Origin of the sequence: Sphingomonas colocasiae (assembly GCF_019880585.1) — a bacterium.
GTDB lineage: Bacteria > Pseudomonadota > Alphaproteobacteria > Sphingomonadales > Sphingomonadaceae > Sphingobium_A > Sphingobium_A colocasiae.
The window spans coordinates 56,709-114,379 of the sequence record NZ_JAINVV010000015.1 but is presented as its reverse complement, the minus strand read 5'-3'; the positions used below and the strand labels follow the sequence as shown (position 1 = coordinate 114,379).

Sequence of the window (57,671 nt, the reverse complement as noted above, 5' to 3'; positions counted from 1 at the left end):
TCGCGGGCGCTGAGGTCGTTCATCATCGTATAGCCGAAGATATGGTCATGGGCCTGGTCGACCGGGATGTCCTTGCCGCCCCGGCCGATCACGGCGAGGATCTCCAGCTCATAATCGATCCACTCGGAATAGCTGGGCCAGGTGACGGTTTCGTCCTGCCCGATCACCGTCGTGCAATCCGAATAATAATAAGCGGGGGTCTGGCGCCAGCCGACGCCGGGCAGGCTGTCCAGGTTGAACTGGCGGCGCTTCTCCGAATAGGCGGCCTCCGGATCGCTCTCGCCCGCCGCCATGGTGCGCGCGGCGCCGTCGGTCGCCTGGACGAGATGCTTTTCGAAGACGGAAAAACCGCGGATCTTGGTGGGGCGGGGCAGCGGCGCCAGGATCCGGACATCGGCGATGCGGATCCGTGCGTCGCCGCTTGCCGCGTCGAGCGCGCCGCGCGCCGCGCCGAGTGCGTCCGGCCCCGCCTCGATCAGCGCCCGCATGCTCGCAAAGGCCGGATGGGCGTGCGCGGCGTGCAGATCGACGAGCATCTCCTCGTCCAGCCCGGCGCCGATCCGCTCCTGTCCGTCACGCACGAATGTATACAGCTTCATTGCCGGCCTTCCCTGTGGCCCGGCGGGCGTCCGCAACGGTCGGGCGGGGCGATCGTCGGCCGGCTGGCCATCGTCTCCGGCCGGCCCGTCCCGAAGCGTCGCCCTCCGGTTCTGTCCTTCCGGCACGCGTGCTAGCAGCCTGCCGCGATCGGGATGCATGATCGATTTGGCGGCCCGCCATCTCCAATCCTGATAGCTGCAGCCATCATGATAGCTGATGATGCGCCGCCAAAGCTTTCATGTGCCGTTCGGATCGGGCAAGCCCTATCCAGCGGATGACAAACGAGAGGAGAGCGACCGCGATGTTGAGCGGCCTGATGCAGACGACCCCCTTGCTGATCAGCGGGATATTGCGCTTCGCGTCGCGCGCGCATGCCGATCGCGAGATCGTCTCGCGCCTGGTCGATGAACCGGTCTGGCGCTACGATTATGCGGGATGGGGGCGGCGCAGCGCGCAGGCGGCGCATATGCTGGCGGCGCTGGGCGTCCGCGCGGGCGATCGCGTCAGTTCGCTTGGCTGGAACACGCATCGCCATTTCGAGCTTTTCTACGCGGTGCCGGGAATGGGCGCGGTGCTCCACACCGCCAATCCCCGGCTGCCCGACGACCAGATCGCCTATACGATCAATCATGCGGAAAGCGGCGTGCTGTTCTTCGAGCGCAATTTCCTGCCGCTGGTCGAGCGGCTGAAGCCGCTGTTGCCGACGGTCCGCCATTTCGTGATGCTGTCCGATGCGGAACGGCTCGATTCCGGCACCCTGGGCGCGGCGAGCTATGAGGTACTGATCGCCGATCGGGCGACCGATTACGACTGGCCGCAGCTCGACGAGAACAGCGCCTCCTTCCTCTGCTATACCTCGGGCACCACGGGCGATCCCAAGGGCGTGCTCTACAGCCATCGCTCGGTGGTGCTCCACGCCATGGCGGGCGGGCTCACCGGCGCGTTCGGCTTCTCCGCGTTCGATTGCGTGATGCCGTGCAGCTCGCTCTATCATGCCACCGCCTGGGGCCTGCCCTTCGTCGCGCCGATCAACGGCTGCAAGCTGGTGCTGCCCTGCGACAAGATGGACGGCGCCAGTCTGGACGAACTGATCCAGGCGGAAGGCGTGACCTTTTCGGGCGGCGTGCCGACGATCTGGACCATGTATCTCGCGCATCTGGAGCGGACGGGCGGGAATACCGGAGCGCTCGAGACGCTGGTCATCGGTGGATCGGCGGTGCCGCGCGCGATGGCGGAGAGTTTCCAGCAGCGCTACGGCGTCAAGGTCCGCCAGCTCTGGGGCATGACCGAGACCAGCCCGATCGGCGTGGTCTCCACGCCCACGCCCAAGCTCGCCGCCGAAGGCGAGGATGCGATGGACGAGGTGATCTGGACGCGCCAGGGGCGGATCCAGTTCGGCATCGAACTGCGCATCGTCGACGAGGAGGGCAACGACCTGCCGCATGACGGCGAGGCCTCGGGCGCATTGCTCGTGCGCGGGCCATGGACGGTGCAGCGCTATTTCCGCGCGGACAAGGATGCCGCCGACGCCGATGGCTGGTTCGACACCGGCGATATCGCGACGATCGATTCCTATGGCTTCATGAGGATCACCGATCGCAAGAAGGATGTGATCAAGTCCGGCGGCGAATGGATCAGTTCGATCGATCTGGAGAATATCGCGGTCGCCTGCCCCGGCGTGCGCATCGCCGCCGTCGTCGGCGTCTATCATCCGAAATGGGAGGAACGTCCGCTGCTCGCGATCGAGCCGCATGAGGGCGAGACGGTGACCGAGGCGGCGGTGCTCGCCTTTCTGGAGCCGCGCATCGTCAAATGGTGGATGCCCGACGCGGTGGTGATCACCCAGGTGCCGCTGACCGCGACCGGCAAGATCGACAAGAAAGTGCTGCGCGACCGGTATCGGGATCATCTGGCGGACGGTTGAGGAAACCCATCTTGCCGATCCCGACGGGGTTTCCGGGTCTTGTTTTCCTTGAACATCCCTCAGTGAAGAGCCTTGCGTCCGTACGACGCACAGAGCCCGAGATGCCATCTATGCGTTTCTCCGATGGACGGCAGCGAATCTCATCATGGGGCGGTTCGCGGCTGACGCGGCTAGGGTTTGCGCAAGCTCTCGAGAGACGAGCGTGGGAGGACCGAATGCGCACATCTATGAATCATCGCCCGTCGACCCGCCGCTTCGCGCTGGCGCTGCTGCTGGCCGGCGCCATGCCTGCCGCCGCCTTCGCCCAGGATACCGCCCAGCCGCAGGCGGACGCCGCCCAGGCGCCGGAAGCGGTGGAGGGCGATATCATCGTCACCGCGCAGCGCCGCGCCGAGCGGCTTCAGGACGTGCCGATCGCGATCAGCGCGCTCAGCGCCAGCACGATGGAAGACCGCAACATCCAGACGGTCTACGATCTTCAGGGCAGCGTGCCCGGCCTTTCGATCTCCGGTTTCGCCGGCGTCAATTCCACCAATCTCGTCTCGCTGCGCGGCATCGCCGGCCAGCCCGTGCCGATCGGCGCCAGCCAGGCGACCGCCGTCTATCTGGACGGCGTCTATCTCTCCAAGCCCGATGCCGGCTTTTTCGGGCTCAAGGATATCGAGCGGGTTGAAGTGCTGCGCGGCCCGCAGGGCACGCTTTATGGCCGCAACGCCACTGCCGGCGCGATCAACATCGTCACGCATCAGCCCGGCGATACCGTCCAGGGCAGCATCGATGCGAGCTATGGCAATTTCAACAGCATCGCGGTGGGCGGCTATCTGAGCGGTCCGATCGGCGGCGGCTTTTCCGCAAGCATCTCGGGTTCGGCGAGCGGACATGACGGCTATTACCGCAACACGGTGACGGGCAACCGCATCGGCGACGCCTCGTCCTATACCGGCCGCGCCAAGCTGCGCTACGACAATGGCGGCGGCTTCGATGCGACCTTGTCCGCCGACTATACCATGAAGAAGTCGGAGGATCTGTTCACGCCGGCGACGCTGGTCGGCGGCCGGACCGTCTTCGCCACCAAGACGGTGTCGACCAATTTGGAGGATCAGATCCGCACCCGGCTGCGCACCGGCGGTGTCGCGCTGACGATCAATGCCGAGGCGTCGGACGATTTCACGATCACCTCTATCTCCAGCTATCGCAAGTTCAACTATTTCACGGTCTACGACATCGACGCGACGACGGCGACGTCGATCCAGCCGGTCTTCATCAACAAGAACGACACGTTCAACCAGGAAGTGCGCGGCGTCTACGATGCCGGCCCGCTGCGCTTCACCGTCGGCGCCAATTACTACAACGAAAAGGCGGAAGTGCTGCTGCGCGTCAATCCTGTCGCCTATACCAAGACGGCGCTGCGCGCCGATCCGCGCCCGCACTCCAAGAGCGATCTTGCCGCGCTCGCCGCCTTCGGCCAGTTCGAATATGATCTTGCGGATTCGCTGACCGCGGTCGCCGGCGCGCGGCTCAACTACGAGAAGCGCGATTTCTCGATCGATTATTCGACGGCGGGCACGCCGGGCCAATATCCGCCGATCATCGGCAAGGTTTCGGACACCGCGATCCTTCCGTCCTTCGGCCTCAACTACAAGCCCGATCGCGACGTACTGCTCTATGCCAAGGCGAGCCTTGGCTACCAGTCGCCGGGCTTCGCCTATCAGCCGGGCGCGGGCGGCGCGCTCAACACCTTCGGCGCGGAGAAGCTCTGGGCCTATGAGGCAGGGGTCAAGACGCAGTTCCTCGACCGCCGGGTGACGCTCAATGCCGCGGCATTCTATTACGACTATAAGGACCTGCAACTGCGCCGGCTGATAACCTCGCTGATCTCGCGCATCGAGAATGCGGGCGCCGCCAGCGTCAAGGGGATCGAGGCCGATCTCGCCATCATCCCCGTCGAGGGGCTGACGCTGACCGGCCAGGTCACCTATTCCAAGGGCGTCTACACCGATTTCTGCGAAGGCATCACCACGGGCACGCCGCAGAACAACGACGCCCAATGCGTGGGCACGCCCGCACCGACAGCGGACCGCGCGGGCAACCAGCTCAACCAGGCGCCGCGCTGGTCGGGCGGCTTCGGCGTCAATTATGCGACGCCGGTCAGCGACGGGGTGAAGCTGAAGCTCAACGCCAATTACGCGTTCGAATCCAACAGCTATTTCACCGCCGCGAACGAACGGCAGGTGAGCACGGGTGGCTGGCATCGGCTCGATGCGCGCGCGGGCGTCGAACTCGACAACGGGCTGGAGGTCTATGCGTTCGGCCGCAACCTGACCGACAATCGCTATATCGTCATGGCCTTCCGCTTCGGTGGCGCGGTTTCGGCGGTGGTGAGCGATCCGGCGACCTACGGCATCGGCGCCAGCTTCAAGTTCTAAAGCGCTCCTGGGGGAGTAGCACCGGGATGCGATGGGTTTCATCTTGTCCCGGTGCCAGCCCGCGCGCCGCTTGAGTGCTCCACTGTGCGGATGCGTCAGCGCGCCTGCATCTTCCACAAGGTCGGCAGCGCGTCCTTCCACGGGCGCGCCGCCTCCAGTTGCGCGGCCATGCGGAAAAGCAGGGCCTCGTCGCCGAACCGCGCCATGAACTGGCTGCCGATCGGCAGGCCGGCGGCGTTGCGGAAAAGCGGCACGGTCATCGCCGGAATGCCGGTGACGTTCGCCAGCGCCGAATAGGGCGCGAACGCGGCCGACACTGTCCGGACGTCGGAGCCCGTCAGCGTGCCGAGCGGGGCGGGCGGTTGCGCCAGCGCGGGGGTCAGGATCAGCGGATAGCGCGTCTGGAAGGCGGCGAGGTCGCGGCTCGTCTTCTGGAAATACTGGATCGCGCGCAGATAATCGGCGGCGCCGATCGTCCGTGCGGCTTCGACAAGGCCGGCGACATGCGGTTCGAGTTCGCCCTCTCCGGGGCGTCGGCCGAGCTCCTGGGCGCGGGCGTCGACGAGTGCGCGGACGAGCGTCGCGGCCACGACGGCGGACGCGCCGCCGAGCAGCCGGCGATCCACCGGCAGCTCGGCGGGCTCGACATGATGGCCCAGCGCTTCGCACAGTGCCGCCGTGTCCAGCACCGCTTCCCGGCAATCGGAATGGACGGAAGCCTCGCCGGGCAGGTCGACCACCAGTGCGATGCGGATGCTGCCGGGATCGGCGCCGACCTCGCTCAGCCAGGCGCGGGCTGGCGGCGCGATGCCATAGGGGGCGCCCAGATCGGGTCCGGCCGAGAGATCGAGCAGCGCCGCGCTGTCGCGCACCGAACGGCTGACGGCATGGGCGGTGCCGAGCCCCGCGCTCGATTCGCCGCGTTCCGGCCCCATCGGCATGCGGCCGCGCGTGGGTTTCAGCCCGAACAGGCCGCAGCATGACGCCGGAATGCGGATCGATCCGCCGCTGTCGCTGGCGTGCGCCATCGGCACGATGCCTGCCGCGACCGCCGCCGCCGCACCGCCGCTCGACCCGCCGGCGGTGCGCGACACGTCCCAGGGATTGCGCGTCGGCGGCGCGTTGGCGGGCTCGGTCGTTGCGCTGTACCCGAGTTCTGGCGTCGCGCTCTTGGCGAAGATGGCGAAACCGGCGCGGCGATAGCGTTCGAACAATTCGGAACTCTGCGTCGGCACATGGCCGGCCCAGAAGCGCGATCCGTTCGCGGTCGGCTCGCCGGCATAGGCCATGTAGAGATCCTTCAGGACGAAGGGAACGCCGTGAAACGGCCCCGCAGGCAGGCCGTTCGCGATATCCGCCCGCGCGCGGTTCTCGAAAAGATGGTTGAGCGCATGGATTTCCGGATTGACCGCGGCGGTCCGGGCAAGTGCCGCGTCGAGCAGTTCGGATGTCGATACTTGCCGGTCGGCGACCAGCTTCGCCAGTCCCATTGCGTCGTGCGCGACATATTCATCATGGGTCATGATCGGCTCCCGATTGTGTTTTCATTTGGAATCAGCGCGCAATGAACGATACAGGACAGGTTCTGCTCGTTTCTGGACGCTGAGAGGATTGGCATGACGACGTCGCTCGCGCACGGCACGATCGGCGCACGGTTGAAAGCGCTGCGCAAGCGCGAAGGCTGGACGCTGACCGAAGTCGCGGCGCGCACGGGAATCTCGCAGGGCACCTTGTCCAAGCTGGAGAACGGGCTGACCAAGCTCAATTTCTCGAGCGTGGTGAAGCTGGCGAGCGGGCTCAACCTGCCGGTCACCGCCTTCACCAGCCCCGAACCGCATGTCGAGGCGAGCGGATCGCGCCGCGCGGTGACGCGCGCCGGCACCGGCCCGCGCTTCCAGGCGCAGGACATCGAATATGAAGTGCTCGCCGACGGGCTGGCGGGCATGAACAAGGTGTTCCTGCGCGCGCGCATCAAGCAGCATCCCGATCGCGAGCTTGTCGAGTTCCGCCGCCATCCCGGCCAGGAATTCATCTATGTGCTGAGCGGCGAGTTCGAACTGCAGACCGAAGCCTATGCACCGATCCGGCTGCGCGAAGGGGACAGCGTCGTCTTCGATTCGAGCATGGGGCATCGCTACATCTCGATCAGCGAGCCCGACACGATCCTGCTGATCGAGATGGAGGTCGCCAGCTACCCGACGGTGATCGAGGATCTGATCATCTGACACGGGCGGCGGAGCGGGGCCCCGCGCGGCGCGGCTGTGTGCCGCCGGATGACCGTCCTTGCGCATCCCGCTTCGACTCCTTTCGAAAAAATTCGTAATCGAAACTTGACGCATCGGCAAGATGGGCGCAGAAAATTGGGGAAATCTTGTCCCAATTCAGCCGCTCTTCCGGATCGATTATTCCAAATCGATATTCGGTGGCGGCGCCGAAAGGATCGTCATGGATATCGAAGCGCTGCACGCCGAAACCATCATCATCGATGCGGTCTGCCCGATCACCTACGAGACGCGCTATGTCGACTGGTATCGCGAGGGCGGGGTCACCGTGGTCACGCCCACCGTCGCATGGGTGCAGGACGCAAGCTATGCGTTCAAGGCGATCGCGTCCTGGCACGCATTTGTCGCCGGCCGCGCGGATATGCGGCTGATCCGCACCACCGCCGATATCGTCGCGGCGAAAGCGGCGGGGCAGACCGGCATCCTCCTGCACTTCCAGGGCACCGATCCGATCGAGGACAATCTGGACTATGTGCGCATCTATGGCGAACTGGGCGTCAAGGTGATCCAGCTCTGCTACAATCGCCGCAACCGCGTGGGCGACGGCGGCAGCGAGCGCACCGATTCCGGGCTCAGCTATTTCGGGCTGGAGATGGTCGCGGCGCTCAACGATGCCGGGATCGTCGTCGACTGCGCACATACGGGCACGAGGACCACGCTGGAGGCGATCGAGGCGTCGCGCTCGCCCGTGGTGATCTCGCACGGGAATGCGGCGGCGATCCACCCGTCGAACCGCAATGTCCCGGACGAGGTGATCAAGGCGATCGGAGCGAATGGCGGCGTCGTCGGTGTCGTCGGCTTCCCCGCCTTCGTGCATGATTCAGCCCGGCCGACGCTCGACCATTTCATCGATCATATCGTCCATATCGCGGGGCTGATCGGCATCGATCATGTCGGGCTCGGCATCGATTACGCATCGATGCAATGGCCGATCGTGAGCGACGAGGCGGCGGTGGCCATCTACGATCAGGCGATCGCGGCGGGGATCTGGCGCGCGGACACCTATCCCAAGCCGCCTTATTATTATCCCGCCGGGATCGAAACGCCGCAGACGATGATCAATCTCACCCGGCGGCTGGCGGAGCGCGGGTTCGACGAGGCATCGATCCGCAAACTGCTTGGCGCGAACTGGATGGCGCTCTATCGCGCAGTCTGGGGAGAATGATCGACAGATGCGCCAATTTTCAGCCGAAGACGTCCGTGCAGCACTCGACTGGCCGATCCTGATCGCGGCCATCCGCGACGGCATCGCCGGCGACATCACCGTGCCGTTGCGCCAGCGGCACAGCATTCCCGTGCCCGGCCAGGCCGATGCGGCGCTGCTGATGATGCCGGCCTGGCGGGCAGGGCACCTGATCGGCGTGAAGCTGGTCACGTTCTTTCCCGATGCCGAACGCCGCATCAATGCCGCCTATATCCTGTTCGACGGGCGTTCGGGTGAGGCGATCGCGCTGGTCGACGGTGAGGAACTGACCGCGAAACGGACCGCCGCGTCGTCGGTGCTGGCGGCGCTCCATCTCGCGCGCCGCGATGCCGCCCGGCTGATGATCATCGGGACGGGCCGGCTTTCGGAGGAGTTCGCATCCGCCTATGCCGCGAACTTCCCGATCACCGATATCGCGATCCTGGGCCGTTCGCCCGCGCGCACCGCCGCACTGGTCGACGAGCTGAACGGGCAGGGGCTGCCCGCGCGCATTGCGCGCGAGGCCGATGTCGAGGATGCGGATATCGTCGTCTGTGTCACCTCCGCCACCAGCCCGGTCCTGTCCGGACGGCTGCTGGCGCCCGGCGCGCATGTCGATCTGGTCGGCGGTTTCCAGCCCGACATGCGCGAGGCCGATGACGAGGTGTTCCGGCGCGCTTCGGTTGTCTTCTCCGATTTCGCGGCGGCGCGGGGTGAGGCGGGCGATCTGATCGGGCCGTTCGCGAGCGGCGCACTGACCGAAAACCGCTTTGGCGGCGAACTCGCCGACCTGATCCAGGGCCGGCATCCGGGCCGCACCGACGGTGATCAGATCACCGTCTTCAAATCGGTCGGCCATGCCAGCGAGGATCTTGCGGCGGCCTCCGCGCTGCTTGCGGCCGATACGGTCAGCGGCTGATCGATCGGCGCAGGTGCAGCAGGGGATAGGGGCGGCCGGCATCGTCGAGCGCTGAGCGGTCGAAGCGCACGAAGCCGATGCGCTCGTAAAAGGCGACGGCGCCGTCATTCTGTTCGTTGACGTCGACGGTCAGCACGCCGTCCTCTTCATGGTGCCGGGCATGATCGGTCAGCGCCCGCCCGATCCCGTGCCCGTGCCGTGCGGGATCGACGAACAGCGCATCGATATGCGCGCCCGTCATGCCCATGAAGGCGGCGGGCTGACCGGCTTCGTCATCGGCCACCCAGAAGGAGGCGCTGGCGAGATAGGTGCGCACATCGCCCGCGATCGCCGCGAAATCCTCGGCCGACAGGAAATGGTGCGTCGCCTTCACGGCATCGTGCCAGACCTGGAACAGGCGATCGGCATCGGCGGGTTGGGACGGTCTGATACGCATGGGCGCCCATAGGCCGATGGCGGCTGCGAAGGCAATCATGTGGCGTCGATCCACGGGCGCCCCGGAGCCTTGTACCAGGGTGCAGGGCGCTGACGCATCCGCGCCCTGGAACGCTCAAGCGCCGCGCGGGCTTGACCGGGATGCGATGAGTCGAACTCGGCGCATCCCGATATTATCCACAGGTTCTTCGGTTCAGCTTCCGGGTTGGCCGGCGGCAGATTCCAGGCAGCGTCCCTTGCCGCAGGCGAGCGCCCTTTCCATGGCGACGCGCATCCGGCCGATCATCTGACAAGTCGCGCCGGGCTGCGGCGTCAGCCGGACAGTGCGTCCATCGGCATCGGCGAGGCTGAGCGTGTTGCGCAGCCGTTCTTCCGACATGATCGCGCCGTTCCACAGGATGCGATCCTGCGCGTCGATGACGATGCTGTCGATCCCGGCCGGCGCCGGCTGCGGGGCGGCAGCGGCGGCGGCGATCCATTCGGCGTTCGGGCCGGGGCAGGGCGCGCCGCCGCCGCATGCGGAGAGCATCGGCAGCAATGCGGCGATGGCGATGACGGGGCGGGGCATGGCTTCAGGCCACGGCGGATTCGAGGATCGTGATCGTGCCCGCCGTCGCGTCGATCTCGGCACGGATGCCGACGGGAATGCTGAACTGATTGGGGATATGGCCGATCAGCGCGCCCTGGAAGGCCGGTACGCCCAGCGGCTCCAGATGCTGTTTCAGCACCTGGGACAGGCTGAATCCGCCGAGATTGCCGCCCGAGGATCGGCAATCGGTGCACTGACCGAAAACGACCCCGGCGACGCGGCCGAGCACGCCGCCGAGCGCGAGCTGGGTCAGCATGCGATCGATGCGATATTCGGCCTCGCCGATATCCTCCAGAAACAGGATCGCGCCGTCGAAATCGGGCAGATAGGGCGTGCCCATCAGTGCGGCCAGCACCGTCAGATTGCCGCCGAGCAGCCGTCCGCTCGCCTTGCCGGGGTGGAAGGTGCGGATGCTGCCGCTGCGCTGGACCAGCCGGTCGTCGGTGCCCTGCGGCGTGCGATAGACCGGTGTCGCGCCGTCAAAGGCGATCTCGCGAAATGCGTCCCAGGACAGTTTTCCCCAGGAACTCGCGGCATTGGGGCCGTGGATGGTGGTGAAGCCGGCGCGCGCGGCGAAGGCCAGGTGGAGCGCGGTGATGTCGCTGAAACCGAGCAGCAGCTTCGGATTGGCGCGGATCAGCCCGAAATCGACATAGGGCAGGATGCGCGCGCATCCCCAGCCGCCGCGCACCGCGAAGACCGCACGCACGCTCTTGTCGGCATACATGGCGTTGAGGTCGGCGGCGCGCGCCTTGTCCTCGCCCGCCAGATAGCCGTAGCGATCGGCAAGGTGCGGCGCGGGCTTTGGCACAAGGCCCATCGCCTTCACCGTCTCGACGATCAGCGCCAGATCGAATTCATCGTCGGTGAAGCCCGCCGGCTCGACCAGCCCGACCGTGTCGCCCGCGCGCAGGCGCGGCGGCTTGCGCGTTGGTGCAGGGGCGGCGGCGATGGCGGGGGGCAGGGCAAGCGCGGCGGACAATGCGCCCAGGCCCTGGATTGCGGTGCGTCTGTCGATCATGCCCAGCGGCATAGCAAGGTTGAGGGGCGGGGACACCCCCGCGCGGCTTGCGTGCGGAGCGGTCCGTGCGGTAGCGCGGACATGGCCCGCCATGCGGGCGGTCGATCAAATTTGCGATCATCGTGCGAAAAAAAGCGCGCCGCGCGTCTAATGCGGTACGAGTTTCAGCAAAGGGCTGGGGGCATGCCGGGCGAAGGCGCGATATCGGGGGAGAATGCGCGCGACGTGATCGGGCTGAGCCGTGAATATCGGCCTGCGCTGATGGCGTTCTTCCTGCGCCGCATCGCCGATCATGCCGAGGCCGAGGATCTGACGCAGGAAGTGTTCACCCGCCTCGCCGGCCATCCCGACATGACGATGCAATCGGGCAGCGCCTATCTGTTCCAGACCGCGGCCAATCTGCTGCGCGATCGTTCGCGGCGGGCGAAGGTGCGCACCGAATATCGCCAGATGCTGAGCGATGCCGATGGGCTGGGCGTCGATCCGATCGATCCCTTCCGGATCGCGGCGGCGCGCGACTCGATCGGCGCGATGCGGCAGGCGCTGGGCGAGATGGACGAGACGACCGAGGCGATCTTCGCGCTCTACCGACTGGAACATATGAGCAAGGAGGTGATCGCGGACACCTTCGGCATCGCGGTGCGCACTGTCGAGAAGCATCTGACCCGCGCGATGGTGTTGCTGACCGAACGCTTCGGAGACGATCGATGAGCCTCTCCGTCGTCGAAACGGGCCCGCAGACCCGGCTGGAGGAGGCGAGCACATGGTGCCTTCGGCTGTCCGAAGGGGCACTGTCGATCGAAGAGCACGCCGCCTTCGATGCCTGGATCGATGCGGATCCGGACAATCTCGATGCGTTCGAGCGCACGGTGCGCGTGTGGCAACGCTTCGGCGCCGCCGCCACGACGCCCGAATTCATCGAGGTCCGCGAACGCGCGCTTGCGACTTATCGCAAGCGCAACCAGGCGCGCTGGTCCGCGCCATCGGGATCGCGCCGCGCGCTCTGGAGCATCGCCGCCTGCCTTGTCCTCGCTTTTGTCGCCGGCGTGCTGTGGTTGCAGAGCCAGCCGGACATTTACCGCACCGCCGTCGGTGAACGCCGCCTCGTCGTGCTGGCGGACGGATCGCGCATCTCGCTCGATGCGGCGACGCGCGTGGACGTGCGGCTGGAAAAGGACCGGCGCGTGCTGGTGCTGCGCCAGGGGCGCGCCAAGTTCGATGTCGCGCGCGATCCGTTCCGGCCGTTCAGCGTGGCGGCCGGCGACAAGACGGTGGTCGCGACCGGCACTTCGTTCAGTGTCGAATTGCTGCGCCGGCAGATGCATGTCGTGCTCTATGAGGGCCAGGTCGCGGTGATGGCGAAGGCGTCGTCGGACGCGGTGGCGGTGCCTGTCGGGCTGAAGGGCAGGGACGGTGCGGCGGACCGGCTGCTCAAGCCCGGCAGCGAACTCGTTGCCAACATGTCGCAACCGACGGCATCGGTGGCGCCGACCGATCTCGCGCGATCGCTGTCCTGGGAAGTGGGGCAACTCACCTTTATCGACGAACCGCTCTACAGCGCGGTCGAGCGCGTCAATCGCTATTCGACGCGCAAGATCGAACTGAAGGATGCTCGCGCCGCGAAGCTGGAGATCAACGGCGTGTTCAACACCGGCGATGTTGATGCCTTCATCGTCGGCGTGCGCGAGACGCTGCCCGTCCGCATCACGCCGGAGGGTGAGACCGTGGTGATCGCGTCGGAGCGATAGTTGCCGACTGAGCCAGCCCATATAGGCGATTAGCCTGTTTCATAATGCCAAATCGGGCGGAAATCGGTAAATTTTCCTGCCCGGCGGGCGGAGTTTTCCGCATGATGCGTCTAATCCTCCACGGCGGGGGCTCTGCCGGGCAGAATTTGGGGGGATTGATCGGGTATGTCGCGTCACATTTTTCTCTGGGCGGTTTCCGGGGTGGTTCTGGCATCGACGATGGCGGCGCCCGCCCGTGCGGCGGCGCAGCAGCGCCAGCAGACTTACAGCTTCGACATTCCCGCCCAGGATCTGGCATCGGCGCTGCGCACCTTCGCGCGCACCTCTCGCCAGCAGGTGACGTTCAGCGGCGCGATGGTGCGCGGGCGCAAGAGCGCGACGGTCAAGGGCAATCACGAGGCGAGCCGTGCGCTCGACATTCTGCTTTCGGGAACCGGCTTTTCGGTGCGTCGCGCCGACCGGGGCGTGCTGGTGCTGGTCGCGCCGCAGGCGACGCGGATGAGCGCCGCGCCGGTGCAGGATACGCCGGCGAGCCTGCCCGTCGACGACGGCGCGGATGAAGACGCCAATGCCGAAATCCTCGTCACCGGTTCGCGCATCGACCGCGCCGGTTTCAGCGCGCCGACGCCGACCACCGTCGTCAGCGGCGCAGATCTGCGGCTGGGCAACCGGCCGAGCATCGCGCAGGTGCTCAACGATCTGCCCCAGTTCCGCGCCAGCACATCGCCCGTCACCAATTTCTCGGGTACGGCATCGGGATCTTCGCCCGCCGATCTTCGCGGCCTCGGCAGCACGCGCACGCTGACGCTGCTCAACGGGCGCCGCTTCACCGGCGCCGGCGATCTCAACACCGTGCCGCAGGCGCTGGTTCAGCGCGTCGAGGTCGTGACCGGCGGCGCCTCCGCCGCCTGGGGTTCGGGCGCGGTCGGCGGCGTCGTCAATATCCTGCTCAACGAAACGCTCGACGGGTTGACGCTCGGCGCGACGGCCGGCGTTTCCTCACGCGGCGATGCCGAGCGTTACGGGTTCGAAGGCAGCTTCGGCACCAGCTTCGCCGGCGGTGCCGGCCACTTCATGATCGGCGCCCAATATCTGGACGACAAGGGCGTGCTCGATCGCGATTCCCGCCGCAATCTGGGCAGCACCACGCTCTACACCAATCCCACCGGTTCGGCGCACACCTATGTCATCGCGCGCGACGTGAACTATGCCGATGCCAGCATCGGCGGCCTGATCACCTCCGGCGCGCTTGCCGGCCAGACCTTCAACAGCGATGGCACGCTGCGCCCCTTCGTTTTCGGCGTCCGCAAGCCCAATGACTCGGTGATGATCGGCGGCGAGGGCACCAGCCTGCGCGACGAAACCGCGCTTGCCGCGCCGCATGAGCGGATCAACGTCTATGCGCGCGCCAGCTTCGAAATCGGCGATGCGAAGCTCTGGATCGATGGCAGCTATTCGCGCATGTCCGCGCAATATCCCTTCTACGCCGAGAGCAACCGCAACAACATCACGGTTTCGCGCGACAATCCCTTTCTGCCGCAGGCGGTTCGCAACCAGCTGATCGCCGCCGGCCAGACGAGCTTCCGGATGGGCCGCGTGTTCGAGGATTACGGGTACCGCACCTTCGGCTATGTGCGCGACACGATCGACGCGGCGATCGGCATCGACGGATCCTTCGCCGACGGCAAGTGGCGCTACAGCGCCTATTACGGCCATGGCGAACTGGGCGACGATCGCGGCTATCTCAACCAGAAGGTCGCCACCAACTTCGCCAACGCGATCGATGTGGTCGCGAACCCGCTCGGCGGCGCGCCGATCTGCCGTATCGCGCTGACCGATCCGACCACGGCATGCCGCCCGCTCAACATCTTCGGCGAAGGCAGGGCCGATCCGGCGGCGGTCGCCTATGCCTTTTCGAACGCGGCGCATGTGAAGAACACGACGAAGCTCGATACGGCGGGCGTCAGCCTGCGCGGCGATCCCTTCTCGCTCTGGGCCGGCCCGGTTTCGATCGCGGTCGGCGCGGAGGCGCGCTGGGAATCGATCACGTCGAGCGGCCTCGATCCGCTTTCGGCGGCACGCGCTTTTTCCACCTTCAACTTCTCAAACCTCGAAGGCGCCTTCAACGTGAAGGAAGGCTTCGGCGAAATCGCGGTTCCGTTGCTCGATCAGGATTTCAGCAAGCTCGAATTCAGCGCCGCCGCCCGTTACAGCCATTACAGCAACACCGGCAGCGTCTGGTCGTGGAAGCTGGGCCTCACCGATCGCATCTTCGACGATCTGCTGATCCGCGTCTCGCGTTCGCGCGATATCCGTTCGGGCAGCCTGTCGGAACTCTTCACGCTGCGCTCGACCACGCGCTCGACCATCGCCGATCCGGTGACGCAATCCTCCTATGAGATCATCACCTATGGCGGCGGCAATTCGATGCTCGATCCCGAGATCGGCCAGACCACGACGATCGGCGCCACCTATTCGCCGTCCTTCATTCCCGGCCTGAACCTGTCGGTCGATTATTTCGATATCAGCATCAAGGGTGCGATCGCCACGCTCGGCGGGCAGGATATCGTCAGCCGCTGCTTCAACGGCAACACGGCATTGTGCAGCCAGATCGTGCGCGGCGGGCCGAACAATCGCGTGACCGAGGTCTATGCCACCTTCGTCAACCTGGCGGAATACAAGACGCACGGCCTCGATTTCGAGGCATCCTATGCACTGCCGATGGAGACGATCTCGGCGTCGATGCCGGGCACGCTTCGCTTCCGCGCGCTTGCCACCTATGTGCCCAGCCTGACCACCTATGACGGCATCACCAAGATCCAATATGTCGGCGATGTCGGCGAAGCGGTGCCCTTCGGCACGCCGAAATGGCGCGGTTCGCTGAGCGTCGCCTATAATGACGAGGCGTTCAGCGCCGATGCGCGACTGCGCTATGTCGGCGGCGGCGTATGGAATCATCTGCTCGATATCGAGAACAACGCGATCTCCGCGCGCACCTATCTGGATCTCGGCGCGCAGGTGAAGGTGGCGGGTTTCACGCTGTTCGGCAGCATCAACAACGTCTTCGATCGCGATCCGCCGCTCACCACGACGGGGCAGGTGCATTACGACCAGATGGGCCGTTACTTCACCGCCGGAGCGAAGGTGAATTTCTGAGCGCGGCGCGCGCCGGAACCGTCTCTTCCATGTCTCGTTGAAGCGTCACGGCCGGGCGGAAACGTCCGGCCGCCACGCCAGGGCGTCTCCACCATGCGTGGACATGCCCTGGTCCTTCGCTGCCGCATTTTCCGAGCCATCGGCCCTGAAGGGGCAGCTCGAAAATGCTTTGGGAGAGACACGCCATGGAAACGCAGGAACTCCATCGCGGCCGGCTGATCGACCATATCCAGCTGGTGGTCGCCGATCTGCCCGCCAGCCGCCGCTTCTACGAAGCGATCTTCGCGGTGCTGGACGTGCCCATCGGCGGCAGCGCGGACGATTATTTCTGGGCGGACGAGCTTTTCGTCTCGACCGCCGACAGCGCGGCGGCATTGGGCCAGCTCACCGGGCGCCATCACCTGGCCTTCCAGGCGCGCGACCGCGCGATGGTCGACGCCTTTCACGCCGCGGGCCTGGCCAATGGCGGCAAGGACAATGGCGCGCCGGGCGAGCGGCCCTATCATCCCGGCTATTATGCGGCGTTCGTGATCGACCCGGACGGCAACAACATCGAGGCGGTCTATCATGGAGAGGCGGATCGCAGTGCCGCTTCGGTGGAGATCAGATTTTAATTCTTCGATATTTGTAAAAAATGAGTAAATTCCGTAATCCATTAACAAAAGTATAATTTAGATTCCAGCTTGATTGGAAAACGTTTCGTCGTGATTTCATGAATATTTGCGGGAAGTCTTGCGCTTCCATTTGACGAACTGGATCAAGTTAAACATCAGTCGAATTGACTCGCAGAGGTCGCCATGCCCGCGAAAGCGGTGCATGCATAATCGGTCGCGCTCCGAACCCTTTGGGTTCCAATGTTATCGTTCGATAAACAGGAGACCGCGATGGCCCGTCATGGCGTCTATCCGAGAGACATTGTTCCACCGATCTCGGACTATTTCGATTCCGGCCGTTTCGGCCGGATGTTCGGCAAGCTGCCGGCCTTTTCCTCCGATACGCCCAAGGTGCGCAAGGCGCTGCTCGATATCGGCGCGCCCGGCGGGCCGATGGATGCGGGCGAGGATCTGTCCGCCGATCCCAAGGATCTGATCGTCGATCTCAACCTGTCGGCGAACAACAGCAACAATCCGCGGCTGTCGGCGGGCATGACCTTTCTGGGCCAGTTCCTGGACCATGACATGACCTTCGATCCGACATCGAGCCTGGAACGGCAGGTCGATCCGGAGATGATCGCGAATTTCCGCACGCCGTCGCTCGCGCTCGACAATGTCTACGGCGCCGGACCGGACGGCAGCCCCTGGCTTTACGACGGCACCACCGGCAATCTGAAGTTCCTGCTGGAACCGACGGGAACGCCGGGCAGGGACGATGTTCCCCGCAACAGCCAGAATGCCGCGCTGATCGGTGATCCGCGCGATGACGAGAACCTGATCATCTCGCAGCTTCAGGTGGCCTTCCTCAAATTCCACAATGCGGTGATCGACTATGTCCGGTCGGAGATCGGCCTGACCGCGCATGGCGAGATCTTCGCGGAAGCGCAGCGCATCGTGCGCTGGCATTATCAGTGGATCGTCATCCACGAATTCCTGAAAAAGACCTGCGGCGCCGATCTGATCGACGATATCATGACCAAGGGGCGCAAATTCTACAAATGGCGCAACGAGCCCTTCATCCCGGTCGAGTTCGCGGTTGCCGCCTATCGTTTCGGCCACAGCCAGGTGCGCCCGTCCTACCGCGCCAACTTCACGGGCAATGGCGGCGGACCCTTCTTCGCGATGATCTTCACCGAAACGCCGTCCGATCCCGCCGATCCCGACGATCTCTCGGGCCGGTGCCGCGCGCCGCGCCGCTTCGTCGACTGGCCGACCTTCTTCGATTTCGGCGATGGCGAGGTGAAGCCCAACAAGAAGATCGATCCGACATTGTCGACCGCCTTGTTCCGCCTGCCGGGCACCGTGGTCGCCAACCCCAATGCGCAGACCAATCCGTCGTCGCTGGCGCAGCGCAACCTGCTGCGTCACCTGACCTTCTCGCTGCCTTCGGGCCAGCGCGTGGCCAAGGCGATGAAGATCGAGCCGCTCGGCAAGGACAAGCTCGCCATGCTCGCGCCCTGGGGCATGGACGACAATACGCCGCTCTGGTTCTACATCCTGCAGGAAGCGGCCGAACTGCAAAGCGGCGAACGGCTCGGGCCCGTCGGCGGGCGCATCGTGGCGGAGGTGATGATCGGCCTGATCGAGGGCGACCGGACATCCTATCTGTCGCAGGATTCCGAATGGCAGCCCTTCCTGCCGACGCGCGATCCGGCACGGACCAACGAGGATTTCACGATGGTCGACCTGCTGGCCTTCGCCGGCGTGGCCTGACGCCGGCCCATGATGAAGCGGGCGGGGCGCCGCTAGGACGCCCCGCCCGTCAATTGCTCAAGCCCTCAGGCCGGTCGAGTCGCGGAAGATATCGTCGCGATCATTTGCTCAGTGCAAAGGGGATCGCGCGGCCGATCTGCGAGGGGAGGACCGAGAAATGGTCTTCCTCGGGAAACTGGTCGTAGCGCACCTTCAGTCCCTTGTCGGCCAGGATCCTCGCCATGTCGCGGGCATTGTCGACCATATGGTTCTGGCGGTTGTGGAAATGGGCCATATATCCCTCGACGCCGCCGTCGCCGAGCGCCTTGGGGTCGGCGGCGAGGCGTGCCCGCGCGGCGGCCACATTCTCCGCTTCATAGTCGGCGGTCTTGTATTCCTCGAGCTCGCCGATGCCGATATAGACGCGCGCGCCGCGCTGGGCGGGGTTCGGAGACAGCGCCAGCGCTTCCTTGATCAGTGCGGCGTCGTGCCACCAGATCGACGGGCTGAACGCCAGATAGGTCTGGAACCAGTCCGGATGATCGATCAGCGTTCGCAGCGTGAACAGGCCGCCCAGTGAATGCCCGGCCAATGTCTGGCGCGTCCGATCGATCGGGAAGCGTTTCTCGATATCGGGTTTCACGCGCTCCTGGACGAAGCGGATCATCTTTTCGTACCCGCCGCTGTCGGTGGGTATGACATTGGTGACGGGGCGCGGCAGGTTCGACGCGGTGGTCAGATCGTGAAATCGCCGCTTCATGTCGAAGCCGCCATCGATCGGGTAGCCGATGCCGACCACCACCGCCGGCTCCACCTTGCTGCGCAGGCCGAAATCGAGATTGGTGCGGATCACTTCCGCCGCCGTCGGGGCCCAGGCATTGCCGTCCATGATATAGATCACCGGATAGCCCGAGGCGGGCGCCGGGCCGGCCGGCGGCGCGACGATGATCCGGAACGAGAGCCCTTCCGCCGATTGCAGATCGTGCGACGCGATCGGCAGGAAGGGCTTGTTCTTGCGGGCAGGGCTGTCCGCATGGGCAGGATTGGCGAAGGTGAACGCCGCCGACAGGAGCAGCGCGATGGCGGTGATGGATTTCATGGCCGGTCTCCGGAAGATCAGGCGAGGCCGCGCGGTCATTTGCCGAGCGCGAACGGAACGGCGCGGCCGAATTCGGACGGCAGCACGGAGAAGTGATCCTCCTCGGGAAACAGGTCGAACTTCACCTTGATACCCTTGTCGCCGAGCGACTTCGCCATCATGCGGGCATTGTCGACCATATGCTGTTTTCGGCTGCTCATGGCCGCGACGAACGCTTCGACGCTTTCGGCGCCCAGGGACTTGGGGTCCGCGGCGAACAGGATGCGGGCCTGCGCTTCCATCTCCACCCGGTATTTCGCGGTCAGATATTCCTCGAGTTCGCCGACCCCGATATAGACGCGCGCGGCGCGTTGCGCCGGGCTGGGCGAGAACGCGGCGGCTTCCTTGAGCAGCAGGGCATCGTGCCACCAGATCGAGGGGCTGAGCGCGAGATAGGTCTGAAACCAGTCCGAATGGTTCATCAGCGTGCGGAGCGTGAACAGGCCGCCCAGCGAATGGCCGGCCAGCGTCTGCCGCGTCCGGTCGATCGCGAAGCGCTTCTCGATATCCGGCTTCACCCGCTCCTGGATGAAGCGGATCATCGCCTCATAGCCGCCGATCTTGCTGCTTCCCGCATCCGACGGCACCGGAGACGGTGTGGTCAGATCCCAGTCGCGGCGGGAAAGATCGAACGCGCCCTCGATCGGATAGCCGATGCCGACCACCACCGCCGGCTCCACCTTGCTGCGCAGGCCGAATTCCAGATTGGTGCGGATCACTTCCGAGACGAACGGTGCCCAGGCATTGCCGTCCACCACATAGATCACCGGATAACCCGCCGCCGGCGCCGGGCCGGCCGGCGGCGCGACGATGATGCGGTATGTGAGGCCCTCGGCCGATTTCAGATCGTGCGATGCGATCGGCAGGAAGGGCTCATCGGCCCGTGCCGGTGCGGTCGTTGCCAGGCCTGCCGCTAGGGCGAGGGCGAGGAATCCGATGGATTTCATGCATTTTCTCCGGAGATTCTTGCCCGTCGCAGGCAGTGTGGCGACACCTTCGAAACGAGGCCGCGCCCCTTCATTTCCGGAGGGCGAACGGAACCGCACGGGCGAACTGGGCCGGCAGCACCGAGAAATGATCCTCGTCGGGGAAATGGTCGAACCGGACATCCAGCCCATTTTCGCCCAATATCTTCGCCATCTGCCGGGCATTGTCGACCATGTTGCCTTTGCTCTTCCGCATCTCGGCCATATAGGCTTCGACGCTCATGCCACCGAGCGCGGCGGGATCGGCGGCCGCCCTGGCGCGCACGCTGGTCTCCATCTTCTGCAGGAATTCCGGCGAATAATATTGCTCGAACTGGCCGATGCCGAGATAGACGCGCGCCTTGCGCTGGGGCGAAGACGCACCCAGCGCCGCCGCTTCCTTGAGCAAGGCGGCGTCGTTCCACCAGATCGACGGGCTGAGCGCGAGATAGTTCTGATACCAGTCGGGGTGGTTCATCAGCGTGCGCAGGGTGAACAGCCCGCCCAGCGAATGCCCCGCCAGCGACTGGCGGCCCTTGTCGATCGGGAAGCGCTTTTCGATATCGGGCTTTACCCGTTCCTGGATGAAGCGGATCATCGCTTCATAGCCGCCGACCTTGCCCCATTTGACGTCGGACGCGACTGACGACGGCGTCGTCAGATCGGTTGTGCGCCGCGCCAGATCGAACGCGCCCTCGATCGGATAACCGACGCCGACGACCACCGCCGGCTCGACCTTCGCCTGCGTCCCGAAATCCAGGTTGGTGCGGATCACTTCGGACGCCAGCAACGTCCAGGCATTGCCATCGACGATATAGATCACCGGATAGCCCGCCGCAGGTGCCGGGCCGGCGGGCGGGGCGACGATGATGCGGTAGCTCAATCCCTCGGCCGAGGTCAGGTCGTGCATCGATGCCGGCCGGAACGGCTTGTCCGCCTGCGCTGCGGCGGGCGCAGACAACGCCGCCGCCGCGCAGAATGCGATAAGGCTGAAGATCTTCATGTCCGCTCTCCTGTCGCGCCCATCAGAACTTCACGTCGACCGCGAGGCCCACCGTGCGCGGCATCATCAGGATGCCACGATTGTCCAGCCCCATCGATGCGACCTTGTGACTGTCGGTGACGTTGCGGACATAGGCGCGCACCGTCCAGCGATCGTTGGAGATCGATGCGTTGAGATCGCCGATGGCATAACCGGGAAGGCGAAGGCTGGTTGGATCGTCGCGGAATTCGGACCAGTTGCTGGTGGACCAGCGGATGCCGCCGCCGAGATGCAGGTCCCAGTCGCCGCCCAGCGGCACCGCATAATCCGCCAGGAACGATCCGCTCCAGGCCGGCGTGGCCGGCGGACGATCTCCCGCCCGTGCGCCGACATCGGGCAGGTCCTGGCGCAATTTCAGTCCGAAATAGGCTGCGGTCGCGGTCAGTGTCAGGTTACGCACGGGCCGCAGCGTGCCGGTGAATTCCAGGCCGCCGCCATTCGCCTTGCCGCCATTGGTGGTGAAGCCGAAAAGACCATCGGGCGATTGGCCGAACACGAACATGTCGGTCCAGTTCAGATAATAGAGCGTCAGGTCGATCGACGCCCGATCGTCGAGGAAATCCGCGCGTACGCCGGCTTCGTAAGAGATCATGCTGTCATTGCCGTAACTGTCCGGAACGCCCGGCCAGCTCGAGTTGGCGTTGGTGCTGCCGGCCCGGAACCCGGTCGCAACGCGGACGAACGCCATCAGATCGTCGCTGGCGATATAGCGCGTGCCGAGCGACCAGGTGGTTGCGCTGTTCTTGCCGCTCGATGCGTCGGTTTGCTCGCCCGTCGGGAAGAACAGGCTCTCGGACCGGTTGTTGAAGCGATCGGTGATCCAGGAATGTCGGATCCCGCCCGACACCTCCCATTTGTCGGTGATCTTGTAGGTCGCATTGGCGAAAAGCGACTTGTCGGTGTAGCGCGCCTTCACGAATGAATTGAAGATCGGCGGCAGGTTGGTGATGGGCGACCCATCGGCATATTGCGGGATGGTATAAGACGCACCATTGGTCTTTTCGACCGTGTAATAGCCACCGATGACCCAGTTGAACCGGTTTTCGCCGGAAGAAGCGAGGCGAACCTCCTGGGTGTATTTCTCGGTCTGGTTGGGGGCGTCGAAAATGCCCAGCGCATCGGTGACGGCGCCGCCGGTATATCCGGCAACGAAATCGCGCACGAAGAAAGTATAGTCGGCGGTGAAGCTGCGGATGACCTTGGAATAGCCGCTGACCGCGGTCAGGCTGACCGGACCCGCATCATAGCGCGCGGTGAGCGAACCGAGCTGGAAATCCTGCGCGGTCGGCTGCGCCACCGGCGAGAAATTGATGTAATCGCCGTTGAGCGGCGTCAGCGTGCCCGGGATCAGCTGCGTCATGGCGCGATCGCCCGATTTGAACTGGGTTTTCATCCATTGGGCGTCGATCGAGAAATTGTGGCTGGGCGTGAACCGCGCCGCGATGCGCAGGCCGCGCTGCTCGACCCAGTTGGTGCCCTTGTCGCCGGTCGCGATATTGGTCTGGTAACCCGGCGTTTCCTGATAGAAACCGCTGACCCGCACGCCGAGCAGTCCGGGGGCGATCGGCACATTCACCACGCCGCGCGCGCCCAGGCCGATGCCTTCGCCGCCGTCGATCGCGGTCGCTTCCACGCCCGCGGCGGCGGAGAAATCGTTCACATCGCCGCTCTTGGTCACATATTTGATCAGGCCGCCGATCGTGCTGTCGCCATAGAGCGTGCCCTGCGGACCGCGCAGCACTTCCACCCGATCGGTATCATAGGGAAACAGGTCGATCGCCTTGAAGGTCGCGGCGCCGTTGGCGCCGTGCACCGTGGTGGGGATATCGTCGATATAGATGGCGGTGCCCGAAATCGGCGAATTCGACTGGGAAACGCCGCGGATGTTGAACCGGCTTTCGCCCGCCGCGCCGCTGGTGCCGGGCTGATAGGTGAGGCCGGGAATATAGCCGGCAATGTCGGAGAAGCGCGTCGCGCCCTGGCGCTCCATCATGTCGCCGGTCACCGCGCTGATCGAGATCGGCACTTCCCGCAGCTTTTCCTCGCGCTTCTGCGCGGTGACGACGATCTCGTCGTTCGAAGCGGTTTCCGTCTCATTGCCGCTCTGCGCGAACGCCGCGTTGCCGGTGGTCGCCAGCGCGAGAAACGAAAGACCTGCGAGCCATTTGGATTTCATTGCCCAATCCCCCCTGATGAAGTGAATGCGGCCCAGCCCGGTTTGTCCGGGCGTGTCGCCTTGGCCATAGTTTTCCGCAGCTCGAAACGCAGGAATATGGGGGTAAATCGTCGATGTGTTTTAGCTGGTCTAAATGATGGGCGGTGCGTTCGTCGCTTGCGTGCGACACGAAAAAAAACGCCGCGAAAAGCCGTCCGGGCCTTTCGCGGCGTCAAGCATCGCCGATGCGGAGGCCGGAACCTATTTGCCCAAAACGATATCCGCGATGTTCCAGACGCTGTCGCTGGCGCCATTGTCGGTGTTTGCCAGCACCACGATCGTCGTGCTGCGATCGGGGAAAGTATAGAGGCTGCTGGCGAAGCCGTTGATCGCCCCGCCATGGCCGATCAGGCGGCGGCCGTCGCGCGTGCCGAAGGCGATGCCCAGGCCATAGTCCAATGGCGGCCGGCCGTCCGCGCCGGGTTTGCGCGACTGGCTGGTCGTCCGGCCATCCTTGAGCTTTGTCGGCTCGAGCATCAGCGCCAGGCTTTCGGGCTTCAGCAGCTTTCCGCCGAACAGCGCGGCATGCCAGCGCAACAGATCGGATGCGGTCGAGCGCATCCCGCCCGCGCCGCCCGAAATGCTGACCGACAATGCTTCCGCATTGATCAGCCTGTCGCTGCGCAACCCATATCCCTTGGCGCGGCGCGGAACGATCGTCAGTTCGTCGTCATAGGCGGTGTCGGCCAGCCCCAGCGGCTTTGCGATCATCTCGTCGAGCGCGAGGGCATAGGGTTTGCCGGTCAGCTTCTCCACCAGCGCGCCGGCCATCACATAGGCCGAATTATTGTAGCGATAATCGGTGCCGACCGGAAAATCGGTGAGATTGTCCTGCGCGGCAATGCCGGTGACCAGTTCGGGCATCGTATGCGCGCGCCACATCCGCACCCCAAGCGGGCTCTTCGCCTCCCAGAAGGCCTGATCGGTATAGCTGTGGATGCCCGATGTGTGATTGAGCAGATGGCGGACCGTGATCCCCTCCGCCTTCGGGAAATCGGGGAAATATTTGCTGATCGGATCGCTCAGCGACACTTGGCCGCGCTCGACGAGCAGCAGCAGCATCGCGGCCGTGAACTGCTTGGTGACCGATCCGATGCGGAAGATCGTGTCCGGCTTTACGGGTTGGCCATCCTCCAGATCGGCCATGCCATAGCCCTTCACCAGCGTGACCCTGCCATTCTGGAGTATGCCGACCACGGCGCCCGCCAGCTTGCCCTTGGCCAGTTCCCCGGCCAGAACCCTGTCGATCGCCTTGCCGTCGATCGCCGTTGCCGACGCGGCGGCCGCACCCGCCGATGCGGGTGCCGGCATCGCATGCGCCAGCAACAACAATGCGGGCGTGAGGGCCAGCCAATATTTCCTCGATCCTCTCATCAGTCATTATCCTCTAGGTGATTGAAAACCCGGCCCCGATGCGTGGTGCATCGGGGCCGTTGCCGAACTTTCCGCGTCAGAATTTCAGCTTCACGCCGCCCGAGAAATAGCGCCCGACGGAATCGTAATGGACGATGGCCGACGGCGTGAGCGGCGGATCGCGATCGAGCAGATTGTTCACATTGGCGAACAGCGTGAAATCGTCGATTTCGAACCGGACGCCGAGATCGACATAGGCACGACCCGCGACCTTGTTGTTCACGATGTTGAGCAGGCTGTTGTACAATCCGCCGCCAACGTAGCGCAGGCGGAAATCAGCGCCGAACTGCTTGTCCTGATAGGTGACGCTGCCCGTCGCCTTCCATTTCGGCGTCGAGAAGGTGACGTTGTCGCCGACATCGCCGGCACGATCGTAGATATTCACGCCGTCGTTGATCTGGAGTTTGAACACGCGCGTGGCGAGCGCGCGGAACCGCAGGCTGGCGTCACCCGATGCCAGCGGCAGGACGTAGGACGCTTCCATGTCGAGGCCGCGCGTCTTGTAGGCCGCCAGATTCTGCTGGTTGCCGTAAAGCGTCGTGATCGCGCCGGACGCGTCGCGCACGATCAGCGCGCAGAAGGCGGTATTGCCGCGGAAACACTGGGTAACCAGATCCTGGGCGCCGATCGTGCCGATCACATCCTCGATGTCGATCTTGTAATAATCGACCGACAGGCTGAGCCCGCGCGCGAAGGAGGGCGAATAGGATCCGCCGATGGTCAGCGTATTGGCGGTTTCGGGCTTCAGATCCGGATTGCCGCCGACATAGCGGAAATAGGAAACCGATGCATTGTTGCGGAACGGATCGAGCAATGTGCCGATGCCAGTGCTGACCCCGGTATAGAGTTCGGTGATATTGGGTGAGCGGATGTCGCGCGAATAGACTGTGCGCAGCAGCAGATCGTCGAACAGACGCAGCGTACCGCCGGTCTTCCAGGTCCAGATGCCGCCGCTGGTGCTGTAGTCGCTGTAGCGCGCGGCGCCGTTCACTTCGAATTTCACACCCGTCAGATCGAGCAGGGGCACGGCGATTTCACCGAACGCTTCCTTGACGGTGAAACTGCCGTCGAGGGCGCCGATGACATAGCTGAAGCCGTTCACCATCGACACGGGATCGCGATAATTGGTTTCCAGCGCTTCGCGCCGCCAATCGACGCCGACCGCGATCGAAACCGGCCCGGCCCAGGTCGAGAAGGGATCGCCGCGCAGCGATGCGCCCGCCGCATCCAGCTTGGTCGTCTGGATGGTGGTCGCGCTGCCGAACGCATAGGCGATCGCGTCCGGCGACGCATTGCCCTGGCCGAACAGGTTGAGCGGGCGGCATGGCGTGTTGGGGTCGGTCAGCGCGATACGGCAGACGATCTGCTGGTTCGCGGGATTGATCACCGCGTCGATCGCGTTGTTGAAGTTGGCAAGGTTGCGCTGGTTGAAGGTGTTCATGCGGTTCCGCAGTTCACCATGGGTATAATAGGTGCCGTACCGCCAGCCGCCGCCCAGCGTGCCCTCCAGCCCGATCGCGGCTTCGATGTCGTTGCGCTCATATCGGTAGGCGACGCCGCCATATCGCCCGATATCGTCGAGGATCCGGCCCATGCGGAACGTGGCCGGCCCCGATGCGAGTTGGGCACGCACCGCCGGGGAAAGAAAGCCGTTGTCCCTGGAGAAGACGAGCCCGCCGCTGGTTGCGGTGGCGCGCAATGCGTCGGGGAAAAGCTGATAGCCATCGGTCCACATGCGCGTCCAGCCCATGTCGAACCAGAGCCTGGCGGCCTCGCTGAATTCATAGCTCGCCCGCCCGAAGACGTTCAGCCGTTCAAAGGGCGCGCTCACCGCGATATGATCGGCCTGGCTGCGGCTGGCGCCGCCCACCATGGCGGTGCTGTTGGTCTGGCTGCCCAGGGCCAGCGGGCTCAGGCTGCCATCGGCGCCGAATGCCATTCCCGCGAGCGCGCCGCTCCTGATCACGCCGCCCGGCGTCGCATCCAGGAAGTTGACGTCGCGCACGCGCAACAGGCTGCCGTTGGGCAGCGTGAAGCTGTCCGCATCCAGGTTCGGACGCGATCCGTCGTTGCGACCGAAAATGCCCTTGTCGTTGATATATTCGGCGGCGATCATGAAATGTCCGCGATCGTCGGCGAAATTGGTGCCCCAGGCGATATCGCCGCCATAGCGTGCGCCATCGCCCCGCGACGAGATGCCGGTCTGCGCGCCCATGGACAGGCCTTCCAACTCGTCGTTGAGGATGATGTTGACCACGCCGGCGACCGCCCCCGATCCCCAGGCGGCCGATGCGCCGCCGGTGACAACGTCGATTCGCTTGACCAGGCTTTGCGGCACATTGTTGAGATTGTTGCTGCCGACGAAGCGGCGGCCGTTGATCAGCGAAAGCGTGCGGACGGTCCCCAGCCCGCGCAGGTCGGCCGCGGTGGATCCGCTGATCACATTGCCGGCGGTGGTGGACGGCGAAACCGTCGAGCGGAATTGCGGCAATTCGTTCAGCACCTGCCCGATGCCCGGCCGGTTCCCCAGCCGCAGATCGACTTCGCCGACAACGGTGGTCGGCGTCGGTGCGTCATAACCGGCGCGATCGATGCGCGATCCGGTCACGACGATCGGATCGTCATTCTCCGTCGTCTTGGCATCGGTTGCGCTCTGCGCGAAAGCGGTGTTGCCGGTGGCCGCGAGCGCGGCGAGCGACAGCCCTGCGAACAGTCTGGATCTCATCGAATATTCCCCCCAGTTTCGATTGTGCTTCGCCTCCCGGGGGCATGCCTCCGGGCGCGACGCCAGCGCGCAGATTTTCGCAACAGGGGCCTGGCGACTATCGGGGCAGATCGATGATGACGTTTAGCTCAGCTAAACGATCTCGACGAAGACCGAACCGTCGCCCGAACCCTGCCTCTCCGGATGATTCGCTGATTTGCGCTATGACGCTTGCCCGATCTAAATCGTCACTTTTGTGACTATGAGTCAAGTGATGTAATTTTAATAACGGTATCGGGGGGATGAGACGGGCATGCCGGACAAGGCCCGGCGATCTCGCCTGTGCGAAGAAGGCAAAAACCATGGCTGCGCGCGCGGCCGGTTTCCCGGCCACGGCCCGATTTCGTCCGCGATGCGGTTACGCCTATCTGGCGGCGGCAGTCGGCCCGGCGCGAACCGATCCGGTGGCGGGCAGGGCGATCGCGGCATTGCCGCCGAGCGCCAAGGAGACGACGGGGGATTGGGCGCCGCCATCGGCATGGTCGAGCGTCAGCGTCGCGGCCATGCGCTTGCCCGCCTTGTCCCTGAGGATCGCGGTCAGGCTGGCCCAGCCCTTGGTCGTCTGCAGCACGCCCAGCCGGTCGGCAGTCCAGACCGTGCCCGATTTCGCATCGGTCAGCCTGATCGTGCCGCTGGCCTGACGCTGTCCGCTGGCCTGTGCCACCTGGAAACTGACCGCATAATCGGCCGATTTCGCGGTCGCGGTGACCGAGCGTGCTGCGGTTGCGGCGTTCATCGGCCGGCTCGGCATATGCGTGTCGCGCAGCAGCACCGCGCCCGATTTCGCCCCGGTCGCCGCACCGTCCGACAAGACGGTGACGCCGTTGACGATCACGTGGCGGATGCCGTCGGAGGGGAGCGTCGGCTTGTCGAAGGTGGCATGGTCGCGCACCGTCTTCGGGTCGAACAGCGTCATATCCGCGCGCATGCCCGGCGCCAGCCGTCCGCGATCGACCATGCCGACAATGGCGGCGGGCAGGGCGGTCATCTTGCGCACCGCATCCTCCAGCGTGATCGCACCGGTATCGCGGACATAATGGCCCAGCACCTTGGGGAAGCTGCCATAATAGCGCGGATGGCCGCGATTGGGGATCGCCGCGCCGCAATCGCAGGCGACCGCGGTGTCGGGATATTTCAGGAAGGTGATCACGTCATCTTCAAGCCCGAAGGTCATGTTGGCGTAGATCATCGGATCGCGCTCCAATGTGCGCAGAACGGCTTCGCCGGCGCCGACCTTTTCTTCGGCCATGATGTCGGTGAGCCGCTTGCCGATGCCCGGAAGCGATATGCCCTCCGCACCGCCCAGCCGCGTCGCCATCGCATATTCCGCCGCCTCGACGAGTTGGGGACGGATCTTGGGATCCTTGAAACGGGCAAGCATGGCTTCGCTGCCGCTATCGGCCGCCCAGCCGGGGACGAGAAAGGCCTGAAGCGCGGTCTGGCCGGCGAGATAGGGATAGATGTCGATCGCGGTCCAGGCGCCGCGCGCGCTGGCGGCGGATACCATCTTGAGCACGTTCGCGGCATTGCCGCGCTCCTTGCCCGCGCTCTTGATATGCGTGATCACCGGCACCAGCCCGGCCTGTTCGGCGACCGAGACGGTTTCCTCCATGCCCTTGAAGGAACTGAGATTGTCCTCCGGGCGCAGCCGGTCGTGATTGGGGAAATTGGTGCGCCAGGGTTTGGCGACCGAGACGATGCTGATCACCTCCTCGGGCTTGGCGTAATAGGCGGGGCGATAGTCGAGGCCGGAGGAGACGCCCCAGGCGCCGGCCTTGAGATTCTTCTCCAGCGCGGCGCGCATCGATGCGATCTGCGCCTCGGTCGGCCGCAGGTCGCGATCACCCATCGCGTCGCTCCAGACCGCGTTGAAGCCGGTATAGGCGCCGATATTCTCCGCCAATCCCTTGGACGCATAGGCGGGAAGCTGCGTCGCGATGTCATTGCCTTCATGGCCATCGGCATTGATCATCTCGGTGGTGACGCCCTGGGTCAGCATGTTGACCGCGGTCGAGACCGCATCGGGTTCGGCATGGCTGTGGAGATTGATGAAGCCGGGCGAGACCACCAGTCCCGCCGCATCGATCGTCTTCGCCGCTCGGGCCGGCCCGATATCGCCGATCGCGACGATATGGCCGTCATCGATCGCGACATCGCCGCGATAGCCCGGCAGGCCGCTGCCATCGACGATGGTCCCGCCCTTGATGACGATGTCGTATTCGGGGGCATCCTTGGCCATTGCCGGCGCGGCGAACGCCAGCACGGCCGCCGATGCCATCAAGGAAAAGCCGAACGCGCCGCGCACCCTGGAGATCGTCATCATTCTCAAACCTGCTCCCGAAACATGTTGGCCCCTGCCATATCCGCATCGCATGGTGAAACGGAAGGTCCGTTGCTCTCTGCAGCCCTCAGGTGCGGAGGCAGGCATCGACGAGCGCGTCGAACGCCTCGCCGCCGCGGATCGGATCGGCCACGGGCAGGCCGAGCCGTGCGCTTTCCTTGGTCATCAGGCGCCGGGCTTCGTCCGCACCCAGGGCCGAGCTATTCATGCTGATCCCGCCACAGCGTATCGCGGGATTGGTGCGTCCGCCGAGCGCAAGGCAGAGCTCCATCACCTCGCTTATGTCCGGAACCGCGAAATCCGGCAGCCCGGCCATGCTCGTGCGGCCCGGTTCATGGCAGACGACGATCACGTCGGGCTGACTGCCGTGCAGCAGGCCGAGCGAGACGCCGGCATAGGATGGGTGAAGGATCGATCCCTGTCCCTCGATCACGTCCCAATGATCCGCCGAAGCCTCCGGGCTGATCATCTCCGCCGCGCCGGCGACGAAATCCGAGACCACCGCATCGATCGGCACACCCGATCCCGCGATCATGATTCCGGTCTGGCCGGTCGCGCGGAAATCGGCGGCGAGGCCGCGCGCGCGAAAGGCCCGGGTCAGCGCAAGCGCGGTATATTTCTTGCCCAGTGCGCAATCGGTGCCGACGGTCAGCAGGCGGCGGCCCGAACGCTTGCGGCCGTTGGCGATCGGGATGCCCGCAGGCGGGATGCGGACATCGACCAGGCGACGACCGAGCCGGGACGCGGCATCGGCCAGTTCCGCGCGATCCGACAGCCGGCCATGCATGCCGCTGACGATATCCAGCCCGGCCTCCATCGCCCGCACCAGCGGCGCGATCCAGCTATCGGGGATGAAGCCGCCCAGATTGACGACGCCGATCACCATGGATCGCGCGCCGCGTTCATGGGCTTCGTCGGGCGTCATCACCGGCAGCCCGATGCTGACCGCAGTTCCGCAGCCATATTCGCCGATGCAGAGTTCGGGCGCCCAATCCTTCAGCCCGAACGCGGTCTTGGCGTGGTTCGCGGCGGGCGCGTCGCCCAGGAACAGCAGATAGGGTGGAGAGAGCGTCAGCACGGACTGGTCGCGATCGTCATGAAGAACAATATCCGGGAGAGTGGAGGGGGAGCCGGGCGCCAGCCATCTGGAATTCAACACCTGACCTCCCCTTGCTCTGGCCCGGCTTCTGGGAGCGCGTTGCCGGGGTGGAGTTTTCCGCAGAACGGGACTTGAGACTAGGGCGCTCAACCTGTTATATTTTTTAGATCAACTAAATGATCGGGCCGATGACCGAACCCCTGCAGCGCACCATGGCGCCCTTGCGCGCCGTCCAGGCATTCGAAGCGATCATGCGGCTGGGAACCGTCACCCGCGCCGCGCAGGAACTGGGCGTTTCCGCCGGCGCGCTCAGCCAGCAGATCAAGGTGCTGGAAAGGTTTCTGGGCGTCCAGCTGCTGGAGCGAAGCGGGCGCGGCGTGGTTCCCACCTTCTGGGGGCAGAAATATCTGCCTGGCGTGGCGGAAGGGTTCGACGCGCTGCGCCGCGCGCAGCGGCTGGTGCAGCAGCAGAAGCAGGATACCCAGATCCGCATCAGCGCGCCCGCCTCCATCTCCACGCGCTGGCTTGCCAGCCAGCTGTTCGAATGGTCCAACCGCCATCCGAAAAGCATATTCCAGCTCCGGGCTTCGGACGCCGAACCCGATCTCCAGTCGGGCGAGGCCGATCTTCGCGTGACATACGGCGATCACGTGCTCGTCCATGCCCATTATGCGAAGCTGTTCGTCGATGCGGTGACGCCGGTGCTGAGCCCCCGGCTCGCCGCACGGACGATCACCGAACCGGCGGCGCTTCTCGATTATCCGCTGATCGGCGTGGATTGGGGGCCGGAGATCGATGCGCCGCCGCCCGGCTGGCACGACTGGCTCGCGCATAACGGCGTGGCGGCGGCGCCGAGCCGCGCGGCCCTGACCTTCTCGCTCTCCAGCACCGCCGTCGATGCGGCGGTCAGCGGAAACGGCATCGCGCTGGCGCAACTCTCCATGGTGGGGGAGGATCTGGCGGCGGGCCGGCTGATCGCACCCTTCCCGGACAGGACATTGCCCATGCCCAAACCCTATTATCTGGCATGGGGCGCATCGGCGCTCACCAAGGCGGGGTGCAAGGAGATGCAGCGCTGGCTGATGCGCAAGGGGCGGGCGGACTGATCGAACGCGGCGGGCCGGAGGAAGCGCCCGGCAATCGCTGAGGGACGGGCAGCCTCAGCGCGATCCGCTCGATCCGGTCGGCTATCCTGTGCGTGCCGACCTTGCCGATCGTGTTTGCGAGGATGGCCACCGTTATCCGATCCTGCGCGAACTCGGAAAGGCTGGCGGAAAAGCCGTCGATGCTGCCGCCATCGCCAGCATGAAGGACGCGGCAAGGCTATGCGCGACGAAGATCGTCAGCGCGTCACGCCGAGCCGCTCCAGGCCGAACGCGATATATTCCGCCTGAGCCACATAGCGCTGGAAACGGCCCGACCTGCCGCCATGGCCGGCCTCCATACCGGTCCTGAACACCAGCGGATTATGGTCCGTCTTCGTGGCGCGAAGCCGGGCGACCCATTTTGCAGGCTCATAATATTGCACCTGGCTATCCCACAGGCCGGTGCCGACAAACATCGCGGGATAATCCTGGGCGCGCACATTGTCATAGGGCGACCAGTTCAGGATATAATCATAGTCGCGCTTGTTCGCAGGATTGCCCCATTCTTCATATTCGTTGGTCACCAGCGGGATCGTCGGATCGAGCATGGTCGTGACGCCGTCGACAAAAGGAACCTGGGCGACGATCGCGCGATATTCCTGCGGGGCCATGTTCGCGACCGCGCCCATCAGTGCACCGCCCGCGCTTTCGCCGACCGCCATCACGCGTCCCTTGGCGCCATAGCCCGCGTCGACGAGATGCCGGGTCACATCGATGAAATCGGTGAAGGTGTTCATCTTTTTGAGCGTACGTCCGCCATCGGCCCATGCCTTGCCCAGTTCGCCGCCGCCACGGATATGCGCGAAGGCATAGACGATTCCGCGATCGAGCAGGCTCGGCAGGAACGGCTCGAAGCCCAGATCCAGAGAGGCGCCGTAAGTGCCATAGGCATATTGATAGATCGGCGCGGAGCCGTCCCTTCTGAATCCTTTCGCATAGGCCAGGGTCACGGGGATTTTCGTACCGTCGCGCGCGGTCGCCCAGATCCGCTCCAACGCATAGTTCGACGGATCATGGCCGGGCACGCCTTCTGCCTTGAGCAGCCGGCGCTCACCGGTCGCGGCGTTGAGTTCATAGGTCCGCTGCGGCGTAACCAGGCTGTGATAGGTGTAGCGGGCCCACGGGGTGTCGAATGATTCATTGACCGACAATCGCATCGTGAAGGCGGATTCGTCGGCCTTGGCGACGATCGATTGCCCGCTATTGTCGAGGAGCCGGATGCGCTTGTTGGCATCCACGCGCTCCTCGATCGCCAGAAAGGTCGCAAAGGCCTTCGCATCCTCGATCACCACCTGGTCGCTGGCGGCCACGATATCGGACCAGGCGGACCATCCCGTGCCGATATCGGCATCTCGCGCGGTGGCGATGCGGAAATTGGGCGCATCCTTGTTGGTTCGGGCGATCCACCGCCCATCCTGATGATCGAGACGATAGAACACGCCCTTTTCGCGCGGGACGATGACCTTGAACCGTGCGGGATTGTCGGCGGGCGCGCAGCGCACCTCCGCCGTGAGGGTCGCCTCGCTGCGGATGCAGAGGTGGCGGCCATCGCTGGTCCGCCCGAGATGGATATAGTAACTCTCGTCCTTCTCCTCATAGACGAGGCGGTCCGCCGAGACAGGCGAGCCCAGGTCGTGCGCCATGATGCGCTGACTGCGCAGCGTGACCGGATTCTTGTCGATGTAGAAGATTGTCCGTCCGTCGTTCGACCACAGGAAATTCGGCTGAACATTGGTCACCTGATCAGAAAGCAGCTTCCCGCTCTCCAGATCCTTGATCTTCAGCGAATATTGGAGGCGGCCGACCGTGTCTTCGGCATAGGCGAGCAACCTGTTGTCCGGACTGGCGACCAGTTCCGTGGCCGAGAAATAGCCATGCCCCTTTGCCATCACGGGCATATCGAGCAGGATCTGTTCCGGGGCATCCATATCGCCTTTCCGGCGAGCGGCGACGGGATAGTCGGCGCCGGGCGTGAAGCGTGAATAATAGAGATAGCCGTTCCTGAGATAGGGCAGGCTGCTCTGGTCCGGCTTCACCCGCGCGACCATTTCCCTGTAGAGCGTTTCCCGGAGCGGCCGGCTGCCGGCGAGCACGACATCCGCATAGGCATTTTCCGCCTGGAGATAGCCGAGTACGTCCGGATCCTTCCGGCTGTCGTCGCGAAGCCAGTAATATTCGTCGTTGCGAACGGCGCCGAACGGGGCACGGATCTCGTGCGGGCGCTTCTCGGCGACGGGAGGTCGGGGCGCGGGCGATGGCGTGGCGGCAGCGCCCGAGCAGATGGAAAGGGCGGCCGCAGCCTGCGCGGCCCGGGTGATCGCGGTCGCCATGGATGTCGCACGGCTGATTTTCCTGAATTTCATCATTGCCCTCCCGAGTTGCGGGCCATCCGCTAGCGTTCGGCGTTCACGCCAATGCTATTCGATCGTGAAGTGCGTCGCCTGGTTGCCGGGCGCAACGCCGTAGCGGACCTTGGCGCCGCGGCCGGCGAAGGTGGCGGCATAGACATAGTCGATATCGTCGCCATTCTCGGCGCGCTCGACCAGATCCAGCGATTTGAGCGCTCCGGCGGTGGAGAGCAGATCCTTCATGCGTGCGTTGAACATCGGGATATAGTCGGCCGGGAACAGCGGTACGTCCTGCGGCGTCAGGCCGCCGCTACGCGCCGTTTCGATCAGCGCGGCGATGCGGTGCGCGATGGCGGGTTCGGGCCTGGGCTTCGGCGGCGGGGCGGTGAGCTTCGCATCCCAGAGCGCTGCGATGCCGTTGTTCAGTTTCTCGACATCGGTCGCGCCGGAATTGGTGAGGATGATGATCGCCAGTTCATCGCCCGGATAGCGGGAATAATAGGTCTTGAAGCCCTGCCAGGCGCCGCCATGGTGATAATGGGGAGCGCCGCCGGCCTGTGTGACGCTCCAGCCGAAACCATAGGGATAGGGCTTGCCGCTGTTGAGCCTGACCGGCGTCCAGGCCTGTTGCCAGCCGGCGGCGCTCAGCACCTTGCCGTGTTCGATTCCGCGATTCCAGGCGATCATGTCCTTGAGCGACAGGTAGAGCGCGCCGTCGCCGGTGGGGTTGGTGTTGGCGTAGCTGAAATCCTGGTTCTTCAGCACGCCGCCGGCGAGTTTGTAGCCGGCGGCCCGGTTCGGCACGATGTCGCTGTCGTTGGTCGGGCGTGCGGTCGCCATGCCCAGCGGCTTGAACACGTTGCCGGCCAGGACGTCCAGATAGCTGTGTCCCGTCGCCTTTTTCACGAGGATGCCCAGCAGGGCATAGCCGGTATTGCTGTAGTTCCAGCGCGCGCCCGGCGCGAAATCGAGCGGTTTCGCAAAGGCCTGTGCGATATAGGTCTCGTCGCTGAAATCCTTGCCGCCGTAGAAGGCGCCGTCCAGATTGGCCACCCCGGATGTGTGGGTCATCAAATGGCGGACGGTCATGGCGCGCCAACTGGCCGGCGCGCCGGGCAGATATTTCGAAACAGGGTCGTCGAGCCGCATCTTGCCCTGCTCGACCTGCAGCATGACTGCGGCCGCGGTGAACATCTTGCCCACCGAGCCGGACTGGAACATCGTGTCGGTGGTGACGGGAACGTCGAATTCCACGGTCGCGCGGCCATAGCCCTTCGCGATCACGACCTGGCCCTTGTGGATCACGGCCACGGCTGCGCCGGGAACCTGTTCCGATTTCATCTCGCTTTCGATGAACCGGTCCACCTGATCGCGGAACAGGTCGGTGGGCGGCGCCGCCATGGCTGGCGGCGCGGCGATCGCAAGGGTGGCGAGAGCATATCGGATCGCTCCCGCCATCGCCTGCTTTCCGGGGCGGGATGGGCGGCTGTCTGTCATGGCGGTGCGATCCATCAGAAGCGCATATCGATCGCGAGGCCCATCGTGCGCGGGTTCATCTGGACACCGCGATTCTGGCCGGCGGCGGAGATGAACGTGCGATCGTTGGCAAGGTTGCGGACATAGCCGCGCAGCGTCCAGCGATCGCTGGAGACGGCGGCATTGAGGTCGACCACGGCATAGCCGTCCAGGCGGAGCGCCTGGGGATCGCCGATGAAGCGCGAATAGGTGTGCGTGGTCCAGCGGACGCCGCCGCCCAGGTTGAGCGTCCAGTCTCCGGACAGCGGCACGCGATAGTCAGCCAGCAGGGAGCCCGACCAGGCCGGGCTGGTCGGCGTGCGGTCTCCCGCCTCGGCGCCGATCGTCGGCAGGTCCTGCCGCACCTTCAACCCGTAATAGGCCGCGGTCGCGGTCAGGCTCAGCCCCTGCGCGGGACGCAGCGTGCCGGTGAATTCCATGCCCAGGCCATTGGCCTTGCCCCCGTTGATCTGATAGCCGAACTCGAAGGCGTCCGGCGTGAAGGCCAGGATGAAGAAATCCTTCCAGTCGAGATAATAGACCGTCAGGTCGATGCTGGCCTTGTCGTCCAGGAAATCGGCACGGACGCCGGCTTCGTAGCTGACCAGACTGTCGGGATCGTAGCTTTTCTGGGCGCCCGGCCAAGTATAGTTGATGCCGCCGGCACGGAAACCGCTGGCGGCGCGCGCGAACATCATCAGATCGTCATCCGCGATGTAGCGCGTGGTGAGCGACCAGGTGGTCGCCTTGTACTTGGCCTTGATGTCGTCGAAATAGGGAATGGTCTGGCTGCCGGAGAGCATGCTGCCGACGGCGCGTTCGTGGAAATCGTCGGTGATCCGCGAATGGCGGATACCGCCCGAGACCTCCCATTTGTCGGTGACCTTGAAGGTGGCGTTGGCGAAGGCTGAAATGTCGGTGTAGCGCGACTGGACCTCGTCGCGATAGATTTCCAGCAGTTCCGAATACACGCTGCCATCGGTGCGATAGGGGATATAGGACTGCACCGTATCGGTGTCTTCCACGCTGTAATAGCCGCCGATCTGCCATGTCAGCCGTTGATCCTGCGCCGAAGCGAGCCGGACTTCCTGGCTGAACTTCCTGTTGACGGTTGGCCCTTCCCCCCGGCCCAGACCGTTGGTCACCGCGCCCCCGGTGAGCATGCTGATCCAGCCCTGCATGAGGCTGGAGGCATCCGAGTTGAAGACGTTGCGGTTGCGCGACCAGCCGGTGACCGAGGTCAGGTTGACCGGCCCGAAATCGTAACGGGCGGTGGCGGAGAGCAGATCGAATGTCTGCCGGGTCGGCTCGGGCAGCCGGAAATCATATTTGTCGGTGCCGTAGAGCGGTTCGGTGCTGCCCGGGACCAGCCGGATGTTCGTCCGCCCGTCTCCATCGAATTCGCTGTGCAGCCATTGCGCGTCGATCGAGAAATCGTCGTTCGGCGCCAGCCGGGCCGCGACGCGCAGGCCGCGCTGTTCGGTCTCGTTGGTGCCTTTCCTGCCGGTCGTCACATTGGTGATGAAGCCCGGATTCTTCTGGTAGAAGCCGCTGACGCGGACGCCAAGCACGCCCGGCGCGATCGGCACATTGATCATCGCCCGGCCGCCGCCGCCCAGGCCGTGGCCGCCCGTGACCGCGATCGCCTCGACACCCGCGGCCCCCGAGAAATCGTCGACATCGGCGGTGCGCGTCACATATTTGACCAGGCCGCCGATCGTGCTGTCGCCATAAAGCGTGCCCTGCGGGCCGCGCAGCACTTCCACGCGTTCCAGGTCATAGGGGAACAGGTCGATCGGTTTGTAGCCGCTGCCGCCCCAGGTGCCGTGCGTGGTGGTCGGCACCTCGTCGATATAGATGGCGGTCGATGCCGTCGGGCTGAGCGCGGTGGTCACGCCGCGCAGGTTGATCTCGCCCTGGCCGGCGATGCTGCTCGCCGAAAAGGACATGCCGGGAATATAGCCCGCATAATCGGTGAAGCGGCTGGCGCCCTGGCTCACCAGCTGGTCGCTCGTCACCGCGCTGATCGAGATCGGCACCTCGCGCAGCTTTTCCTCACGCTTCTGCGCGGTGACGACGATGTCTTCCGCGTTCGTATCCTGCGCGAAGGCGGCGCTGTGCGATGCCGCCAGTGCCGCGAACGAAAGCCCCGCGAATAATCCGGATTTCATGATTCAACTCCCCCCGATGCTCAATGATCCGCCGGCCAGTCCTGTTTTGCTGGACAATTGTCTAGTTCTACATTTTCGTAGAGTTGGCGGCGTGACTATGGGGGTGGATCTGCGATGTGCTTTAGCTGAGCTAAACGATCCGAGCGTTCGCCCGAAAAGCCGCCCGACAGGATCCATTGCTCCGCACACCGCGCTCACCCCCGATGATGCGGCGGAGTCGCAATGCTCCGCCTTGTCGGTCGAATTCGTCAGAATCCTGTCTAAATGTCAAGCAATGTAATATTTATAACTGAGTCGTCGGGCTGGAACGGCATGTTCGCGCGGGCAGGCGGCATTCCATCCCATTGCAATGGCATCCCTTGCGCGGAAAACCGGTTCCCACTTTTCCGCACGATGCTTTAAGCATTGCGGCGATTGATGATGGTGGAGACGATGATCCGTGAGTGCCGGCCCCGACACATCGCACGACCTGCTGCAGCGGCTGGAAGCGAGCCTTCGTGACTTCACGCCGGCCGAACGCTCGATCGCGAATTTCATCCTGAGCAATCGCGGCGGCATCGCATTCGAATCGCCGGATTCGATCGCTGAAAAGCTCGGGGTCAGTTCGGTCACGGTCGGGCGTTTCGCGCGCAAGATGGGGTATCGCCACTTCAAGGATCTGAAGACCGGGCTGCGCACGACCATGTCGGGCGCGCCCTGGCTGGTCGGCGATCAGGTCACCCGCTTCATGGACGAAAAGGGGGAGGATCGCCTTCCCAAGCGCAGCCTGGAACTGGAGATCGCCGGCATCGTCGAAGTCTATGGCATGGCCGAAACCCGGACCTGGAAGGAGATCGTCGCGTTGCTGGCGCGCAGCCCGCAGGTGTATGTCGCCGGTTTCCAGACCGAGCGTGCGGTGGCGGCGGCGCTGGCATATCAACTGCAATATACGCGAGACGGCGTGCATCTCGTCGACGGAGCGGCCGGCAATTTCCACGAGGTCTTCGCGGGCGATCCGGAGGGCCGCTGCCTGGTGCTGGTCGATCTGCGCCGCTATTCCGAACAGGCGCACGATCTTGCCGCGCAGGCGAGCGCGGACGGCATTCCCGTCATCATGCTCACCGACAAATTCTGCGACTGGATCCGCAAGTTCACCAGCCTGATCATTCCGGTATCGACCGAGGTAGACCTGTTCTGGAGTTCTCAGGTTTCGCTGGGGTGCGCTGTCAACCTGCTGGTGAACGGCGTGATCGGGGAACTCGGCGCGGGGGTCGAGGCGCGCCTTGCGCGCGTGACGCAGCTTTATCAATCCTATACCGGCCATGTCGGCAGCCCGGCCAGGCGACGGCGCGGCAAACCCTGATCCGGCCGCTATATCGAAGGAGCCGCCTTATGCCCGACCATTCCGCCGCGCTCGGCCGCCATGCCCGGCAGGCGATCGTGGCGCGCGTGCGGCGGGTGTTCAACGATCAGGCGCGGGGCGAAAAGCCCGTCGAACGCAGCCTGGACGGGCTGTTCGGGCCGGAGACGGTGCTGTGGCGCGTGCATGGCGATGTGACCACCATGATGGTCGGCGGCGTCGCCGCCTTGCTGCTCCAGATGCTCCATCCGGCGGTACTGGCGGGGGTGTGGGATCATTCCAATTTCCGCCATGACATGCTTGGGCGGCTGCGCCGCACCGCGCGCTTCATCGCGGTGACGAGCTATGGCGCGCGGGAAGAGGCGCTGGCGGCGATCGATCGCGTGCGTTCGGTGCATGAACTGGTGCGCGGCACCTTGCCCGACGGAACGCCCTACGCCGCCGACGATCCCGAACTGCTCGCCTGGGTTCATGTCACCGAGGCGGTGAGCTTTCTCGACGCCTGGATCCGCTACGGTGAGCCGGATATGCCGATCGCCGACCAGGATCGCTATTTCGCGGAAATGGCGCGGATCGGCCTGGCGCTGGGCGCCGATCCGGTGCCGTGCACCCGCGCCGAGGCCGAGGCGCTGATCGGCGCGATGCGCGGCGCGCTCGCCTCGAGCGACCGCACGAAAGAAGTGGCGCGCTTGGTGCTCGACCAGCGCCCGCCCAATCTGTCCGCACTGCCCATTCAGGCGATGACCTTTCAGGCGGCGGTCGACCTGCTGCCGGGCTGGGCGCGCGCGATGCATGGTTTGTCCGCACCGGTGCTCACCCGCCCGCTCGTCCGTGCCGGCACCACCGGGCTGGCGCGGACATTGCGCTGGGCCTTTTCGCAACAGGGTTGATCAGCGCCACAGCAGCAGCGGGATCAGTCCGTGGATTGCCAGCACGGCGCACAGTTGCAGCACGAGCAGGCCGGCGAGCAGGTCGATGCGCCACAGACCCTTTCTTTCGCGGAGTGCGATCATGACCTGCCAGCCGCTCGTCATCGGTATCGCGATGCTGGCGAGCATCAGCACCAGGCTGGCGGGCGTGACGTCGCCCAGGCGGGCGAAGGACTGGAGCGGAAAGAGCAGGCCGGCGATCACCAGCAATGCCGGGCCGGCAAGGCCCGTCGCCGCGTGGAGGCCGCCGCCACGCCATGTCCGCACCGCCGCCCTGCCTGCGAGATGGAACAGGCCGAACAGGCCCAGGATCAGGCTGGCCCAGCGCGCATGGAAACCGATCGGATCGATCCGGCGATAGCTGCGCAGCCCGTCGCCGATCAGTTGTGCGCCATCCGCCGTCCGGATCAGCGCATGCGATGCGGCGACGCGTCCGTCGGCGCGCAGCAAATGCCCACCCGCTGGAGTGAGCCGCAACGTCTTGCCCTGGATGGGATCGAGGATGAACGCATTGCCGTCCCGCCGCAGGATTGCGCCACCCAGCAGCAGATCCGCATAGCGCGTCAGGTCGAACCGGCTCTCCAGCAATTGATAGCGGCCGATCCAGTCGTCGGCATCGGCCGGCGCGGCGTGCGCTGGTAGGGGCGGGGTTGGCGGCAGTGTCAGCGCGCCGGTCAGGATCCGGTCGAACCGGCCATAATCGACCGCTTCACCCTCGGTATTGATCGCGATGAAGAATGATTTTGCCGCCTCCGGATAGAGGCAGAGCATCGCGTGGAAGCCGACGATATCGCCGGCATGGCAGAGCCCGACATGGCTGTCGCGGTCGCGGCGGCTCAGGCCCAGCGCATAGCCCGCGCGAAGCCCGGCGCGCGCCGCGTCGGTGCCCACCGGGCGGCCCATCGCATGCAGCAGGTCTTCGCGGACGAAGGGCGTTCCGCCGATTCTGCCGTCGCTCATCAGGAAGCGCGCGAGCAGCCCCATGTCGTATGCGGTCGTGGTGAACTGGCCGGCGGGCCGCACCGCGATCGCCATCGCGGCCTGTGGCGTCAGATCGTCCTGATGCCCCCAGGCGAGACGGGGATCTGCGTGGACGCCCGTCTGGCTGACAAAGGCGAAGCTGCTGTCCGCCATGCCCAGGGGCACGAGCAGATTGCCGTCCAGCCAATGCTCGTAGCGTTCGCCGGTCACCGCCTCGATGATCGCGCCGGCAAGCGTATAGCCCATGTTCGAATAGGAGAAATGCGCGCCCGGCCGGGTGCGCACCCTCAGCATCGCCGGCTCGTCGAACAGCGGGCGCAACGCCATGTCCGGCGTCAGCCCGGCGCTGAAGATGTGGTGGAGATGCACATCCGGCAGCCCGGCGCTGTGATCGAGCAGATGGCGGACCCGGACGGGATCGGTTCGTTCCCAGCGATTGTCGAAGCGCACGCCCGGCAGCACTGCCGCGACAGGCGCATCCAGATCGATCCGCCCCTGGCTCGCCAGCCGCAAGAGCCCGAGCGCCACCAATGTCTTGGTGACCGAGCCGACATGCATGCGGTCGTCGGCGCGAAGTGGCGTGCGGGCCTGCGCCTGTTTCGATCCGGCGGCCCCCGTGCGGATGTTGCCGTTCTCGACCAGACTCCAGGTGGCGCCGGCGAGCCCTTCGCCGGCGAGCGCCGCACGGATCTCGATTGCTGGATCACTGGCCGCCCGCGTGGTGAAGGGCAGCGCGCAGAACATGAACGCGACGGTGAGGCGAAGCAAAAGGACAGGCCCGGGCATGGCGGTTGCGATAGGCGGGCGCGTGTCAAACGACCGTCAAACGCCTCGCTCACTTGATTTGACGCTCATTTGACGGGCGCCGATCTAGCCCGGCCGCATCCACCCGAATGCGGAGCGTGCCATGTCCAGATTTGTGTTTTTTCTTCTCCTCGCCTTCTCCACGATCCTGCCGATGGCCGCCCATGCCGCGCCGGGGGCGAGGATATTGCTGGTTGTTTCCGGCCATGGCCGCGACGGCGGCAAGACCCAGCCCGGCTTCGAATTCGACGAATTCGCCCAGGCCTATGCGGTGTTCCGCGACAATGGCCTGGCGATCGATGTCGCCAGCCCGAAGGGCGGCCGGGTGGAGGCCGACGACCATGATCGCGACAAGCCTTACAACAAACGGCTGCTCGCCGATGGCGCGGCGATGGCGATGCTTGCCACGACGCGCGCCACCGCCGATGTGAAGGCGGAGGATTATGCCGCTGTCTTCGTGATCGGCGGCAAGGGCGCGATGTTCGACCTGCCAGCCGATCCGGCGCTGCGGACCCTGCTTGCACGCGTCCATGCGGCGGGTGGCGTGGTCGCGGCGGTTTGCCACGGCCCGGCGGCGCTGGTCGCGGTGCTGCGGCCCGACGGTACGCGGCTGGTCGCCGGACGGGCGGTGACGGGCTTTACCAACGAAGAGGAGGCGATGTTCGGCAAGCGCTGGGCGAAAGACTATCCCTTCCTGCTCGAAGACGCGTTGCGCGCGGCCGGCGGCCTTTATGCCGGGGCGCCGATGATGCTGCCCTTTGTCCGCTCCGACGATCGCATCGTCACGGGCCAGAATCCCTATTCGACCGCACTGACGGCGGAGGCGGCGCTGCGCGCGATGGGGCGCACGCCTACGCCGCGCACGCCCTGGGCCGATGAGCGCAGCCTGTTGCTCGTCGTCGAGGCGCTCGCGGGAAAGGCCGACGAGGCCCGCGCGGCGCTTGCACGCGAGCCGGCGCTCTACGACATGCCGCTGATCGGCATGTACGGGGTCTATAGCGCCAAGAGGCCGGGCATCGGCGGTGCGGCGCTTGCCGATTCCCTGATGGTGATGGCGCTGGCCGAGCCGCATTTCGCGCATCCCAGGCTTCAGCTTGCGATGGCGGAAGCCGAACGGACGCTGGGCCGGACGGTGGCGGCGCGGGCGCGCGTCGAAAAGTTGCTGGCGCAATCGCCCGACATGAAGGAAGCCAAGGCGTTGCTGACCGCAATCGGGGAGTGAGCGCGCCCATGGACCGGGGCCTGGATATCGTGCTGATCGAGGATAATGACGCGCTTGCCCGCAACATCGCCGATTATATGGAGGCGCGCGGGCACCGGATCGATTTCGCGGCCGATGGCCCCCATGGGCTGGCGCTGGCGGTCAAAGCGCAGTGCGACGTCGTCATCCTCGATCTGGCACTGCCCGGGCTCGACGGCATCGCCTTGTGCGCGGCGCTGAGGGAACGCGCGAGCCGGCATGTGCCCGTGCTGATGCTGACGGCGCGCGACACGCTCGATGACAAGCTCCAAGGCTTCGCGGCAGGGGCGGACGATTATCTGACCAAGCCCTTCGCGCTCGCCGAACTCGATGCGCGCTGCCGTGCCCTGTCGCAGCGTCACCGGCTGGGCGTCGATCATGTGTTGACGATCGGCGCGCTCGAGATCGACCGCCGGCTCGGCATCGCCCGGCGCGAGGGGCAGGACTTGCGGCTGACCCCGATCGCCTATCGCATCCTGTTGCTTGTCGCCGAGGCGCATCCGCGACCGCTGCCCCGTTTCGAGCTGAGCCGTGGGATCTGGGGTGAAGATCCGCCCGATTCCGATGCCCTGCGCGCGCACGTCCATCTGCTGCGCCAGGTGCTCGACAAGCCGTTCGGCCACGCCATGCTCGAAACCGTGCACGGCGTCGGTTTCCGGTTGCGGCCCGGGCCGTGAGGCGCGCTTCCAGCCTCAGGCAGCGCATCATCCTGTGCTTCCTGGCGACGACAGGGGGCGCATGCCTGTTGTTCGGCTTTTTTGCCTTTCTGTTCGCCTATTCGGTGGAAGATGGCCTGTTCCAGGATGCGCTGCGGAGCGAGGCCACGCATCAGCAGGCCTATTGGGCGGCGCATCGGCGTTTCGACCGGCCGGGGCGCGATTATATCGCGATCCATGCCGATCCCTCGGCCTTTCCGGCCGATCTGCGCCGCCACTATGGCGTCGAGCCCGGGCGGACGGAATTTCCGGGGGACGACGGGCGCCATTATCATGTGATGTCCTTCGACGTGCCGGGACGGGTGGATCCCGCCTATGTTGTCGCCGAGGTCAGCCGCCATCTCGTCGTGCGTCCGCTCAGGCGCGAGATGCTGGTCTTCCTGGCGATCTGGACATTGGGGCTGCTCGCCGCGACCGGGCTGATCGGCTATTGGCTGGCGAGCCGCGCCACCGAGCCGTTGACCCGGCTGGCGCGCCTCGTTTCGGATACGCCGCCCGATCGCGTGCCCGCGATTGCCGCCGCGCATTTTCCTCCCAATGAGATCGGCGTGCTCGCGGGCGCGCTGGATCGCGCATTCGGGCGTATCCGTGCCTTTGTCGATCGCGAAAGCCGCTTCACGCGCGATGCCAGCCATGAATTGCGCACGCCGCTGGCGGTGATCCAGAGCGCGACCGAACTGATCGCGACCGGGCGCGACCTGCCGCCCGCCATCGCCGCGCCGCTGGCGCGGATCGCGCATGCCGGCGAAGATATGGACCGCACGATCGGGCTGCTGCTCGAACTGGCGCGCGAGGAGAATGCGGGCGCCGCGACCGGGAGCGTCGCCTTGCTGCCATTGATCGAAAAGGCGGTGCTCGATGCCAGCGAACGGTTCGGTGGCGGTGAACGCGACGTGACGATCGCGGTGCCGGAGGGGCGGATGGTCCAGGCGAGCCGCACCGGCCTGGCGCTGATCCTGGCCAATCTGATCGGCAACGCGTTCCAGCATACATCGGGCGGGCGCCTGTCGATCGCGATGGCGGGCGACGCACTGGTCATCGCCGATAGCGGGCCGGGCATCGCGCCCGCCGTCGTCGGCAGTGCCGGCATACCGTTCGTGAAGGGCGCGGAAAGTGGCGGACATGGGCTGGGCCTGTCGATCGTCAAACGGCTTTGCGACCGCGACGGCATCGGCTTCGATGTGGAGACGGTTGAGACCGGCGGCGCGCGTATACGGCTGTTGTTCGGGTCTGCGTCATGCGATTGATGCGCCCAGCGCACAGATGCTTGTCCCGCTCGCGAAATAGTCGCGCGCCGTCCGCGAGCCTAGATGATGCACGAAACCCCATCGGAGACCTGTGATGGACCTGCAACTGAACGACAAGACCGCGCTGGTGACCGGCGCAACTGCCGGCATCGGGCTGGAGATCGCCAGGACGCTCGCCCGCGAAGACGCGAGGGTGATCGTGGCGGGGCGGACGCGGGCGAAACTCGATGCAGCGATCGCCGATATCCGCGCGACGGGCGGGGTGGCGGTGGAGGGCGTGCTGGCCGATGCCGCGACCGCCGAAGGCGCGGCGGCGCTGGCGGCGGCGGTCGACCATGTCGATATCCTGGTCAACAATCTCGGCATCTATGAAAGCAAGGCGTTCGGCGACATCACCGATGCCGACTGGAGCCATATCTTCGACGTCAATGTGATGAGCGGCGTGCGACTGTCGCGCGCCTATATGCCGCAAATGCTGGAGCGCAACTGGGGGCGGATCATCTTCATCTCCAGCGAATCCGGCTTGGCCGTGCCTGCGGACATGATCCACTACGCCACCACCAAGACGGCGCAGCTTTCGATCGCGCGCGGGCTGGCGCAACTGACGCGCGGCACCGGCGTCACCGTCAATTCCGTAATGCCCGGACCGACGCGCTCGGAAGGGATCGAGGATTTCCTGCGCGGCCAGGCTAGCAACCCCAGCGCGCCGATCGCGGAGATCGAAGCCGAATTCTTCGCCAGCGCGCGCGCATCCTCGTTGATCCAGCGCATGATCGATGCGGAGGAAATCGCGAATCTGGTCGCCTATCTCGCCAGCCCGCGATCCTCGGCCACCAATGGCGCGGCATTGCGCGCGGAAGGCGGGCTGGTGAACACGATCGCCTGATCCGATCGATATCGCCGGAACCTTGCGGGTTCCGGCGATGGAGTGATCCGGGCATGCGCGTTACCAGGCTGCAACAATCGGACATCTCCCATACATGTCGCGCCGCTAGGGTCGTCCGATGATCCCGATCGACAGGATGCGCCGTCCGACGGCATTCGCGCTGGCGGCCACCTTGATCCTGCTGGTCGTGCCACCGGCGCAGGCCGAAATGCCGCCGCAGAAGCAGACGATCGAAATCACGGTTTTCGGCAACGATCCCTGCCCGCAATCGGACGATCCGGAAGAGATTGTGGTGTGCGCGCGGTTGCCGGAGGGCGATCGCTTCCGCATTCCCAAACGCTTCCGTGACGAGAAGCCCGAGGATGCGCCGGCCGAGATGGCCTGGGGCAGCCGGGTGGACACCATGAACAGCATCACGCGCTTCACCCGGCCCAACAGCTGTTCTGTCGTGGGGTCGGGCGGCCAGACCGGCTGCACCGCCGCGATGCTGAGCCAGTGGTTCGCCGAACGCCGGGCGATGAAGGCGGCTGAGAATGAAGGCAAGGTGCCGTGATCGCCCGTTTTCCCGATGAACAAAAGGTCATTCCGCCGCCAGCATGAGGCGGGGTGGCGACTGTCATGATGCCTGTCTCGCCCGGATCGTCCGGGTGGGGGAGAAGGAGGCAGAAGATCATGACATTGCACCGCATCTTCCGTTCGAGCGCGATCCTGTCCGGCGCCGCCATGCTGGCGCTGACCGGGGCGGCGGCCGGCGCCGCGCAATGCCGCGACGCGCACGGCAAGTTCATCAAATGCGCCACCGCCAAGCCCGCGCCGGCCAGCGTATCCGGGCGGTGCCGCGACGCGCATGGCAAGTTCGTCAAATGCGTGGCTGCCAAGGCGCATTGAGTCGTCCGCGCTCGCTGACTATGAGCATCGGCGCCCGCGCCGTTCGCGCGGGCGTCGTCGCGGCCGCCATGGCGTGACGCGAAACCGGGGGCGGCGGGAGTATCGATGACGGCGATCCACCCGCTTTATTCGCTGGCCGGGCTGTTCGTCGGCATTCTTGTCGGGATGACCGGGGTTGGCGGCGGGTCGCTGATGACGCCGATCCTGGTGCTGCTCTTCGGTTTCCATCCGGCCGTCGCCGTGGGGACCGATCTTCTCTATGCGGCCGTCACCAAGAGCGTCGGCAGCGCCGTCCATGGGTGGCGCCGCTCGGTCGAATGGCGCATCGTCGGCCGGCTCGCCGCCGGCTCCCTTCCGGCCGCATGCCTGTCGTTGCTCGTTCTGTCGCATATGGGGCGCCCATCCGCCGCGACGGCGCATCTGATCACCGTCGCATTGGGAGTGGCATTGCTCGCCACCGGGCTTTCGCTGGTGTTCCGCCGGCAGATCCTCGCCTGGTCGAGCGCGCATCGCGTCGATCGCGGCGAAGTGCGGACGACGATATCGACCATCGCGCTCGGCATGGTGATCGGGGTGGCGGTGGCGCTCACATCGGTGGGGGCCGGCGCGATCGGGGCGACGGTGTTGCTCGCGCTCTATCCCCGCCTGTCGATCAGCCGCATCGCCGGCACCGATATCGCGCATGCCGTGCCGCTCGCGCTGGTCAGCGGCATCGGGCATTGGTGGATGGGCAATGTCGATGTTTCGCTGCTCGCGTCCCTGTTGCTCGGCTCCGTGCCGGGAATCGTGATCGGCAGCCTGGTGGCGTCGCGCGTGGACGAGGGGCGCCTGCGGCTGATCCTGGCGGTGACGCTCATCATCGTCGGCGTGCAATTGATCCTCTGATGGCGGGGTTTGAGAAGATGACCGATCCGATCGCTTACAAGGTTCTTCGCGCCGGGGAACTCGCCCGGCTCGAGGCCGACGGCCGCTTCGAAGGCGCGCCGATCGATATCGCCGATGGCTATATCCATATGTCGACGGCGGCCCAGCTTGCCGGAACGATCGACAAGCATTTCGCGGGCCAGGATGGCCTGACGATCGCGGCGGTCGATCTTGCCGCGCTCGGCGATGCCGTCCGCTGGGAGCCTTCGCGCGGCGGCCAGCTCTTCCCGCACCTCTATACGGCGCTGCCGCTGAGCGCGGTGCTTGCCTATGGCGCGCTCGAGCGCGACGGTGGGGGGATGATCCGTCTGCCCGTCGCCGGTTGATCGGCGTCAGTCGATCAGGCCGCGCGCCTTCAGGAACGCCAGATAGCGTTCGTCCTCGGTCACGAAGATGTCCGGGCCGGCGCCGCGATAGGCGCTCAGCAGCTTTTCGGCCGCGCGATCCTCTTCTCCCGCATCGAGCAGGATCTGGCCGAGCCGAAGATTGAGGAAGGCCTGTGCCGGGCCGCCCGGGCACCGCATCGCATATTCCAGCGCCTGGCGCGCCTCGACGAATTTGCCGGATAGGAAACAGGCATCGGCCAGCGCGCCCATCACCCACACCGATTCGGACCAGAGCGTCTGCGGGCTTGGAACAAGCGCCCAGGCGCGCCGGTAATCGGCGATGGCCTCGTCATAATAGCCGTTCGCGGCAAGCGCATCGCCCTCCGTGCAGAAGTTCCGGATCGCGTCGCGAAGGCCGGTCGGCAAAGGTGTGGCACGTGCGGTAATGGTCGTCGCTCCCGATCGAGTGGACGTCATTATAGATCAGCGGCGATCGAATTGCATCGGATCCGCGATCGACCGGTCCGGAGCGGCTTTTCAGATCAGGATAGCGAGTTCCGTTGGGGAAGGTCGGAATTCCGAGGAAGTCGCTTGTAATATTGAGGATTTAATCCTGATAAGAAAATAATTGCTCGAACGGAAAATTCGTGATTAGCTCCGATCGGATGACGTGCGTGCGGCGCGCGCGCGAAAAGGGGAGCGGGCGATGGTGGAAATGACCAGGGGGCGGCGGGTTCTGCGCTGGCTGAAGCGGATCGGCATCGGCCTGGGCGGGCTGCTGCTGACGCTGCTGGTCGTCGGGATCGTCTATGAGCAGATCGCACGATACCGCGCGACGCGCGACTATCCGCCGCGCGGCCAGCTGGTCGATATCGGCGGCCGCAAGATGCATGTCGATTGCCGCGGCAAGGGCTCCCCCACCGTAATCTTCGAAACCGGGCTCGACAGCGGCGGATCGCTGAGCTGGGATCGCGTTCACGATGCCGTCGCGCAGACGACGCGCGCCTGCGCCTATGACCGCGCCGGCGTGATGTGGAGCGATCCGACGCCCGGCAAGCAGGATGGCGAGACGGTTTCCGACGATCTTCATGCCATGCTGAAGGCGGCGGGCATCACCGGCCCGCTGGTGATGGTCGGCCACTCGCTGGGCGGGCCGTACATCATGAATTACGTCCGCAAATATGGCGATCCGGTGAAGGGCGTGGTGTTCGTCGACACCTCGCATCCCGATCAGGTGAAGCGGATGGCCAATCCCAAGATGGACGCATCGGGCAGCAACTGGCTGCAGGACCTGGTGATCTCGACGTCATGGACCGGGCTGCTGCGCGCGGTCGCGCCGCCGTCGGACATTCCGGGTATGTCGGAACGGACCAAGACGGTGAGCGCCGCCTATCAGCCGCAGACGCTTGCCGGATCGATGAAGGAAGCGGCTTCGCTCAACGACATCTTCGCGCAGGCGGGCAAGCTGCGCACCCTGGGCGATCGCCCGCTGGTGGTGCTGACCGGCGCCGAACCCTATTCCGACCAGATCCTGGCGGCGACGGGGCTGACGCGTGCCGAGGCCGACAAGATCCAGTCCATCTGGAAGGTGCTGCAGGCGGAGGAAGCGAGCTGGTCGACGCGCTCGCGGCACGAGATCGTGCCCGATTCGGGCCATTTCGTTCAGGATCAGCGGCCCGATCTGGTGATCAAGGCGGTGCGCGAGGTGGTCGATCAGGTGCGAGCGGACGAGGCGAAGGCGGCGTCCGGGAGCTGAGCAACGCCGACGCCCCTTGCGCTGCGGGGATGGAATTGAGCGGGCTGCACGCAATCCGCATCGGTCCCCGCTGCAATCGAGGATCTCCGGAAAACGGGCGGATCCGTCACCATGCAGGACGTCGGTGATTGCAGTGACGGATTCCAGGCCGCTGGCGATCGGCGGATCAGGAAACCGGCACGGTGAAGTTCATCTGTATGGTCGCTTCGGTGGGTGATTGTTCGATCACGACCACCGAAAGCGTCCGGCCGTCGACTGCGCTTCCATCCAATATCGTTTCATTGCGATCGCGCACGACGCGGGTGCGCGGCGGCTGGATGTCAAAGCCGGCTCTTCTCATCGACGCCTGATGAAAGGCGGCCACATCGGCGGGGCTGGCGGCGGCATGATAGAGAAGTGTGCCTGTCTTACGCTTTTCGTTGCTGCCGAAGAAGGCGGTTCCGTAGCGCCCGCCCGCATAGGTTTCGACAAAGTCGGGCAGCTTGTCGCGCGGGATCCGATCGCTTGCCAGCCGCGATTGGGCGGTCGTCGCGATGCCGGCCGCCGCCGCGCGGACCGTGCCCGGCGCTTCGGTCGTGGCCGATGGCGCGTCGGCCCCGCAGCCGCTCAATATCAACATGCAGACGGAAATGACGGGATGGATCTTGTGCATAATGCCCTCGTCGAAACGGATCATCTGCGGAGATGCGGATGAGTCTCGCATATCGACAAGAACAGGATCGGCATCTGAAACCGGACATGATCGGCGGCGGTCACGTCATCAAGGCGCCGTTCGAAGAAAGGCTTCGATCGCGTTGCGTGCTGTCGGCTCGTCGAGCCAGGGCGCATGGCCGACGCCGGGCACTTCCGCGAATGCCATATGCGGCGCGGTGCGGCGCATGCGTGCGGCGATCTCGGCGGAAATCAGGTCGGACAATTCGCCGCGCAGCAGCAGCGTCGGGCGTCGCCGCGCGATATGGCGGAACAGCAGCCAGCCGAACGGCACGCGCCGGGGCGGCGGGCGGCGGGCGAAGGGCGCCGCGATGTCCGGATCATAATCGAGCACGGGTTTGCCCGTCTCGTCCTCGACAAAGCTGCGGTCCGCGACCGCGCGCCAGTCGGCATCGGTGAAATCGGGAAAGGCGGCGGCGCTGGTGCGCTTCAGATACGTGACGGCATCGTCCCAGTTCGCGATCGTCACCGGCTTGCCGGCATAGCCCGCGATCCGGTCCACACCCTCCTGCGCGATCTCCGGACCGACATCGTTGAGGACCATGCCCGCCACCGCGCGCGGGCGGATCATCGCGGCGGTCATCGCGATCAGGCCGCCCATCGATGTGCCGACGAACAGCGCCCGCGCCATGCCGAGTGCATCCATCAGCGCGAACATGTCGCGCGCATAGATTGCGGGGCGATAGCGCATCGGATCGGGCGAGCGATCCGATCGCCCCCGTCCGCGTATGTCCACCGCCAGCACGCGGCGCCCTTGTCCGGCGATCCAGGGGGCGAGCTGCGCGAAATCCTTAGAATTGCGCGTCAGCCCATGGATGCAGATCACCGGCAGGCGGGCGGGGCCGGCGGCGGCGGCATAGTCGCGCGCGTAGAGCGACAATCTGTCGCCGGACCGCCAGCGCCGCTCGGCAAAGTCCGCCATGGTCAGAACCGGTATTCGGCCGAAAGCCGGAAGGTGCGCGGCGGCCCGTAAAAGCCGATCACCGACTGGGCGAACTGGTTCGACGGGAAATTATAGCCGCCGGTGCGATAGGCCACGTCGAACAGGTTGCGGCCATGCGCGCCCAGCCGCCAGCGCGTGTCGGGCGAGGTCCAGGTGACGCTGAGATCGGCCAGCGCATAACCGTCCTGGTCGATCGAGGGGATCGGGATCTCGAACAGGTGCACATCGCTGCGGAAGGACAGCGAGGGCACCACCGCGACGCGTCCGCCCGCCAGGTCGGCCTGCCAGTTGAGCGAGACGCTGCCGTTGAATTCGGGCGTGTTCTGGAAACTGCGCTGATCGGCGACGTCGACATATTTGCCGGTGACGAGATCATAGACCAGGAATTCGTTGAACTTCGCATTGGTGTAGCCGAAGCTGAAATTGGCGCTCAGATTGCGACTGAGAATGGCGGTCGCCTCGATTTCCGCGCCATAGATGCGCGAGCTGCCGACATTGTCGACAAAGCTCACCACGCCCGGCGGCGGCGTCACCTTGGGCACCTGCGTCGTCACCTGCTGGCCCTGATAATCGGTGTAGAAGAGCGCGGCGTTCATTCGGAAACGCCCGTCGAGGAAGTCGCCCTTCAGACCGATTTCGTAGGAATCGACGATCTCGGCGTCATAGCCGTTCTTCGTATCGGGCGTGGCGGTGGCGTCGCCGCGCATGTCGAACCCGCCTGATTTGAAGCCCCGGCCATAGGCGGCATAGAGATTGACCGCGTCGCTCGCTTCCCAGGTGAGGCTGACGCGCGGCGTGAATTCGCTGAAGGTCCGCTCGTTGGTATAGTCGGTCAGGATCTGCGGCACGTTGAACGGCGCGGGGAGGGCTGGAACATAAGGCTTGATCAGCGGGCTGCCGATCGTTCCGAAATAATTGGCCTTGAAGACCACGCCTTCCTTCTTGTCGCGCGTCCAGCGCGCGCCGGCGGAAATCTTCAGCCGGTCGCTGATGTCGAAATTGACGTCGCCGAAGATCGCGAAGCTCCGGGTGTCGACCGAGCCGCTGGTGAGCTGGCTGAGCGCGGTGGCGGCGCTGGGGGCGGGCACGAGCACCGCTTCGGGCACCAGGCCACGGCCCAGGATCGTATCGAACGCGCCGCTGGCGCGCGCATCGAGATAATAGACGCCGATCACGCCCTGCAGCCGGTCGGTTTCGATCAGCGCCTGGAATTCCTGGCTGAACTGGCGATCCTTGTAGACGGTGCCGTTGGCGGCGACGTCGAGATAGGGGGCGGGGGTGCCGTCGAAATCGATGCCGGTGCCGCCCGAATGGCCGTCGCGCCAGGCGGTGATCGACTTGAGCGTGAGCGCTTTCGAAACCTGCCATTCGCCGGTGAGCGAGAGGCCTTGCGTCACCACTTCATTGGCGTCGCCCAGGCCGGCGAGCGTATCGTAGCGGCCCGGCAGCACGGCGGTGTTGCTGTTGGGCTCGCGCACTTCGCGATGGCCGTGATTGGTGTTGGACTTGTCCTCGGTCCGGTCCGCCGCCAGGCGGATGAAGATCGCGTCGCTCGGCGTCAGCTCCAGCGAAAGCCGGCCGGAAAGCACGTCCTTGTTGTTGGTCTCCGCGCCGGTGAAGCGGTTCTTGCCGAAGCCGTCGCGATTGTACCAGGCGACCGCCGCGCCCACCGAAATGCCGTCGGCCAGCGGCACCGCGACCGACCCGATCAGATTATATTCGCCATAGGTGCCCACTTCGCCGCGGATCTTGCCGCTGAATTCATCGCCCAGCCGCTTGGTCACATATTTGACCGCGCCGCCGATGGTGTTGCGGCCGTAAAGCGTACCTTGCGGGCCGCGCAGCACCTCGATCCGCTCGATATCGAAAATGTCGAGCACCGCGCCTTGCGGCCGCGCGACATAGACATCGTCGACATACAGGCCGACGCCCGGCTCGAAGCCCCAGAGCGGATCCTGCTGGCCGATGCCGCGAATGAAGGCGGTGAGCGTCGAATTGGTGCCGCGCGAGACCTGGAGCGTCAGGTTGGGCGTCGAGCGCTGCAACGCGGTGATGTCGGGCGCGCCCTGCAGATCGAGCGCGTTGGCGCTGAAGGCGGTGACGGAGATCGGCACGTCCTTCAGGCTTTCCTCGCGCCGCCGGGCGGTGACGACGATGTCCTCGGCCTCGGTGAAGCCGGCGACATCGCCGGCCTCGGCCTGCGCGAGCGCCGGGGCGGCGCCCAGCCCCGCCCAGATGGCGGACCCTGCCAGCAACGCGCGCAGCAGTGCCGATCGATCTTGGTTCATCATTCCCCTCCCGGTTCTATCTGATTCGATACCGTATGAGATAGAAATGCGTCTGGTTGCAGAAATTGTCAATCAACGTGGAGATTGGGTGATCAATTCATCCTTGTTCGTATGATATATGCGCGCGAAGATTGACCTTCGTCACCGCCCGTCCTAGGCCATCGCCTTCCAGTCAGGGATCGACCGTGAATCCGCTTCCACCTCTTCCCTTGCAGCCCGAAATTCCCGGCGCGCCCGCCAGGTCTCGGCCGGGGCCGAAGCCCAAGCTCAGCGCGGAACGCTGGTTCATCGCCGCGCTCGAGATCCTGGCGGTCGGCGGGATCGATGCCGTGCGGGTGGAACTGGTCGCCGAGGCACTGGGCGTGACCAAGGGCATGTTCTACACGCGCTTCCAGTCGCGCGACGCCTTTCTGGAGGCGATGATCGATTATTGGCGCCAGCGTACCACCACCGGCCTGGTCGCGGAGCTGGGCGCCATGGATGCCAGCCCGCAGGGCCGGCTCGCGCGGCTCTTCACCATCTCGCAGACCGATCGCGCGAAGACCGGCGCGTCGATCGAACTCGCCATGCGCACCTGGGCGCTGACCGACGATCGCGCCGCGCGCGCGCTGGCGGAGATCGATCGCCAGCGGCTCGCCTATTTCGAATCCGTCGCGATCGCCAATGGCGTGCCCGCCGATCAGGCGGCGGCGCGGGCGTTCATGATCTACAGCTATGTGATCTGCGACACGCTGTTGCCCGGCGATCGCGATGCCATGCGTGCGATCTGCCAGGGGTTTCTGTCGGGCGCTTGACCCTCCATCAGGTGGAGACGGTAGCGAGTCGCCATGGGAATGAAGGGTTACAGCATCGGCGAATTGGCGCGGCTCACCGGATTGTCGGTCCGGCGCATCCGTTTCTATTCGGACAAGGGCCTGTTGCCGCCGACCACGCGGACGGCGAGCAACTACCGTGTTTACACCGATCTCGATCTTGCCCGGCTCGACCTGATCCGCGCGCTGCGCGGCGCCGGTGTCGGGCTGAAGGACATCGGCAAGCTGCTTGCTCGGCAAATGTCGCTCGCCGAGGTCCTGCGCACCCGTCTCGAGATACTCGATGCCGAGATCGCTGCCCGCCGCCGGGTGGCGGCGGTGCTGCGCGCCACGCTTCGTTCCCATGATCCCACTGACAGTGATCTCAGGAGATTATGGATGATGACCACCTTGTCCAACGCGCGGATGGCCGCGCTGGTGGAACAATTTGTCGAACGGATCGCGGAAGGGGCGGTGATCGACGATGGCTGGCGCGATCGCCTGGTCGATGTCGGCACGCCCGAACTGCCGGACGATCCGACACCCGAACAGATAGAGGCATGGAGCGAACTCGCCACGATGCTGGCCGATCCCGCCTTCATCTCGGAACTGCGGGCGGAAATGGCGGATATGTGGAGCGGCGATTTCGATCCGGCCGCCTATCGCGCGGCCGCCGAACAGGTCCATGGCGCCATCTGCGCGGCGATGGCGGCGGGCGTGGATCCCGGCTCCGAACCGGGGCTGGCGATCGGACGGGACTGGTTGCGGCGATCGGCCGAGGCGATGGCGCGGGTCCCGGATCGGGCGTTTCTCGACTGGCATCTTCGCCAGTATGGCAGCTATCATGGCCGCACCGCTCGCTACCGCCAATTGATGGCGATTTTGCAAGGGCAGCCGGCGGGCGCATCCGCCGCCAACGAATGGACATGGATGCACCAGGCGCTGCTCACGCTTCGGTCCGATCATGGCAGGCCGGATTGAACATGCCCTGATGGAATAGCCAATGGCCCGATCGCACCAGCGAGAAGGTGTCCGCTCGCCTATCCTGACGCGATGAAAAGCCGATCCGCGGCATATCGCGTCGGGCCGGTGCTTTGGGTGACGCGCCGTTGCATGGGCATGGGCATGGGCGACATGGGCAAGGGGAAGGCATGAGCTGTTTCGTTCCACGGGATCCGGCCGATGTGCCCGCCCTGATTTCGGACCATCCGCTTGGCTGGGTCGTTTCGAACGGGGCGGGCGGTTTCGCCGCGACGCCGCTGCCGTTGCTGGCGGAGCTTGACGGTGACGGCCGCATCATCGCGCTGTTCGGGCATTTCGCGCGCGCCAACCGCCATGTCGAGGCGCTTGTCGCCGATCCCCGCGCCATCATCCTGATGCAGGGGGCACAGGGCTATATCTCGCCGCGCCTCGTCTCCAATCCCTCCTGGGGGCCGACCTGGAACTATGCGGTGGCGAAGTTCGAGGTCGAGATCGCCTTCGTGCCGGACGAGAATCGCGATGCGCTGGTGCGCCTGGCGGCGGCGCTCGAGGGGAGCGGCCCGGAGGCGTGGACGATCGAGCGCATGGGCGCGCGCGTCGGGCAGCTTCTGCCCCATATCGTCGCCTTTCGCGCGCATGTGATCGCCGCCGATGCCCGTTTCAAGCTCGGTCAGGACGAAGCGCCGGGCACCTTCGAGGAGATCGTCGCCGGGCTGGCCGATCCCGTGCTTGCCGATGCGATGCGCCACGCGGTGGGCCGGCCGATAGAAGCTGCCGATGCCGTCGAACCGGTCCGGCCATGACGGGGGCAGGCCGATGACCCGTGCACGCAATCGCTATCTGATCCGCAAGCCGCTCGCCGATGTCCGCGACGACAGCGAACATCACGGCCTTCGGCGTGTATTGGGGCCGGTGCATCTGGTGCTGATCGGCATCGGCTGCATCATCGGCGCCGGCGTCTATGTGATGACCGGCACGGCGGCGGCCAACTATGCCGGGCCGGCGGTGATGCTGTCGTTCGTGATCGCGGGTCTTGCCTGCGCCTTTACCGGGCTCTGCTATGCCGAGCTCTCATCGACGCTGCCGGTGTCCGGCGCATCCTACAGCTATGCCTATGCCGCGCTGGGCGAGGCGTTC

The 57,671-nt window shown here is 65.3% G+C and carries 48 protein-coding genes (2 of these 48 cut by a window edge); 26 read left to right on the top strand and 22 right to left on the bottom strand.

All coding sequences use genetic code 11. The features are described 5' to 3' along the window. A protein-coding gene (locus K7G82_RS28370) for a fumarylacetoacetate hydrolase family protein (RefSeq protein WP_222993718.1) crosses the window boundary here: on the bottom strand, positions 1-599 show its 5' portion. It extends 364 nt beyond the left edge of the window; only the first 599 of its 963 coding nucleotides appear in the window; its start codon is at positions 597-599; its stop codon lies off the left edge, out of view. A 317-nt stretch (positions 600-916) separates the two neighbouring features. Here K7G82_RS28370 and K7G82_RS28365 point away from each other — a divergent pair, with 317 nt between their 5' ends. Both K7G82_RS28365 and K7G82_RS28360 read left to right on the top strand, forming a co-directional pair. Beyond that, the gene (locus tag K7G82_RS28365) at positions 917-2,524 is read left to right on the top strand and encodes a long-chain fatty acid--CoA ligase (protein ID WP_246623950.1); all 1,608 of its coding nucleotides are present in this window, start codon (positions 917-919) and stop codon (positions 2,522-2,524) included. A gap of 215 nt (positions 2,525-2,739) precedes the next feature. Beyond that, positions 2,740-4,950 carry a TonB-dependent receptor gene (locus tag K7G82_RS28360; RefSeq protein WP_222993714.1) on the top strand — a complete coding sequence of 737 codons (2,211 nt, stop codon included), beginning with the start codon at positions 2,740-2,742 and terminating at the stop codon, positions 4,948-4,950. 95 nt (positions 4,951-5,045) lie between these two features. Here the strand turns inward: K7G82_RS28360 and K7G82_RS28355 are convergent, their stop codons facing one another. Then, a complete protein-coding gene (locus K7G82_RS28355) occupies positions 5,046-6,473 on the bottom strand; it encodes an amidase (protein WP_222993712.1) in 1,428 nt (475 codons plus the stop codon). Positions 6,474-6,566: 93 nt separating this feature from the next. On the opposite strand from K7G82_RS28355, the gene K7G82_RS28350 reads away from it, so the two are divergent. Continuing rightward, a complete protein-coding gene (locus tag K7G82_RS28350; protein WP_222993710.1) occupies positions 6,567-7,175 on the top strand; it encodes a helix-turn-helix domain-containing protein in 609 nt (202 codons plus the stop codon). Here K7G82_RS28350 and K7G82_RS28345 read toward each other — a convergent pair. Then, positions 7,168-7,416: a hypothetical protein gene (locus K7G82_RS28345; protein ID WP_222993708.1), complete on the bottom strand. Its 249-nt coding sequence runs from the start codon at positions 7,414-7,416 to the stop codon at positions 7,168-7,170. The two genes, K7G82_RS28350 and K7G82_RS28345, sit on opposite strands and share 8 nt — an antisense overlap. On the opposite strand from K7G82_RS28345, the gene K7G82_RS28340 reads away from it, so the two are divergent. Together K7G82_RS28340 and lhpI are read left to right on the top strand one after the other, a co-directional pair. Then, positions 7,396-8,397: a membrane dipeptidase gene (locus K7G82_RS28340; protein WP_222993706.1), complete on the top strand. Its 1,002-nt coding sequence runs from the start codon at positions 7,396-7,398 to the stop codon at positions 8,395-8,397. The two genes, K7G82_RS28345 and K7G82_RS28340, sit on opposite strands and share 21 nt — an antisense overlap. A 7-nt stretch (positions 8,398-8,404) precedes the next feature. After that, positions 8,405-9,334: a bifunctional Delta(1)-pyrroline-2-carboxylate/Delta(1)-piperideine-2-carboxylate reductase gene (gene lhpI / locus K7G82_RS28335; protein WP_222993704.1), complete on the top strand. Its 930-nt coding sequence runs from the start codon at positions 8,405-8,407 to the stop codon at positions 9,332-9,334. Here lhpI and K7G82_RS28330 read toward each other — a convergent pair. The 3 genes from K7G82_RS28330 to K7G82_RS28320 form a co-directional block, all read right to left on the bottom strand. Beyond that, on the bottom strand, positions 9,324-9,770 hold the full coding sequence (locus K7G82_RS28330) for an acetyltransferase (RefSeq protein ID WP_222993703.1): 447 nt from the start codon (positions 9,768-9,770) through the stop codon (positions 9,324-9,326). The genes lhpI and K7G82_RS28330 overlap by 11 nt on opposite strands. Positions 9,771-9,962: 192 nt before the next feature. Further along, entirely contained in the window at positions 9,963-10,337 is a 375-nt protein-coding gene (locus K7G82_RS28325; RefSeq protein ID WP_222993702.1) for a hypothetical protein, read from the bottom strand. A gap of 4 nt (positions 10,338-10,341) precedes the next feature. Further along, positions 10,342-11,379, bottom strand: a complete 1,038-nt coding sequence (locus tag K7G82_RS28320) for a S66 peptidase family protein (protein ID WP_246623949.1) — start codon at positions 11,377-11,379, stop codon at positions 10,342-10,344. Positions 11,380-11,562: 183 nt separating this feature from the next. Here K7G82_RS28320 and K7G82_RS28315 point away from each other — a divergent pair, with 183 nt between their 5' ends. The 5 genes from K7G82_RS28315 to K7G82_RS28295 all read left to right on the top strand — a co-directional run bounded on the left by K7G82_RS28315 (position 11,563) and on the right by K7G82_RS28295 (position 18,649). Further along, entirely contained in the window at positions 11,563-12,090 is a 528-nt protein-coding gene (locus K7G82_RS28315; RefSeq protein WP_222993700.1) for an RNA polymerase sigma factor, read from the top strand. Beyond that, positions 12,087-13,127 (top strand): FecR family protein, encoded by a 1,041-nt coding sequence (locus tag K7G82_RS28310; RefSeq protein WP_222993699.1) that lies wholly within the window; start codon positions 12,087-12,089, stop codon positions 13,125-13,127. The genes K7G82_RS28315 and K7G82_RS28310 overlap by 4 nt, the downstream gene beginning before the upstream one ends. 165 nt (positions 13,128-13,292) lie before the next feature. Then, on the top strand, positions 13,293-16,283 hold the full coding sequence (locus tag K7G82_RS28305) for a TonB-dependent receptor (protein ID WP_246623948.1): 2,991 nt from the start codon (positions 13,293-13,295) through the stop codon (positions 16,281-16,283). 185 nt (positions 16,284-16,468) lie between these two features. After that, positions 16,469-16,897 (top strand): VOC family protein, encoded by a 429-nt coding sequence (locus tag K7G82_RS28300; RefSeq protein WP_222993697.1) that lies wholly within the window; start codon positions 16,469-16,471, stop codon positions 16,895-16,897. A gap of 270 nt (positions 16,898-17,167) precedes the next feature. Beyond that, positions 17,168-18,649 (top strand): peroxidase family protein, encoded by a 1,482-nt coding sequence (locus tag K7G82_RS28295; RefSeq protein WP_222993695.1) that lies wholly within the window; start codon positions 17,168-17,170, stop codon positions 18,647-18,649. A gap of 100 nt (positions 18,650-18,749) precedes the next feature. On the opposite strand, the gene K7G82_RS28290 is transcribed toward K7G82_RS28295, so the two are convergent. From K7G82_RS28290 to K7G82_RS28255, 8 genes are all read right to left on the bottom strand, one after another. Next, complete coding sequence (locus tag K7G82_RS28290; protein ID WP_222993693.1) at positions 18,750-19,727, bottom strand: alpha/beta hydrolase; 978 nt, start codon at positions 19,725-19,727, stop codon at positions 18,750-18,752. Positions 19,728-19,762: 35 nt separating this feature from the next. Continuing rightward, on the bottom strand, positions 19,763-20,713 hold the full coding sequence (locus K7G82_RS28285) for an alpha/beta hydrolase (protein ID WP_222993691.1): 951 nt from the start codon (positions 20,711-20,713) through the stop codon (positions 19,763-19,765). 70 nt (positions 20,714-20,783) lie between these two features. Continuing rightward, positions 20,784-21,734, bottom strand: a complete 951-nt coding sequence (locus tag K7G82_RS28280) for an alpha/beta hydrolase (RefSeq protein WP_222993689.1) — start codon at positions 21,732-21,734, stop codon at positions 20,784-20,786. Positions 21,735-21,756: 22 nt separating this feature from the next. After that, a complete protein-coding gene (locus K7G82_RS28275; RefSeq protein WP_222993687.1) occupies positions 21,757-23,949 on the bottom strand; it encodes a TonB-dependent receptor in 2,193 nt (730 codons plus the stop codon). Between the two features lie 240 nt (positions 23,950-24,189). After that, positions 24,190-25,362 carry a serine hydrolase domain-containing protein gene (locus K7G82_RS28270; RefSeq protein WP_222993685.1) on the bottom strand — a complete coding sequence of 391 codons (1,173 nt, stop codon included), beginning with the start codon at positions 25,360-25,362 and terminating at the stop codon, positions 24,190-24,192. Positions 25,363-25,438: 76 nt separating this feature from the next. Continuing rightward, positions 25,439-28,126, bottom strand: coding sequence for a TonB-dependent receptor domain-containing protein (locus tag K7G82_RS28265; RefSeq protein WP_222993682.1), 2,688 nt, complete (start codon positions 28,124-28,126; stop codon positions 25,439-25,441). 403 nt (positions 28,127-28,529) lie between these two features. Beyond that, a complete protein-coding gene (locus tag K7G82_RS30120; protein WP_222993680.1) occupies positions 28,530-30,485 on the bottom strand; it encodes an N-acyl-D-amino-acid deacylase family protein in 1,956 nt (651 codons plus the stop codon). An 88-nt stretch (positions 30,486-30,573) separates the two neighbouring features. Beyond that, the gene (locus tag K7G82_RS28255) at positions 30,574-31,614 is read right to left on the bottom strand and encodes an N-acetyltransferase DgcN family protein (protein WP_222993845.1); all 1,041 of its coding nucleotides are present in this window, start codon (positions 31,612-31,614) and stop codon (positions 30,574-30,576) included. 179 nt (positions 31,615-31,793) lie between these two features. On the opposite strand from K7G82_RS28255, the gene K7G82_RS28250 reads away from it, so the two are divergent. Continuing rightward, positions 31,794-32,711 (top strand): LysR substrate-binding domain-containing protein, encoded by a 918-nt coding sequence (locus K7G82_RS28250; protein ID WP_222993678.1) that lies wholly within the window; start codon positions 31,794-31,796, stop codon positions 32,709-32,711. A 236-nt stretch (positions 32,712-32,947) separates the two neighbouring features. Here K7G82_RS28250 and K7G82_RS28245 read toward each other — a convergent pair whose 3' ends face one another. Genes K7G82_RS28245 through K7G82_RS28235 form a run of 3 tightly spaced genes read right to left on the bottom strand, consistent with a single transcriptional unit; the run spans position 32,948 to position 38,784 of the window. After that, positions 32,948-35,113 (bottom strand): S9 family peptidase, encoded by a 2,166-nt coding sequence (locus K7G82_RS28245; RefSeq protein ID WP_246623947.1) that lies wholly within the window; start codon positions 35,111-35,113, stop codon positions 32,948-32,950. 54 nt (positions 35,114-35,167) lie between these two features. Next, on the bottom strand, positions 35,168-36,595 hold the full coding sequence (locus K7G82_RS28240; protein WP_222993676.1) for a serine hydrolase domain-containing protein: 1,428 nt from the start codon (positions 36,593-36,595) through the stop codon (positions 35,168-35,170). Positions 36,596-36,609: 14 nt separating this feature from the next. Next, positions 36,610-38,784, bottom strand: a complete 2,175-nt coding sequence (locus K7G82_RS28235; protein ID WP_222993674.1) for a TonB-dependent receptor — start codon at positions 38,782-38,784, stop codon at positions 36,610-36,612. A gap of 439 nt (positions 38,785-39,223) precedes the next feature. Between K7G82_RS28235 and K7G82_RS28230 the strand changes: the two genes are divergently transcribed. Both K7G82_RS28230 and K7G82_RS28225 read left to right on the top strand, forming a co-directional pair. Then, positions 39,224-40,126 carry a MurR/RpiR family transcriptional regulator gene (locus K7G82_RS28230; protein ID WP_222993672.1) on the top strand — a complete coding sequence of 301 codons (903 nt, stop codon included), beginning with the start codon at positions 39,224-39,226 and terminating at the stop codon, positions 40,124-40,126. 29 nt (positions 40,127-40,155) lie between these two features. After that, positions 40,156-41,013, top strand: coding sequence for an oxygenase MpaB family protein (locus K7G82_RS28225; protein WP_222993670.1), 858 nt, complete (start codon positions 40,156-40,158; stop codon positions 41,011-41,013). Here K7G82_RS28225 and K7G82_RS28220 read toward each other — a convergent pair whose 3' ends face one another. Continuing rightward, the gene (locus tag K7G82_RS28220) at positions 41,014-42,819 is read right to left on the bottom strand and encodes a serine hydrolase domain-containing protein (protein WP_222993668.1); all 1,806 of its coding nucleotides are present in this window, start codon (positions 42,817-42,819) and stop codon (positions 41,014-41,016) included. Positions 42,820-42,940: 121 nt separating this feature from the next. Between K7G82_RS28220 and K7G82_RS28215 the strand changes: the two genes are divergently transcribed. The 8 genes from K7G82_RS28215 to K7G82_RS28180 all read left to right on the top strand — a co-directional run bounded on the left by K7G82_RS28215 (position 42,941) and on the right by K7G82_RS28180 (position 49,064). Continuing rightward, positions 42,941-44,059: a type 1 glutamine amidotransferase domain-containing protein gene (locus K7G82_RS28215; protein WP_222993666.1), complete on the top strand. Its 1,119-nt coding sequence runs from the start codon at positions 42,941-42,943 to the stop codon at positions 44,057-44,059. Between the two features lie 8 nt (positions 44,060-44,067). Beyond that, positions 44,068-44,754 carry a response regulator transcription factor gene (locus K7G82_RS28210; protein WP_222993664.1) on the top strand — a complete coding sequence of 229 codons (687 nt, stop codon included), beginning with the start codon at positions 44,068-44,070 and terminating at the stop codon, positions 44,752-44,754. Next, positions 44,751-46,040, top strand: coding sequence for a sensor histidine kinase (locus K7G82_RS28205; protein ID WP_222993662.1), 1,290 nt, complete (start codon positions 44,751-44,753; stop codon positions 46,038-46,040). Before K7G82_RS28210 ends, K7G82_RS28205 begins: the two co-directional genes overlap by 4 nt. Positions 46,041-46,134: 94 nt before the next feature. After that, the gene (locus K7G82_RS28200; RefSeq protein WP_222993660.1) at positions 46,135-46,926 is read left to right on the top strand and encodes an SDR family NAD(P)-dependent oxidoreductase; all 792 of its coding nucleotides are present in this window, start codon (positions 46,135-46,137) and stop codon (positions 46,924-46,926) included. A gap of 118 nt (positions 46,927-47,044) precedes the next feature. Further along, the gene (locus tag K7G82_RS28195) at positions 47,045-47,479 is read left to right on the top strand and encodes a hypothetical protein (protein ID WP_246623946.1); all 435 of its coding nucleotides are present in this window, start codon (positions 47,045-47,047) and stop codon (positions 47,477-47,479) included. Positions 47,480-47,598: 119 nt separating this feature from the next. Continuing rightward, entirely contained in the window at positions 47,599-47,814 is a 216-nt protein-coding gene (locus tag K7G82_RS28190) for a hypothetical protein (RefSeq protein ID WP_222993856.1), read from the top strand. Positions 47,815-47,919: 105 nt separating this feature from the next. After that, on the top strand, positions 47,920-48,699 hold the full coding sequence (locus tag K7G82_RS28185; protein WP_222993658.1) for a sulfite exporter TauE/SafE family protein: 780 nt from the start codon (positions 47,920-47,922) through the stop codon (positions 48,697-48,699). 17 nt (positions 48,700-48,716) lie between these two features. Further along, complete coding sequence (locus tag K7G82_RS28180) at positions 48,717-49,064, top strand: DUF952 domain-containing protein (protein WP_222993839.1); 348 nt, start codon at positions 48,717-48,719, stop codon at positions 49,062-49,064. A gap of 6 nt (positions 49,065-49,070) precedes the next feature. Here K7G82_RS28180 and K7G82_RS28175 read toward each other — a convergent pair whose 3' ends face one another. After that, positions 49,071-49,541 carry a hypothetical protein gene (locus tag K7G82_RS28175; protein ID WP_222993656.1) on the bottom strand — a complete coding sequence of 157 codons (471 nt, stop codon included), beginning with the start codon at positions 49,539-49,541 and terminating at the stop codon, positions 49,071-49,073. A 229-nt stretch (positions 49,542-49,770) separates the two neighbouring features. Between K7G82_RS28175 and K7G82_RS28170 the strand changes: the two genes are divergently transcribed. Beyond that, positions 49,771-50,820, top strand: a complete 1,050-nt coding sequence (locus tag K7G82_RS28170) for an alpha/beta fold hydrolase (protein ID WP_222993653.1) — start codon at positions 49,771-49,773, stop codon at positions 50,818-50,820. Between the two features lie 166 nt (positions 50,821-50,986). Here the strand turns inward: K7G82_RS28170 and K7G82_RS28165 are convergent, their stop codons facing one another. From K7G82_RS28165 to K7G82_RS28155, 3 genes are all read right to left on the bottom strand, one after another. Then, the gene (locus K7G82_RS28165; RefSeq protein ID WP_222993650.1) at positions 50,987-51,472 is read right to left on the bottom strand and encodes a hypothetical protein; all 486 of its coding nucleotides are present in this window, start codon (positions 51,470-51,472) and stop codon (positions 50,987-50,989) included. A 108-nt stretch (positions 51,473-51,580) separates the two neighbouring features. Further along, on the bottom strand, positions 51,581-52,453 hold the full coding sequence (locus K7G82_RS28160) for an alpha/beta fold hydrolase (protein WP_222993648.1): 873 nt from the start codon (positions 52,451-52,453) through the stop codon (positions 51,581-51,583). Positions 52,454-52,455: 2 nt separating this feature from the next. Beyond that, entirely contained in the window at positions 52,456-54,762 is a 2,307-nt protein-coding gene (locus tag K7G82_RS28155; RefSeq protein WP_222993646.1) for a TonB-dependent receptor, read from the bottom strand. A 185-nt stretch (positions 54,763-54,947) separates the two neighbouring features. Between K7G82_RS28155 and K7G82_RS28150 the strand changes: the two genes are divergently transcribed. The 4 genes from K7G82_RS28150 to K7G82_RS28135 all read left to right on the top strand — a co-directional run. Beyond that, complete coding sequence (locus K7G82_RS28150; protein ID WP_222993644.1) at positions 54,948-55,556, top strand: TetR/AcrR family transcriptional regulator; 609 nt, start codon at positions 54,948-54,950, stop codon at positions 55,554-55,556. A gap of 33 nt (positions 55,557-55,589) precedes the next feature. Next, positions 55,590-56,534: a helix-turn-helix domain-containing protein gene (locus K7G82_RS28145; protein WP_222993642.1), complete on the top strand. Its 945-nt coding sequence runs from the start codon at positions 55,590-55,592 to the stop codon at positions 56,532-56,534. A 170-nt stretch (positions 56,535-56,704) separates the two neighbouring features. Beyond that, positions 56,705-57,337: an FMN-binding negative transcriptional regulator gene (locus tag K7G82_RS28140; RefSeq protein ID WP_222993640.1), complete on the top strand. Its 633-nt coding sequence runs from the start codon at positions 56,705-56,707 to the stop codon at positions 57,335-57,337. Between the two features lie 13 nt (positions 57,338-57,350). Beyond that, a protein-coding gene (locus tag K7G82_RS28135; RefSeq protein ID WP_222993638.1) for an amino acid permease crosses the window boundary here: on the top strand, positions 57,351-57,671 show its beginning. 1,203 nt of this gene lie beyond the right edge of the window; the window shows 321 of its 1,524 coding nt (coding positions 1-321); it begins with the start codon at positions 57,351-57,353; the stop codon falls past the right edge of the window.

Coding starts and splice junctions, on each gene's coding strand:
- K7G82_RS28365 (WP_246623950.1), top strand. CDS start 917: ATGCAGACGACCCCCTTGCTGATCAGCGGGATATTGCGCTTCGCGTCG.
- K7G82_RS28360 (WP_222993714.1), top strand. CDS start 2,740: ATGCGCACATCTATGAATCATCGCCCGTCGACCCGCCGCTTCGCGCTG.
- K7G82_RS28355 (WP_222993712.1), bottom strand. CDS start 6,473: ATGACCCATGATGAATATGTCGCGCACGACGCAATGGGACTGGCGAAG.
- K7G82_RS28350 (WP_222993710.1), top strand. CDS start 6,567: ATGACGACGTCGCTCGCGCACGGCACGATCGGCGCACGGTTGAAAGCG.
- K7G82_RS28340 (WP_222993706.1), top strand. CDS start 7,396: ATGGATATCGAAGCGCTGCACGCCGAAACCATCATCATCGATGCGGTC.
- lhpI (WP_222993704.1), top strand. CDS start 8,405: ATGCGCCAATTTTCAGCCGAAGACGTCCGTGCAGCACTCGACTGGCCG.
- K7G82_RS28330 (WP_222993703.1), bottom strand. CDS start 9,770: ATGCGTATCAGACCGTCCCAACCCGCCGATGCCGATCGCCTGTTCCAG.
- K7G82_RS28325 (WP_222993702.1), bottom strand. CDS start 10,337: ATGCCCCGCCCCGTCATCGCCATCGCCGCATTGCTGCCGATGCTCTCC.
- K7G82_RS28320 (WP_246623949.1), bottom strand. CDS start 11,379: ATGATCGACAGACGCACCGCAATCCAGGGCCTGGGCGCATTGTCCGCC.
- K7G82_RS28315 (WP_222993700.1), top strand. CDS start 11,563: ATGCCGGGCGAAGGCGCGATATCGGGGGAGAATGCGCGCGACGTGATC.
- K7G82_RS28310 (WP_222993699.1), top strand. CDS start 12,087: ATGAGCCTCTCCGTCGTCGAAACGGGCCCGCAGACCCGGCTGGAGGAG.
- K7G82_RS28305 (WP_246623948.1), top strand. CDS start 13,293: ATGTCGCGTCACATTTTTCTCTGGGCGGTTTCCGGGGTGGTTCTGGCA.
- K7G82_RS28300 (WP_222993697.1), top strand. CDS start 16,469: ATGGAAACGCAGGAACTCCATCGCGGCCGGCTGATCGACCATATCCAG.
- K7G82_RS28295 (WP_222993695.1), top strand. CDS start 17,168: ATGGCCCGTCATGGCGTCTATCCGAGAGACATTGTTCCACCGATCTCG.
- K7G82_RS28290 (WP_222993693.1), bottom strand. CDS start 19,727: ATGAAATCCATCACCGCCATCGCGCTGCTCCTGTCGGCGGCGTTCACC.
- K7G82_RS28285 (WP_222993691.1), bottom strand. CDS start 20,713: ATGAAATCCATCGGATTCCTCGCCCTCGCCCTAGCGGCAGGCCTGGCA.
- K7G82_RS28280 (WP_222993689.1), bottom strand. CDS start 21,734: ATGAAGATCTTCAGCCTTATCGCATTCTGCGCGGCGGCGGCGTTGTCT.
- K7G82_RS28275 (WP_222993687.1), bottom strand. CDS start 23,949: ATGAAATCCAAATGGCTCGCAGGTCTTTCGTTTCTCGCGCTGGCGACC.
- K7G82_RS28270 (WP_222993685.1), bottom strand. CDS start 25,362: ATGAGAGGATCGAGGAAATATTGGCTGGCCCTCACGCCCGCATTGTTG.
- K7G82_RS28265 (WP_222993682.1), bottom strand. CDS start 28,126: ATGAGATCCAGACTGTTCGCAGGGCTGTCGCTCGCCGCGCTCGCGGCC.
- K7G82_RS30120 (WP_222993680.1), bottom strand. CDS start 30,485: ATGACGATCTCCAGGGTGCGCGGCGCGTTCGGCTTTTCCTTGATGGCA.
- K7G82_RS28250 (WP_222993678.1), top strand. CDS start 31,794: ATGACCGAACCCCTGCAGCGCACCATGGCGCCCTTGCGCGCCGTCCAG.
- K7G82_RS28245 (WP_246623947.1), bottom strand. CDS start 35,113: ATGAAATTCAGGAAAATCAGCCGTGCGACATCCATGGCGACCGCGATC.
- K7G82_RS28240 (WP_222993676.1), bottom strand. CDS start 36,595: ATGACAGACAGCCGCCCATCCCGCCCCGGAAAGCAGGCGATGGCGGGA.
- K7G82_RS28235 (WP_222993674.1), bottom strand. CDS start 38,784: ATGAAATCCGGATTATTCGCGGGGCTTTCGTTCGCGGCACTGGCGGCA.
- K7G82_RS28225 (WP_222993670.1), top strand. CDS start 40,156: ATGCCCGACCATTCCGCCGCGCTCGGCCGCCATGCCCGGCAGGCGATC.
- K7G82_RS28220 (WP_222993668.1), bottom strand. CDS start 42,819: ATGCCCGGGCCTGTCCTTTTGCTTCGCCTCACCGTCGCGTTCATGTTC.
- K7G82_RS28215 (WP_222993666.1), top strand. CDS start 42,941: ATGTCCAGATTTGTGTTTTTTCTTCTCCTCGCCTTCTCCACGATCCTG.
- K7G82_RS28210 (WP_222993664.1), top strand. CDS start 44,068: ATGGACCGGGGCCTGGATATCGTGCTGATCGAGGATAATGACGCGCTT.
- K7G82_RS28200 (WP_222993660.1), top strand. CDS start 46,135: ATGGACCTGCAACTGAACGACAAGACCGCGCTGGTGACCGGCGCAACT.
- K7G82_RS28195 (WP_246623946.1), top strand. CDS start 47,045: ATGATCCCGATCGACAGGATGCGCCGTCCGACGGCATTCGCGCTGGCG.
- K7G82_RS28190 (WP_222993856.1), top strand. CDS start 47,599: ATGACATTGCACCGCATCTTCCGTTCGAGCGCGATCCTGTCCGGCGCC.
- K7G82_RS28185 (WP_222993658.1), top strand. CDS start 47,920: ATGACGGCGATCCACCCGCTTTATTCGCTGGCCGGGCTGTTCGTCGGC.
- K7G82_RS28180 (WP_222993839.1), top strand. CDS start 48,717: ATGACCGATCCGATCGCTTACAAGGTTCTTCGCGCCGGGGAACTCGCC.
- K7G82_RS28175 (WP_222993656.1), bottom strand. CDS start 49,541: ATGACGTCCACTCGATCGGGAGCGACGACCATTACCGCACGTGCCACA.
- K7G82_RS28170 (WP_222993653.1), top strand. CDS start 49,771: ATGGTGGAAATGACCAGGGGGCGGCGGGTTCTGCGCTGGCTGAAGCGG.
- K7G82_RS28165 (WP_222993650.1), bottom strand. CDS start 51,472: ATGCACAAGATCCATCCCGTCATTTCCGTCTGCATGTTGATATTGAGC.
- K7G82_RS28160 (WP_222993648.1), bottom strand. CDS start 52,453: ATGGCGGACTTTGCCGAGCGGCGCTGGCGGTCCGGCGACAGATTGTCG.
- K7G82_RS28155 (WP_222993646.1), bottom strand. CDS start 54,762: ATGAACCAAGATCGATCGGCACTGCTGCGCGCGTTGCTGGCAGGGTCC.
- K7G82_RS28145 (WP_222993642.1), top strand. CDS start 55,590: ATGGGAATGAAGGGTTACAGCATCGGCGAATTGGCGCGGCTCACCGGA.
- K7G82_RS28140 (WP_222993640.1), top strand. CDS start 56,705: ATGAGCTGTTTCGTTCCACGGGATCCGGCCGATGTGCCCGCCCTGATT.